The 54,986-nt window shown below is 70.0% G+C and carries 55 protein-coding genes, 3 tRNA genes and 1 pseudogene (2 of these 59 running past the window's edge); 27 read left to right on the top strand and 32 right to left on the bottom strand.

Going from position 1 to position 54,986, the window contains the following annotated elements; all coding sequences use genetic code 11:
• Together AC2W7E_RS05660 and AC2W7E_RS05655 are read right to left on the bottom strand one after the other, a co-directional pair.
• Window positions 1-418: the 5' portion of a response regulator gene (locus tag AC2W7E_RS05660; protein ID WP_025105188.1), read on the bottom strand. 227 nt of this gene lie to the left of the window's left edge; 418 of the gene's 645 nt are visible here — the first part of the coding sequence; it begins with the start codon at window positions 416-418; its stop codon lies beyond the left edge, outside the window.
• Window positions 415-1,611, bottom strand: coding sequence for a sensor histidine kinase (locus tag AC2W7E_RS05655; RefSeq protein ID WP_025105187.1), 1,197 nt, complete (start codon window positions 1,609-1,611; stop codon window positions 415-417). Before AC2W7E_RS05655 ends, AC2W7E_RS05660 begins: the two co-directional genes overlap by 4 nt.
• A gap of 115 nt (window positions 1,612-1,726) precedes the next feature.
• Between AC2W7E_RS05655 and AC2W7E_RS05650 the strand changes: the two genes are divergently transcribed.
• Window positions 1,727-2,575, top strand: a complete 849-nt coding sequence (locus AC2W7E_RS05650; RefSeq protein ID WP_029989914.1) for a GAP family protein — start codon at window positions 1,727-1,729, stop codon at window positions 2,573-2,575.
• A gap of 35 nt (window positions 2,576-2,610) precedes the next feature.
• Complete coding sequence (gene nucS / locus AC2W7E_RS05645; RefSeq protein WP_315107094.1) at window positions 2,611-3,306, top strand: endonuclease NucS; 696 nt, start codon at window positions 2,611-2,613, stop codon at window positions 3,304-3,306.
• Window positions 3,307-3,308: 2 nt separating this feature from the next.
• On the opposite strand, the gene AC2W7E_RS05640 is transcribed toward nucS, so the two are convergent.
• Window positions 3,309-3,524, bottom strand: coding sequence for a hypothetical protein (locus AC2W7E_RS05640; RefSeq protein WP_315107096.1), 216 nt, complete (start codon window positions 3,522-3,524; stop codon window positions 3,309-3,311).
• A gap of 144 nt (window positions 3,525-3,668) precedes the next feature.
• Here AC2W7E_RS05640 and AC2W7E_RS05635 point away from each other — a divergent pair, with 144 nt between their 5' ends.
• Entirely contained in the window at window positions 3,669-4,334 is a 666-nt protein-coding gene (locus AC2W7E_RS05635; RefSeq protein WP_249521399.1) for an HAD hydrolase-like protein, read from the top strand.
• Window positions 4,335-4,426: 92 nt separating this feature from the next.
• Here AC2W7E_RS05635 and AC2W7E_RS05630 read toward each other — a convergent pair whose 3' ends face one another.
• Complete coding sequence (locus AC2W7E_RS05630) at window positions 4,427-4,633, bottom strand: cold-shock protein (protein ID WP_017203899.1); 207 nt, start codon at window positions 4,631-4,633, stop codon at window positions 4,427-4,429.
• A gap of 480 nt (window positions 4,634-5,113) precedes the next feature.
• On the opposite strand from AC2W7E_RS05630, the gene AC2W7E_RS05625 reads away from it, so the two are divergent.
• A complete protein-coding gene (locus AC2W7E_RS05625; RefSeq protein ID WP_374461119.1) occupies window positions 5,114-5,935 on the top strand; it encodes a shikimate 5-dehydrogenase in 822 nt (273 codons plus the stop codon).
• Between the two features lie 15 nt (window positions 5,936-5,950).
• On the opposite strand, the gene AC2W7E_RS05620 is transcribed toward AC2W7E_RS05625, so the two are convergent.
• Window positions 5,951-6,388: an SRPBCC family protein gene (locus AC2W7E_RS05620; protein ID WP_126893808.1), complete on the bottom strand. Its 438-nt coding sequence runs from the start codon at window positions 6,386-6,388 to the stop codon at window positions 5,951-5,953.
• 148 nt (window positions 6,389-6,536) lie between these two features.
• On the opposite strand from AC2W7E_RS05620, the gene AC2W7E_RS05615 reads away from it, so the two are divergent.
• The 4 genes from AC2W7E_RS05615 to AC2W7E_RS05600 all read left to right on the top strand — a co-directional run bounded on the left by AC2W7E_RS05615 (window position 6,537) and on the right by AC2W7E_RS05600 (window position 10,442).
• Window positions 6,537-7,865 carry a cytochrome P450 gene (locus AC2W7E_RS05615; RefSeq protein ID WP_126893807.1) on the top strand — a complete coding sequence of 443 codons (1,329 nt, stop codon included), beginning with the start codon at window positions 6,537-6,539 and terminating at the stop codon, window positions 7,863-7,865.
• A 103-nt stretch (window positions 7,866-7,968) separates the two neighbouring features.
• Window positions 7,969-9,153: a zinc-dependent alcohol dehydrogenase gene (locus tag AC2W7E_RS05610; protein WP_303709708.1), complete on the top strand. Its 1,185-nt coding sequence runs from the start codon at window positions 7,969-7,971 to the stop codon at window positions 9,151-9,153.
• 69 nt (window positions 9,154-9,222) lie between these two features.
• Window positions 9,223-9,468 (top strand): hypothetical protein, encoded by a 246-nt coding sequence (locus AC2W7E_RS05605; RefSeq protein WP_303709568.1) that lies wholly within the window; start codon window positions 9,223-9,225, stop codon window positions 9,466-9,468.
• Window positions 9,465-10,442, top strand: coding sequence for an SRPBCC family protein (locus AC2W7E_RS05600; RefSeq protein ID WP_485988708.1), 978 nt, complete (start codon window positions 9,465-9,467; stop codon window positions 10,440-10,442). Before AC2W7E_RS05605 ends, AC2W7E_RS05600 begins: the two co-directional genes overlap by 4 nt.
• Before the next feature lie 8 nt (window positions 10,443-10,450).
• Here AC2W7E_RS05600 and AC2W7E_RS05595 read toward each other — a convergent pair whose 3' ends face one another.
• Both AC2W7E_RS05595 and AC2W7E_RS05590 read right to left on the bottom strand, forming a co-directional pair.
• Window positions 10,451-10,762, bottom strand: coding sequence for a hypothetical protein (locus AC2W7E_RS05595; RefSeq protein ID WP_485988707.1), 312 nt, complete (start codon window positions 10,760-10,762; stop codon window positions 10,451-10,453).
• A gap of 138 nt (window positions 10,763-10,900) precedes the next feature.
• Window positions 10,901-11,035 carry a hypothetical protein gene (locus tag AC2W7E_RS05590; protein WP_255218720.1) on the bottom strand — a complete coding sequence of 45 codons (135 nt, stop codon included), beginning with the start codon at window positions 11,033-11,035 and terminating at the stop codon, window positions 10,901-10,903.
• Between the two features lie 359 nt (window positions 11,036-11,394).
• Between AC2W7E_RS05590 and AC2W7E_RS05585 the strand changes: the two genes are divergently transcribed.
• From AC2W7E_RS05585 to AC2W7E_RS05565, 5 genes are all read left to right on the top strand, one after another.
• Complete coding sequence (locus AC2W7E_RS05585) at window positions 11,395-11,661, top strand: hypothetical protein (protein WP_303709565.1); 267 nt, start codon at window positions 11,395-11,397, stop codon at window positions 11,659-11,661.
• Window positions 11,658-11,972 carry a hypothetical protein gene (locus tag AC2W7E_RS05580; protein WP_062766051.1) on the top strand — a complete coding sequence of 105 codons (315 nt, stop codon included), beginning with the start codon at window positions 11,658-11,660 and terminating at the stop codon, window positions 11,970-11,972. Before AC2W7E_RS05585 ends, AC2W7E_RS05580 begins: the two co-directional genes overlap by 4 nt.
• Before the next feature lie 27 nt (window positions 11,973-11,999).
• A complete protein-coding gene (locus tag AC2W7E_RS05575; RefSeq protein ID WP_062637668.1) occupies window positions 12,000-12,473 on the top strand; it encodes a MarR family winged helix-turn-helix transcriptional regulator in 474 nt (157 codons plus the stop codon).
• Entirely contained in the window at window positions 12,470-13,273 is an 804-nt protein-coding gene (locus tag AC2W7E_RS05570) for an SDR family oxidoreductase (protein WP_126893803.1), read from the top strand. Before AC2W7E_RS05575 ends, AC2W7E_RS05570 begins: the two co-directional genes overlap by 4 nt.
• Window positions 13,274-13,395: 122 nt before the next feature.
• On the top strand, window positions 13,396-14,535 hold the full coding sequence (locus AC2W7E_RS05565; RefSeq protein WP_485988706.1) for a calcium:cation antiporter: 1,140 nt from the start codon (window positions 13,396-13,398) through the stop codon (window positions 14,533-14,535).
• 6 nt (window positions 14,536-14,541) lie between these two features.
• Here AC2W7E_RS05565 and uriT read toward each other — a convergent pair whose 3' ends face one another.
• On the bottom strand, window positions 14,542-15,951 hold the full coding sequence (gene uriT, locus AC2W7E_RS05560) for a uridine transporter UriT (RefSeq protein ID WP_249521403.1): 1,410 nt from the start codon (window positions 15,949-15,951) through the stop codon (window positions 14,542-14,544).
• A gap of 131 nt (window positions 15,952-16,082) precedes the next feature.
• Here uriT and AC2W7E_RS05555 point away from each other — a divergent pair, with 131 nt between their 5' ends.
• Window positions 16,083-17,084, top strand: a complete 1,002-nt coding sequence (locus AC2W7E_RS05555; protein WP_161973058.1) for a LacI family DNA-binding transcriptional regulator — start codon at window positions 16,083-16,085, stop codon at window positions 17,082-17,084.
• A gap of 3 nt (window positions 17,085-17,087) precedes the next feature.
• On the opposite strand, the gene AC2W7E_RS05550 is transcribed toward AC2W7E_RS05555, so the two are convergent.
• Entirely contained in the window at window positions 17,088-18,020 is a 933-nt protein-coding gene (locus AC2W7E_RS05550; RefSeq protein ID WP_303709560.1) for a nucleoside hydrolase, read from the bottom strand.
• A gap of 49 nt (window positions 18,021-18,069) precedes the next feature.
• On the opposite strand from AC2W7E_RS05550, the gene AC2W7E_RS05545 reads away from it, so the two are divergent.
• Window positions 18,070-18,930: a ribokinase gene (locus AC2W7E_RS05545; protein WP_062766038.1), complete on the top strand. Its 861-nt coding sequence runs from the start codon at window positions 18,070-18,072 to the stop codon at window positions 18,928-18,930.
• 22 nt (window positions 18,931-18,952) lie between these two features.
• Here AC2W7E_RS05545 and AC2W7E_RS05540 read toward each other — a convergent pair whose 3' ends face one another.
• The 4 genes from AC2W7E_RS05540 to AC2W7E_RS05525 all read right to left on the bottom strand — a co-directional run bounded on the left by AC2W7E_RS05540 (window position 18,953) and on the right by AC2W7E_RS05525 (window position 26,956).
• Window positions 18,953-19,420, bottom strand: coding sequence for a hypothetical protein (locus tag AC2W7E_RS05540; RefSeq protein WP_025105166.1), 468 nt, complete (start codon window positions 19,418-19,420; stop codon window positions 18,953-18,955).
• 64 nt (window positions 19,421-19,484) lie between these two features.
• Complete coding sequence (locus AC2W7E_RS05535; protein ID WP_485988705.1) at window positions 19,485-26,102, bottom strand: DUF7507 domain-containing protein; 6,618 nt, start codon at window positions 26,100-26,102, stop codon at window positions 19,485-19,487.
• A gap of 225 nt (window positions 26,103-26,327) precedes the next feature.
• Entirely contained in the window at window positions 26,328-26,789 is a 462-nt protein-coding gene (locus tag AC2W7E_RS05530; protein ID WP_485988704.1) for a hypothetical protein, read from the bottom strand.
• 84 nt (window positions 26,790-26,873) lie between these two features.
• A tRNA-Leu gene (locus AC2W7E_RS05525) sits at window positions 26,874-26,956 on the bottom strand.
• A gap of 144 nt (window positions 26,957-27,100) precedes the next feature.
• Between AC2W7E_RS05525 and AC2W7E_RS05520 the strand changes: the two genes are divergently transcribed.
• The 7 genes from AC2W7E_RS05520 to pknB are packed head-to-tail and all read left to right on the top strand — an operon-like array spanning window position 27,101 to window position 35,978.
• Complete coding sequence (locus AC2W7E_RS05520; RefSeq protein ID WP_025102897.1) at window positions 27,101-27,826, top strand: FHA domain-containing protein; 726 nt, start codon at window positions 27,101-27,103, stop codon at window positions 27,824-27,826.
• Window positions 27,823-28,344 carry an FHA domain-containing protein FhaB/FipA gene (locus AC2W7E_RS05515; protein ID WP_025102896.1) on the top strand — a complete coding sequence of 174 codons (522 nt, stop codon included), beginning with the start codon at window positions 27,823-27,825 and terminating at the stop codon, window positions 28,342-28,344. Before AC2W7E_RS05520 ends, AC2W7E_RS05515 begins: the two co-directional genes overlap by 4 nt.
• A 7-nt stretch (window positions 28,345-28,351) precedes the next feature.
• The gene (locus AC2W7E_RS05510) at window positions 28,352-29,656 is read left to right on the top strand and encodes a PP2C family protein-serine/threonine phosphatase (protein WP_025102895.1); all 1,305 of its coding nucleotides are present in this window, start codon (window positions 28,352-28,354) and stop codon (window positions 29,654-29,656) included.
• Entirely contained in the window at window positions 29,653-31,038 is a 1,386-nt protein-coding gene (locus AC2W7E_RS05505) for an FtsW/RodA/SpoVE family cell cycle protein (protein ID WP_025102894.1), read from the top strand. Before AC2W7E_RS05510 ends, AC2W7E_RS05505 begins: the two co-directional genes overlap by 4 nt.
• Before the next feature lies 1 nt (window position 31,039).
• On the top strand, window positions 31,040-32,494 hold the full coding sequence (locus AC2W7E_RS05500; protein WP_085605334.1) for a penicillin-binding transpeptidase domain-containing protein: 1,455 nt from the start codon (window positions 31,040-31,042) through the stop codon (window positions 32,492-32,494).
• Entirely contained in the window at window positions 32,491-34,242 is a 1,752-nt protein-coding gene (locus tag AC2W7E_RS05495) for a serine/threonine-protein kinase (RefSeq protein ID WP_485988703.1), read from the top strand. Before AC2W7E_RS05500 ends, AC2W7E_RS05495 begins: the two co-directional genes overlap by 4 nt.
• Before the next feature lie 44 nt (window positions 34,243-34,286).
• Window positions 34,287-35,978, top strand: a complete 1,692-nt coding sequence (pknB, locus tag AC2W7E_RS05490; protein ID WP_485988702.1) for a Stk1 family PASTA domain-containing Ser/Thr kinase — start codon at window positions 34,287-34,289, stop codon at window positions 35,976-35,978.
• A gap of 15 nt (window positions 35,979-35,993) precedes the next feature.
• On the opposite strand, the pseudogene AC2W7E_RS05485 reads toward pknB, so the two are convergent.
• From AC2W7E_RS05485 to AC2W7E_RS05475, 3 genes and pseudogenes are all read right to left on the bottom strand, one after another.
• Window positions 35,994-36,625 (bottom strand): annotated as a pseudogene (locus AC2W7E_RS05485) (anthranilate synthase component II).
• The gene (locus AC2W7E_RS05480) at window positions 36,622-36,777 is read right to left on the bottom strand and encodes a hypothetical protein (RefSeq protein ID WP_249521410.1); all 156 of its coding nucleotides are present in this window, start codon (window positions 36,775-36,777) and stop codon (window positions 36,622-36,624) included. The pseudogene AC2W7E_RS05485 and the gene AC2W7E_RS05480 overlap by 4 nt, the downstream one beginning before the upstream one ends.
• Window positions 36,778-36,800: 23 nt before the next feature.
• Entirely contained in the window at window positions 36,801-37,595 is a 795-nt protein-coding gene (locus tag AC2W7E_RS05475; RefSeq protein WP_062638016.1) for a class E sortase, read from the bottom strand.
• A 104-nt stretch (window positions 37,596-37,699) separates the two neighbouring features.
• Here AC2W7E_RS05475 and AC2W7E_RS05470 point away from each other — a divergent pair, with 104 nt between their 5' ends.
• Complete coding sequence (locus tag AC2W7E_RS05470; protein WP_025102888.1) at window positions 37,700-37,939, top strand: cell division protein CrgA; 240 nt, start codon at window positions 37,700-37,702, stop codon at window positions 37,937-37,939.
• A gap of 150 nt (window positions 37,940-38,089) precedes the next feature.
• Here AC2W7E_RS05470 and AC2W7E_RS05465 read toward each other — a convergent pair whose 3' ends face one another.
• Window positions 38,090-38,983 (bottom strand): rhomboid family intramembrane serine protease, encoded by an 894-nt coding sequence (locus tag AC2W7E_RS05465; RefSeq protein ID WP_025102887.1) that lies wholly within the window; start codon window positions 38,981-38,983, stop codon window positions 38,090-38,092.
• Window positions 38,984-39,004: 21 nt separating this feature from the next.
• Window positions 39,005-39,562: a peptidylprolyl isomerase gene (locus AC2W7E_RS05460; protein ID WP_025102886.1), complete on the bottom strand. Its 558-nt coding sequence runs from the start codon at window positions 39,560-39,562 to the stop codon at window positions 39,005-39,007.
• A 146-nt stretch (window positions 39,563-39,708) separates the two neighbouring features.
• Between AC2W7E_RS05460 and AC2W7E_RS05455 the strand changes: the two genes are divergently transcribed.
• Window positions 39,709-40,206 (top strand): hypothetical protein, encoded by a 498-nt coding sequence (locus AC2W7E_RS05455; protein ID WP_025102885.1) that lies wholly within the window; start codon window positions 39,709-39,711, stop codon window positions 40,204-40,206.
• Window positions 40,203-40,685: an aminoacyl-tRNA deacylase gene (locus AC2W7E_RS05450; RefSeq protein WP_238695631.1), complete on the top strand. Its 483-nt coding sequence runs from the start codon at window positions 40,203-40,205 to the stop codon at window positions 40,683-40,685. The genes AC2W7E_RS05455 and AC2W7E_RS05450 overlap by 4 nt, the downstream gene beginning before the upstream one ends.
• 14 nt (window positions 40,686-40,699) lie before the next feature.
• Here AC2W7E_RS05450 and AC2W7E_RS05445 read toward each other — a convergent pair whose 3' ends face one another.
• Window positions 40,700-41,122 carry an NUDIX hydrolase gene (locus AC2W7E_RS05445; RefSeq protein ID WP_025102883.1) on the bottom strand — a complete coding sequence of 141 codons (423 nt, stop codon included), beginning with the start codon at window positions 41,120-41,122 and terminating at the stop codon, window positions 40,700-40,702.
• Window positions 41,123-41,256: 134 nt separating this feature from the next.
• Here AC2W7E_RS05445 and AC2W7E_RS05440 point away from each other — a divergent pair, with 134 nt between their 5' ends.
• A complete protein-coding gene (locus AC2W7E_RS05440; RefSeq protein WP_025102882.1) occupies window positions 41,257-41,703 on the top strand; it encodes a hypothetical protein in 447 nt (148 codons plus the stop codon).
• A gap of 50 nt (window positions 41,704-41,753) precedes the next feature.
• Window positions 41,754-42,875 carry a M24 family metallopeptidase gene (locus tag AC2W7E_RS05435; RefSeq protein WP_485988701.1) on the top strand — a complete coding sequence of 374 codons (1,122 nt, stop codon included), beginning with the start codon at window positions 41,754-41,756 and terminating at the stop codon, window positions 42,873-42,875.
• A 9-nt stretch (window positions 42,876-42,884) separates the two neighbouring features.
• On the opposite strand, the gene AC2W7E_RS05430 is transcribed toward AC2W7E_RS05435, so the two are convergent.
• From AC2W7E_RS05430 to dnaA, 13 genes are all read right to left on the bottom strand, one after another.
• Window positions 42,885-42,960: transfer RNA gene (locus AC2W7E_RS05430), tRNA-Ala, on the bottom strand.
• A gap of 26 nt (window positions 42,961-42,986) precedes the next feature.
• A tRNA-Ile gene (locus tag AC2W7E_RS05425) sits at window positions 42,987-43,060 on the bottom strand.
• Between the two features lie 85 nt (window positions 43,061-43,145).
• Window positions 43,146-44,054, bottom strand: a complete 909-nt coding sequence (locus AC2W7E_RS05420) for a DUF4097 family beta strand repeat-containing protein (protein ID WP_366215801.1) — start codon at window positions 44,052-44,054, stop codon at window positions 43,146-43,148.
• Complete coding sequence (locus AC2W7E_RS05415) at window positions 44,051-44,740, bottom strand: LuxR C-terminal-related transcriptional regulator (RefSeq protein ID WP_485988700.1); 690 nt, start codon at window positions 44,738-44,740, stop codon at window positions 44,051-44,053. The genes AC2W7E_RS05420 and AC2W7E_RS05415 overlap by 4 nt, the downstream gene beginning before the upstream one ends.
• The gene (locus tag AC2W7E_RS05410; RefSeq protein WP_485988699.1) at window positions 44,728-45,420 is read right to left on the bottom strand and encodes a sensor histidine kinase; all 693 of its coding nucleotides are present in this window, start codon (window positions 45,418-45,420) and stop codon (window positions 44,728-44,730) included. The genes AC2W7E_RS05415 and AC2W7E_RS05410 overlap by 13 nt, the downstream gene beginning before the upstream one ends.
• A gap of 116 nt (window positions 45,421-45,536) precedes the next feature.
• Window positions 45,537-46,058: a sensor domain-containing protein gene (locus AC2W7E_RS05405; protein ID WP_485988698.1), complete on the bottom strand. Its 522-nt coding sequence runs from the start codon at window positions 46,056-46,058 to the stop codon at window positions 45,537-45,539.
• Window positions 46,059-46,219: 161 nt separating this feature from the next.
• On the bottom strand, window positions 46,220-46,624 hold the full coding sequence (locus AC2W7E_RS05400) for a DUF3566 domain-containing protein (RefSeq protein ID WP_025102877.1): 405 nt from the start codon (window positions 46,622-46,624) through the stop codon (window positions 46,220-46,222).
• The gene (gene gyrA / locus AC2W7E_RS05395) at window positions 46,621-49,176 is read right to left on the bottom strand and encodes a DNA gyrase subunit A (RefSeq protein ID WP_485988697.1); all 2,556 of its coding nucleotides are present in this window, start codon (window positions 49,174-49,176) and stop codon (window positions 46,621-46,623) included. Before gyrA ends, AC2W7E_RS05400 begins: the two co-directional genes overlap by 4 nt.
• 72 nt (window positions 49,177-49,248) lie before the next feature.
• A complete protein-coding gene (gyrB, locus tag AC2W7E_RS05390) occupies window positions 49,249-51,330 on the bottom strand; it encodes a DNA topoisomerase (ATP-hydrolyzing) subunit B (RefSeq protein ID WP_025102875.1) in 2,082 nt (693 codons plus the stop codon).
• A gap of 118 nt (window positions 51,331-51,448) precedes the next feature.
• Window positions 51,449-51,958, bottom strand: a complete 510-nt coding sequence (locus tag AC2W7E_RS05385) for a DciA family protein (protein WP_025102874.1) — start codon at window positions 51,956-51,958, stop codon at window positions 51,449-51,451.
• Window positions 51,951-53,165, bottom strand: a complete 1,215-nt coding sequence (recF, locus tag AC2W7E_RS05380) for a DNA replication/repair protein RecF (protein ID WP_485988696.1) — start codon at window positions 53,163-53,165, stop codon at window positions 51,951-51,953. Before recF ends, AC2W7E_RS05385 begins: the two co-directional genes overlap by 8 nt.
• Before the next feature lie 52 nt (window positions 53,166-53,217).
• A complete protein-coding gene (dnaN, locus tag AC2W7E_RS05375) occupies window positions 53,218-54,360 on the bottom strand; it encodes a DNA polymerase III subunit beta (protein ID WP_025102872.1) in 1,143 nt (380 codons plus the stop codon).
• 482 nt (window positions 54,361-54,842) lie between these two features.
• Window positions 54,843-54,986 carry the 3' portion of a chromosomal replication initiator protein DnaA gene (gene dnaA, locus AC2W7E_RS05370; RefSeq protein ID WP_485988695.1) on the bottom strand. Its footprint extends 1,248 nt past the window's final position, so 144 of the gene's 1,392 nt are visible here — the last part of the coding sequence; its start codon lies off the right edge, out of view; the stop codon is at window positions 54,843-54,845.

Below are 54,986 nucleotides of genomic sequence, written 5' to 3'. Positions count from 1 at the left end.
ACGCCGCCACCGCGGCGAGCGCGCGGCGTGTGACCCGCGGATCCAGCGCTCCCTCTCCGGCGGCGACAGCACGCACCGCCTGGACGAGAGTCGGCGCGTCGACCGTCTTCAGGAGGAATCCGACCGCTCCCGCCCGGATCGCCGCGAGCACGAGCTCGTCCTCGTCGAAGCTCGTCAGGACGAGCACATCCCCCAGTCCGCGCTCGACGATCTCGCGGGTGGCCGAGACCCCGTCGCGTCCCGGCATGCGCAGATCCATGAGGACGACATCCGGCCGGAGCGCTGCGGCGTTGCGCACGGCCACCTCGCCGTCGGCGGCCTCCCCGACGACCGTGATGTCGTGCGTCTCCAGCATGATGCGCAGGCCGGCCCGGATCGCGCCGTGGTCGTCGGCGAGCAGCACGGTCGGTGCGGTCATGCCCGGCCCCCCACCGGCAGTCGCGCCTCGACCAGCCAGCCGTCGGGTTCCGCACCGGCCCGGAACGTCCCGCCCAGCGCGGTGATGCGCTCGCGAAGCATCTGCAGCCCCCACCCCTCGCCGCCTTGCCCGGCGGTGACGGTCGGCGCGCCGCCTCGCGACCGCACCGTCACGTGCGCCTGACCGTCGACAGGGCCGATGGCCACGTCGACCACGGCGCCGTTCGCATGGCGGACGCAGTTCCCCAACGCCTCACGCACCACCCGCACGACCGCCTGCTCTCCGCCGCCGCCGAGCGCACCCGGATCCTCGACGGCGAGGCGCACGTCCAAGCCCGAGCGTCGGGCCTCCGCGGCGAGGCCCTCGAGGTCGGCCCATCCCGGGGTCGGCGCGAGCGCCCCGTCGCCGCGGCGCAGCACCCCGATCATGGTGCGCAGGGCTCCGTGCGCGTCCAGCCCGGCATCGCGCACGGCCTGCAGCGCGGCGCGATCGTCCGACCGTGCCGCGGGCGCGGCGAGCGCCGCCTCCGCCCGGATGGCCATGGCCATCACGTGCCCCGCCACCACATCGTGGAGTTCGCGCGCCATCGCCTCGCGCTCGCGCTGCACGGCCTGTGCCCGATCGCGGGCGGCGGTCGCTGCGGCGTCCTCCGCCCGCTGACGGTGCAGGTCGGCCAACTCGTGCGCCTGCGACACCGCCACCGCCCACCAGTAGTCCGTACCGAAGATCGCGCCGAACTGCACCGCGAACAGGACCGCGACCGCGGGCGTCGCCGCCGAGAGGAGCAGGGCGGCGAGGAAGAGGACGACGGTCGCCGCGCCCAGGAGCACGAGCAGCACGCGGCGCCCGCGTGGGCCGGCGAGGAAGGCCGCCGTCCACAGCACATCCAGCAGCACCACGAGTGTCCCGACGCCGCCGACGGTGAGGAGGTCGGCGACGAAGAGCCCGGCGACGAGCGCGAGCACCGTCCACGGATGACGCCGCTTGCCGAGCGCGAGAGCGCAGGCCGGGATCGCGAGAACCAGGGCCCACCACGGCGAGACGTCCTCCGGTAGAAGGGAGAAGGGTCCCCAGATGCCGTGGAACCCGAGCGCCGCCATGACCGTCGCGAGAGCGGCCATGCCCAGCGGGTCCACCCACCACCGGTGCCGCCGGTACCAGGCGGCGGGCCCTCCGTCGGCCGGATCGTGCATGTCCTCATGCAACCACGGCGCGATCGGCGTCGCATCCGACCAAAGGATGAGGGCATCCGGACGACCCCGACTTTCGCCCGATCCGCGCTCGGCGTGCCGCCGGGATCGTGGAAGCATGGAACTCTTCGGCGGGCTGCCGCTGCCCCTCTCCCTCGCCGTGCTCGCGCTCATCGACGGTCTGAGCGTCGGGACGCTGCTCATCCCGGTCTTCCTCCTCCTGCACCCCGGACGCGTACGCGCCGGACGGATCCTCCTCTATCTCGCGACGATCGCCGTGTTCTATCTCGTGGTCGGTCTCCTCTTCCTCTGGGGGCTGGTGAACCTCGTCGACGTCGCCTCCGACTTCCTGAGCTCTCCCGCGGGCATGATCACCCGTCTCGTCGTCGGTGCCGCGCTGCTCGTCACCGCCTTCGTGATGCCGACGAAGCCTGCGGAGGCGGCGCCGGTCGGAGCGCCCGCGGCCACCACCGCGGCGACCGGCCCCGGCGGACCGGCCGGCGAACCGCTGTCCGGGCCGAACGCCCCGGCATCCCCTCCCGTTCCGTCCGCCGCCGCGACGGCCGCTGCGCGTCCCGGTCGGATCGTTCGGTGGCGGGAACGCCTGCTCGACCCGCAGACTCGGGGGTTCGCGGTCATGGCCGTCGCCATCGCCGCGGGGCTCGTGGAGGTCGCGACGATGCTCCCGTACATCGTGGCGATGACGATGCTCGCGGACGCCGGCGTCGACACGCCGCTCCGGGTGCTCTCCCTCGCCGGGTACTGCGCGCTGATGATCGCCCCGGCGCTCGTGCTCCTCGTGCTCCGACTCGTGGCGGCCCCGCTCGTGCAGCGTCCGCTGGAGCGCTTCGCCGCCTGGATGGAGCGGACGGGCGCGGAGAACACGGCGTGGATCATCGGCATCATCGGCTTCCTCATCGCCCGCTCGGCCGCGACGGAGCTCGGACTCTTCGACGCGTTCCTCTGACCGCGTGACCGGCGACGACGAAGTAGGCTCGTCGGGTGCGTCTCGTCATCGCCCGCTGCTCGGTCGACTACACCGGCCGACTCAACGCCCATCTTCCGCTCGCCACCCGCCTGCTCGTGCACAAGGGTGACGGGAGTCTGCTCGTGCACTCCGACGGCGGCAGCTACAAGCCGCTGAACTGGATGAGCCCGCCGTGTGTGCTCGCGACCGAGGAACCGGGCGAGGAGGAGGCCGGCGCCGGCGTCGTCGAGGTGTGGCGCGTGACCCACAAGAAGACCGGCGATGCCCTCCGCGTGCAGATCTACGAGGTCATCCACGACTCCAGCCACGAGCTCGGGATCGACCCCGGTCTGCAGAAGGACGGCGTCGAGGCCGACCTGCAGCGCCTGCTCGCGGAACAGGTGGACCGCGTCGCCGAGGGCGCCACCCTGGTCCGGCGCGAGTACCCCACGGCCATCGGCCCGGTCGACCTGCTGGTGCGCGACGCCGACGGCGTGGCGATCGCGGTCGAGGTCAAGCGCCGCGGCGACATCGACGGCGTCGAGCAGCTCACCCGCTACCTCGACCTCCTGGGACGCGACCCCCACCTCGCCCCGGTGCAGGGCGTGTTCGCCGCCCAGGAGATCAAGCCGCAGGCCCGCGTCCTCGCCGAGGATCGCGGCATCCGGTGCCTCGTGCTCGACTACGACGACATGAAGGGCATCGAGTCGGGCATCCCCCGCCTCTTCTGACCTCAGCGCGTCGAGACCAGTCGCGGCCGCGGGCCCTCCAGCCGCGCGATCGCGATCTTGACCTCGGTGAGCTCGTGCTCGATCCGGTCGAATTTCGCCTCCACCGCGGCGAACCGCGTGTCCATCCGACCGATCATCCACCCGAATCCGCTGATGATCGCGACGAGAGTCGTCGCGGCCGTCGCCAGCATCGTGATGACTTCCACCGACACGTACATGCCCCCATTCTCACCCGTGATCCCGCCGCTGTCACGACTCTAGATCGGCGTGAAGGGTGTTCACGCGTTCGGTGGATGAACCCGTTTCGTGCACACCTGTGCAGGACGGGCGGGCACCCGTTCGCGGGACCCTAGGCTGGAGGCATGCCCTCTTCGCCTTACTCGTGTGTGCTCTGGGACGTCGACGGGACCATCGTCGACGCCTCGGTCGGGATCCTGCGTCGCCTGAACATCGCCCTGACGCACTTCGGCCACCCGGCGCCGACGCGCGAGGAGCTCGTGCACTGGATCGGCCCTCCCATGTTCCAGTCCTTCCAGGACCAGGCGGGGATGACGCCGGAGCAGTCGGCCGAGGCGGTGGCGTTCTACCGCACCCTCGGCAAGGCCGACGGGTACACGACCGACGTGCAGACGTATCCGGGGGTCGCCGAGCTGATCCATGACCTGCACGCGGCGGGAGTCCCCCAGGCGACGGCGAGCTCGAAGCCCGAGAACCAGGTCGACGCGCTGGTCGATCACTTCGGACTGCGGCCGTCGTTCCTCACGACCGTGGGCGCCACGCCGGACGAGGCCACGCTCGCGTCAAAGACCGACATCGTGGCCGAGGCGCTGCGACGGCTGCGCGCGCTCGGTGCCGACACCTCCCGCCCGGTCCTCGTCGGCGACCGGCACCACGACGTCGAGGGCGGTCTCGCCAACGGCGTGCCCGTGATCTTCGTCGGCTGGGGCTTCAGCGACCCGCACGAGGGCGACGACGCGGCGTTCCGCGTCTCGACCGTAGACGAGCTGCGCGCACTCCTGCTGCCCTGACCGGCTCCAGGGCCGTCAGGGAAGACGAAACTCCCCGCCGGGTCAGCGCCTGCGCGTGGATCCGACGGGGAGTTCCCGGTGTTGCTTCCGCCTCAGACGGGGCGGATGTTCTCTGCCTGCAGGCCCTTGGGACCCTGCGCCACATCGAACTCGACCCGCTGGTTCTCTTCGAGAGAGCGGTAGCCGGATGACTGGATGGCGGAGTAGTGCGCGAAGACGTCAGCGCCTCCGTCGTCGGGGGAGATGAAGCCGAAGCCCTTCTCCGAGTTGAACCACTTGACCGTGCCCTGGGTGCTCATGTACTGCCTGTTCTGCTGATGTAGAAGCCGACGCAGGGGTGCACCGACATCGCTAACGCTAGTGGAGGGGACCCCCGGCGGAATAGCCGTTGCGAGAAGGTAATCCAAATGTTGCATGAGCGGACGCGCCCGGAAAATGGTGTGGCCCTCACCGCGGGGGGAGCGATGAGGGCCGAAGACGACCGGAGGGTGCGTCAGAAACAGCCTAACCCCTCCGCGCGCTTCTTGTCCCCCTTTTGGGGGACAAATTTGAAAATCTTCGTGGCGGACGGCCGGGTAGCGGCCCTCTCGAGGAGTTCATTGGGGACTGAACTACTCGAGAGGGCCCAATCGCATGCACGGATCGCCCGGCCCGTGGGGAGGGCCTCCGCCTCCTGGGGAGAGGCGTAGACGATCGATCCCCTTGCATGCACTTTCACCATAGGGGAGGACGCGATCTCCCGCCATGGACCTTGACAGACGCAGGGGTAGCCTGATTCGGTGACCATGCTGAACAAGGACATGACGCTCTGCATCTCGCTGTCCGCACGGCCGAGCAACAACGGCACGCGCTTCCACAACCACCTGTACGAGGCCCTCGGTCTGAACTGGATCTACAAGGCGTTCGCGCCGACCGATCTGGCGCAGGCCATTGCAGGGGTGCGCGGCCTTGGCATCCGCGGGTGCGCGATCTCGATGCCCTATAAAGAGGACGTCATCGCGCTCGTCGACCGCATGGACCCCTCGGCACAGGCCATCGACTCCGTCAACACGATCGTGAACGACGACGGCGTCCTCACGGCCCACAACACCGACTATGCGGCGATCGCGCAGCTGATCGCGGAGAACGACCTCGACCCGGCATCGTCGGTCCTCCTCCGGGGTTCGGGCGGCATGGCGAAGGCGACGGCCGCCGCGTTCCGCGACGCCGGCTTCACGGACGTGACCATCGTCGCCCGGAACGAGACGGCGGGCCGCGCCCTCGCCGAGCTGTACGGGTTCGCCTGGCGCGCCGAGGTCGGAGACGCGAGGGCCGACGTGATCGTGAACGTCACCCCGCTCGGCATGGCCGGAGGTGCGGAGGCCGACGCCCTCGCCTTCCCGGAGCCGACCATCGACGCCGCCGCGGTCGTGTTCGACGTCGTCGCGCTGCCCGCCGAGACGCCGCTCATCGCCGCCGGTCGGGCCGCGGGCAAGACGGTGATCACGGGCGCCGAGGTCGCGACGCGGCAGGCGCTGGAGCAGTTCGTCCTCTACACCGGCATCCGCCCCTCGGCGGAGCAGGTGCGCGCCGCCGAGGAGTTCATGCGCGCCGGAGCCTGATGCGCAGAGCCCGCGTCAGGAGGCGCGGCCCTCGGCCAGGTAGCCGAGACGGTGCAGCGTCTCCGCATTCCGCCAGCGGAGCATCGGCGTGGTCAGGAACCGGGGCAGGATCGTCGCCGGGCCCTTGACCGGCTCCTCATCGATGCGCACCTGGCATCCGCTCGGGGTCGTCCGCGCGCGGATCGTCACCTGCGCCTCGCCCACCGGCCAGCCGCGCGCCCGCATGACCGCACGGTGCGGCGGGTGCCACTCCACCAGTTCGGTGGTGTCGTCCAGGAGCGCGGGCCACGTGCCGACCGAATGGTGCAGCTGGGCGCCCGCCGCCGGCCAGGAGTCGTCCACGTCGCGCATGCGGGAGGCGCCGACCACCCACGCGGGGTAGAGCCAGCCGTTCGCCAGCACGCGGAACACGTCATGGGTGGTGCACGTCAGGTCGCGGGTGTTGGTGGCCATGGTTCCTCCGTTCCGACCTCATCCTGCGCGCTCCGGAAGACGGTCGGACAGGTGCTTGACATCCGCAGAGCCGACCGTCCGGCTAGCACAAACGTCTCGAGGATGCTTCCCCCTGGGCCCCGTCGAGATCCCGTGTCAGGGTCGGATCATGCTTCAGCGACTGACTTCCCGACTGTCCGACGGTGTCGACGCGGTCCTGCACGAGGACTCGCCGTCGCTGCTCACCCGCGGCTACGACTTCGGCGAGCGCGTCTGGCGTCGAGCCCGCCCCGGCGCCCGGTCGGCCCCGATGCGCCTCCTCGGGCACCCGGCGGCCTTCGTCCGCGGTGCCGAGGGGGTGGAGCTGTTCTACGACGAGAGCCGCATCGCCCGCGCCGGGGCCATGCCCGGGATCGTCCGCGAGCCCCTGTTCGGGCACGGGTCCGTGCACGCGCTCGACGGCACCGCCCACCGCCACCGCAAGGCCACCTTCGTCGAAGCCGCGTACGAGGATGCGCAGGTCCAACGGCTCACACCGTTCCTCGAACGGGAGTGGGCGGCCGAGCGTGAGGACTGGCGTGCCGGCGGCACCCGCAGCGCTTACGACGCGGCCGTCGGCGCCTTCGGGCGCGCCATGATGCGCTGGGCCGGACTGCCGGGGACGGCGGCGGCGAAGACCCGCTGGGCCACGCGCCTTGCGCAGATCGTGGACGGGTTCGGCGCCCCCTACTCCCCCGCCTACGTCGAGGCCTTCGCGAACCGGATCTTCTCGGACCGGCACGCGCGTCGCCTCATCGAAGCCGTCCGCGCCGGCGATCTGACGGCACCGGAGGGCACCGCGCTCGCCCTGTGGGCCGCGCATCGCGACGAGAACGGCGAGCTGCTGCCCGCCCAGGTGGCCGGCGTCGAGCTGCAGAACAGCATCCGTCCGATGATCGCCGCCGCGCGGTTCGTGGCCTTCGCCGCGAAGCAGCTGCACGACCACCCCGAGTGGCGTACCCGGATCGCCGCCGAGACCGCCGAGCGGGGATCGCTCGTGGGTGGAACGCTCGCGACGATGTTCGCGCAGGAGGTGCGGCGGACCGGACTGTTCGTGCCGATGCTGCCTGGTCGCACCGTCGCCGAGGTCGAGATCGACGGCGTCACGGTCCCGGAGGGCGGCCGGGTCGTCCTCGACATCCTCGGCACGAACACCGACGAGCGGTCGTGGTCCCACCCGGAGCGCTTCGCCCCCGAGCGGTTCACCGACGTGGACGACTACGAGGAGATCACGACCTTCGTCCCCCAGGGCGGGGGCGACGTCGCCACCGGTCACCGCTGCCCCGGGGAGAAGCTCGTCATCGCCGGTCTCTCCGCGGCCGTCGCCGTGCTGAGCGACCCGGAGCTGACGGTGCTCGACGAGGGGCTCGGGGTGAATCGCCGCCGCCTGCCCACCAAGCCCACGTCCGGAGCGCGGGTGCGCGCCGCCGCTTCCGGGCGCGGCTGCCCGTTCCACTGAGTCCCGGGGTCGCACGTCGTCCAGGGCCTGTCAACCGGGTGGCCATGCTGCGGCGCGCCCGAGAGCGTGGAGGGACGACGGACATCGAGACGTGGAGGACATGATGAAGGCACTCACCTGGCAGGGCAAGCGGAACGTGACGGTGGAGGAGGTCGCCGACCCGGTGATCCAGCAGCCGGCGGACGCCATCATCCGGATCACCTCGTCGGCCATCTGCGGCTCCGATCTGCACCTCTACGAGCTCCTGGGGCCGTTCCTCGACCGTGGAGACATCCTCGGACACGAGCCGATGGGCGTCGTGGTGGAGGTCGGTGCGAACGTCACGAAGCTGAAGCCGGGCGATCGCGTGGTGATCCCCTTCACCATCGCCTGCGGGGTGTGCTTCTTCTGTCTCCGCGGGCTGCAATCGCAGTGCGAGACGACCCAGGTGCGCAAGTACGGCAGCGGCGCGGCGCTCTTCGGCTACACCAAGCTCTACGGCCAGGTCCCCGGGGGGCAGGCGGAGTACCTCCGCGTGCCGCTGGCTGACTACAACCACATCCCGGTCGCGCCGGACCTGCCCGATGAGCGCTACCTCTTCCTCAGCGACATCCTGCCGACGGCGTGGCAGGGCGTGGAGTACGCGCAGCTCCCCGAAGGCGGCACCCTCGCGGTGATGGGCCTCGGACCCGTCGGACAGTTCGTCAGCCGGATCGCCCGCCACCGCGGCCACCGCGTCATCGCGGTCGAACCGGTGGCGGAGCGGCGCGCGATGGCCGAGCGGCACGGCATCGAGACGCTCGACCTCACCGACACGACCGTCGAGGAGATCCGCGATGCCACGGAAGGCCGTGGCGCCGACGCCGTGGTGGATGCGGTGGGGCTGGAAGCGCACGGCAACAGCGGAGTGGAGTTCCTGCAGAAAGCGGTGGGACTACTGCCCGATCCCGCAGCGCGGCAAATGCTCGACAAGGCCGGGGTGGATCGGCTCGCGGCGGTGTACGCCTCGATCGACGCCGTCCGCCGAGGCGGCACAGTCTCGCTGAGCGGTGTGTATGCGGGCGACGCCGACATCCTGCCGATGAAGACCCTGTTCGACAAGCAGATCAGCCTGCGGATGGGGCAGTGCAACGTGAAGAGCTGGATCGACGACCTCCTTCCCCTCGTCGAGGACCCATCCGACCCGCTCGGCGTGATGGATCTGACGACGCATCACGCGGCGCTGGAGGATGCCCCGGAGCTGTACCGGACGTTCCAGGAGAAGAAGGACGGCTGCATCAAGGTCGTGCTGCACCCCTCCGCCGCCTGACGGGCCCGTCGAGGGACCCCGGAGCAACCTAGGTTGACAGAGCATCGGCAAGCAACGTAGGTTGACAGCATGGAGTCCCTCGACATCGCCCGCACCGCGGCGGACACGACCGATCCGCGTGCCGGGCTGCGCGCCGTAGCCTCGCTGCGGAGCCTCGCCGACGCGCTCGAGCTGCGTCAGGTGGAGGCCGCGCTCCGCGCCGGAATGAGCTGGCAGACCATCGCGGATGCCCTCGGCGTCACGCGGCAGGCCGTGCACAAGAAGCACAGCCGCCGCATCGATCCGACCATCCCGGTGCCGCGGAGGAACGCATGAGCCGGTTCTCGCAGGCGGCTGCCACCATGCACACGCTGTCGCTCGCGGCGATGGAGGAGGCGTCGCGCCTCGGAGTGCACGACGCGGACATCGATCATCTGCTGCTCGCTCTCACGCTCGATGCGGACACCGGCGGGCAGGTGCTCCGGAGGGCCGGGATCCGCCTCGATACCGCCCGGGCGGCCGTCGAGGCGCAGCACGCGGGGCAGCTCCTCGCCATGGGGATCGATGCCCCGGCGGTGGGTCCGGGTCGCATCGTCTTCCACGAGACCGACGGCTACGACTGGACCGAGCGTGCCCTCGCGGTGCTCCGAGCCGCATCCCAAGGAGGTCGCCGCGGGGACTCCGCCGCCGTACTTCGCGCCCTGCTCGCGGAACCCAGCGGCCTGATCGCCGCCATCCTCGGCCGGCTGGCCGTGACGGAAGACGACCTCACGGCCCAGCTCGACGAGGTCGAAGGCACCGCGCGCTCCCCTCAGCCGGGCCGAAAGCCGGCCGCCGGGGGGATCACCGGGTCCCGCTCGATGTTCGTGCCGGCCGCCGACGCCGAGGTCCGGGCGGTGCTCCCCGATCCTGAACGGCTCCCGGAGTGGGAGCAGAGCGTCGCCGGCGTCCTCCCCGCCGGGAGTGACGGCCCCTGGGAGGCGTTCGCCCCGACCACATCGCCGGACGGACGACCCCTGCGCCGCAAGCCCGAATTCCATCGCCTCTGCGTGATCCGGGACGAAAAGGACGGGGCGCTCACCTGGCGCTTCGAGTACCCCGACGCGCCCCATGCGAATCCGCGCGTCCTCACGATGGCACTCGAACCGGCCGCGGGAGGGACCCAGCTCCGCGCGACGATGACGTGGGAGACCGGGCCCCGCGGTCCGGTGCGACGGGCACTGCGCGCACCTCTGCGTCCGCTCTGGCGCGGCCTCGTCTTCATCCAGCTCGCGCAGGTGGAGAGCGGGATCACCCGCCTCTTCCGCTGAGCGCCGGCTCAGTCGCCCTCGTGGCGCGGACCGACGCCCGGCTCCTTGCTGTGGGTCGACTCGTAGGCGGGCTCCGGCGGGTTCTTCGACGACGGGTCGACGCGGGCCGCGTTTCCGGCCCCGGCGTCCGCACCGGCGCCACCGGCGGGCACGTCCTGCAGGGCGTCGGGGTCGTCGCCGCCCCGTTCGGCGAGATGCGCCGCGACGCCCTCGCGGGACGGCTGCTCGTCGGAATCGACGTCGTCCTCCTCCGCGAGCCGCAGGGCCTCCTCCGACAGCAACGGCTCGTCCGGGTACATGAAGGCTTCTGGGTTCGACATGACGCGCTCCTCTCGTAGCGGAGACTCCAGAGTGCGTCGGATCCGCGCGGAGGACAAGGCCCGTTGACAGGTCGCCGTCGCCCCGGTAGCCCCGGTGGGCGCGGCGGAGCACCCGCCACCCCCACCGGGCCGGAGTCCTCAGCTCTTCGCGCCCTTGCGAGGCTTGAGGAACTCGTCCGGGGCGTTCTTCGCGCGCTTCGCCGCCCGCTTCTCCTTGAGTGAGAGCTGCGGCGCCTTCTTCCCTGCGCGACCCGGTGTGGACTTTCCTGACATGGCGCTTCCCCTTTGTGACTGGCTGGCGTAACCCCCGACCATACCCGGAAGCACAGGGAAGTCAAATTTCCCGCTGAACGGGAGAAAAACGCACGCGGCAATCGCTCAGGACCCCATCCGGCGTGCGGACGATTCGCCACTTCTTTTGAATGACTCAAAATAACGTGGTACCGTCGAAGGACAGCAACCGGCCAGGCCGACCGCTCCGCACGCCCCTCACCGGGCCGCCGGCGGAGCGCGCGCCACCGCATCACGCGCACCGACCCCGGGGAGACCACCCCGCCGTCCGACGTGCGCCTCGCGAGGGACCCCCGTCCCTCGGCGCGAGCCTGCCCATCCGCCCCGAGAGAGGAACACGCATGCCAGAGACACGACCCACTGATCAGCGCAGGACGGAGTTCACCTCGATGCCGCACGCCCTCGGCCGCGGTGGCCGCGAGGACATCGTCTGGGAGGCGCTCGAGCGGGTGGACGGCAAGCCGGCGCCCGCGATCGGCGTCATGCAGGCGGCGATGGGCACGGAGGCGCAGATCCGCCTCACCGCGGACGTGATCCGCGCCTACCTCGATGCGCACGGCCTTCGGGACACCCGGGAGTGGGCGGCACGCCAGGGCGGTGCCGCATGAGGCGCCGGCTCCGCACGGAGACCCAGGAACACGCCGACACCGTCCTCCGCCTGCAGCCGGCCGAGCTCCATGACACGGCGCCGTTCGCGCCCGGTGACGACCGCTTCGTCGCCGAGCTCGCCTCCCCCGGCCTCGGGGCGTGCTCGTTCGTGCTCGGCCCGCAGGGCACGCCTGCGCCCGCGTGGATCGTGCTCGACTACGCCGACGGGCAGCAGCGCCGGTGGCGACGCGCGCGGCGCGCGGGCGGTCGCCACTTCTTCGCGCTCGTGGAGGACACGGCGAGCGCGGGGTACATCACAACTGTTGCCTGAGGCAACTTTGAGGCGTACCCTGGACACATGACCACCGGCGAAGACGTCGCCGGCATCCACCTGGCCCTCGTCCGGGTGGTGTCGGAATGGAGTGAGAGCGACCTGCAACGTCAGGTCGCCGAAGCCGTCGACGTCGCCCTCGATCCGTCCGCCATCCGCGCGCTCTACCTGCTCGGGATGAACGGCGGTGCGATGGGCTTCGGCGACCTGGCCGCGCACGCGACGCTGTCGCGGCCGACCACGTCGAAGCTCGTCGCCCGCATGGCGACGCAGGGCGTCGTCGACCCCGTGCGCTCGGGACGCACGGTCGAGGTGCGCCTGACGGACGCGGGCCGGACGGCCTATGCGCGCCTGGTCGAGGCCGGCCATCGGATGGTCGACGATGCGCTCGCAGGCTGGTCACCGGACGAGATCGACGGATTCCGCCGCCAGCTCGGCCGCTTCGTCACCGCACTGTCCGGCACGCCGCCGGTCGTGTCCATCAAGGAGGAAACCTCATGACCCGCACCTATGTCGTCACCGGATCCGCATCCGGCATCGGCGCCGCCACCACCGAGCTGCTCCGCGCCCAAGGCCACACCGTGATCGGCGTCGACCTCGCCGGCGCCGAGGTAGACGGGGATCTGTCCACCCACGAGGGCCGGCTGGCCGCGGCGAGCGCCGTGGTGGAGGCGGCCGACGACGGGATCGACGCCGTCATCGCCTGCGCCGGCATCTCGGCTCCGATCTCGAAGACGGTGTCCATCAACTTCTTCGGCGTGACGGAGTTCCTGACCGCGCTGCAGCCCACGCTGAGCCTGGCCGATGCGCCGCGCGCCGCCGTGGTGTCGTCGATGGCCTCGCTGCAGCCGGTGTCGCCCGAGCTCGTCGACGCCGCCCTCGCCGGCGACGAGGCGCGCGCGATCGAGATCGGCGACCGTCTGGCGGCGACCCCCGAGGCCGGGTTCCTCAACTACTCGTCCAGCAAGCGCGCCCTGTCGCGCTGGGTCCGTCGCGAGAGCGTCACCCCGGCGTGGGCGGGAGCGGGCATCCCGCTGAACGCGGTCGCCCCCGGCACCGTCACCACGGCGATGACGGCCGGCCTGCTCGACTCGCCCGAGGGCCTGGCCATGGTGGACGCCGCCGTGCCGATGCCGCTGAACTACCACCAGCCGGCGTCCTCCATCGCCGAGCTGCTCGTCTGGCTGACCAGCCCGGCCAACACCCACATGGCGGGACAGACGATCTACTGCGACGGCGGGGCCGACGCGGTGCTGCGCGGCGACGACATCTGGTCCTGGAACGACGCCCCGCAGGGCTGAGTCCCGCGCTGCTCAGCCGCTGTTCCGGGAGCACGGGTATCCTGAGGGTGTCTCCGGCACCCGGAGCAGCGGACGAGGGAGCAGTACCCGCACACGACGACTGACTCATGAAGGAGTCCGTCATGATCCGGTCGTTCATCACCCCTACCGATGTGCTGCGCGTGGCGCTGGGGTGGGGGGCGTTCGCCGCCCTGCTCGCCCTGCACCCGCTGCTCGCGCCGCCCGTGCCCGGACCGCTCCTGGTGGTGGCCCTCCTCGCGATCGTCGCCGTCATCCTCGTGTGCGCCTTCGGGGTCGTGAAGCAGGCCGAGGCCCTCGCCCACCGACTGGGCGACCCCTACGGCTCTCTGGTGCTGACGCTGTCGATCGTGCTCATCGAGGTGATCCTCATCTCGGCGGTCATGCTCGGACCGGGCGAGCACGCCACGATCGCGCGCGACTCGGTCATGGCCGTGTCGATGATCATCCTCAACCTCGTGATCGGTCTGGCCCTCCTCCTCGGCGGCCTCCGCCATCGGGGGATGGCGCACAACCGCACCGGCACGTCCGCGTACCTGTCGATGCTCGTGGTCCTCGTCGCCCTGGCGTTCGGGCTCCCCGGCCTCATCGGCGACAACGGTGCGTACACGATCGGCCAGGAGATCCCGATCATCGTGCTCACCCTCGCCCTCTACGCGTTCTTCCTGTTCCGGCAGATGGGTGCGCAGGCCGATGACTTCACCGAGGTGGACGAGCGGCTGCGACCGGCCGTCCACGCGGCGGGGAGGGAAGCACCCCGGACGCCCATCCGGGAGGTGCTCGCGGCCCACCGCGTCGAGGTGCTGGCCCGCCTCGTGCTCCTCGTCGTCACGGTCGTCCCGATCGTGCTGCTCTCGCACGACATGGCGGCCCTGCTCGACGACGGTCTCGGCCGGCTCGGCGCTCCGGTCGCCCTGGCGGGACTGCTGATCGCGGGCATCGTGTTCCTCCCCGAGTCGATCACCTCGATCCGCGCCGCCCTGAACGGCGAGGCGCAGCGGGTGAACAACCTCTGCCACGGCGCGCTCGTCTCGACGGTCGGCCTGACCATCCCGGCGGTCCTCCTGATCGGCATGTTCACCGGCCAGGAGGTGGTGCTCGCCGAGTCGCCGGCGAACCTCCTCATGCTCGCCGTGACGCTGCTGCTCTCGGTGACGACGTTCGCAGCGAAGCGGGTCACCGCGATGCACGGTGCGGCGCACCTGGCGACCTTCGCCGTCTACGTCCTCATCCTCTTCAGCTGAGCCGCCTCAGCGGGTCAGCTCGGCATGGACGGGCTTCGGGATGAAGAGGGAGAACGTCAACGCGCCGGCGAGCACGACGGCACCGGTGAGGAGCGCGGCGACGTAGCCACCCGCCGCGTCCCCGCTGCCGCCGAACGACGTCTGGGCCGCGTAGATCACGACGAAGCTCAGCCCGGCCCCGAGGTTGATCGCACCGGTGTTCAGCCCGGGGAGGGAGCCCGGCTTCTCCGTGGGCGACAGCACGACCCCCAGGCCGTTCAACATGATGTTGCCGATGCCGGCGTAGGTGATGCCGGCGGCGACTGAGAGGAGCAGCAGGGTGATCCGCGACGAGGTCCCGACGTTCGCGACCATCAGCAGGAGCACCACGATCGTGCCGACCAGCCCGATCCGCAGCATCGCCCGGTAGCCCACCGTCGCGGCGAGCCGTCCGGTGAGGGGTCCCATCAGCAGGCCCGCCAGCGCGTACGGCATCAGGATCCAGAACGACACCTCCTCCGCGCTCATCGCGAGTCCCATCGCGGTGTCCTGCGCCAGTGCAGGGACCACGCCGTTCATCACCGCGAAGATCCCGGAGAGGGTCAGCAACGATGTCGCGGAGAGCGCCCAGGTGGCACGCTGCTTCAACTGGGCGGGCGAGACGAGCGGGTCCCGCAGCGCACCCTCGAGCTTCCAGAACGCGAGGAAGGACACCACGGAGACGACGGCCAGCACGACCACCAGGAGCACGTCCGCCTCGGCGAGCTTCCCGAGCTCGTTCAGGGCGATGAGCATCGAACCGACGGAGACGACCAGGAGCAACGACCCCCACCAGTCCATGCGCGGGCGGTCCTCCGCCATCGTCTCCGGGGCGAGAAGGCGCACGACGAGTGCCGCGACCACGGCGACGCCGGCCATGGTCCAGAAGATCGAGGCGAAACCGTGGTTCGTGGCGAGGTAGCCGCCGAGCAGCGCGTCGCCGCCGGCGATCCCGCCGTTGACGGCTGTCACGACGCCGAGCAGGGTGCCGTACATCTTCGGGTCGCTGACGGCCGCGCGCAGCATGATCAGACACAGCGGGACGACGGGACCGGAGACACCCTGGATGAGGCGGCCGACGAAGAGCATCGGGACGTTGGTCGCGAGCGCCGCGACCACGCAGCCGACCGCCATCACCACGAGCATGCCGACGAGCACCCGGCGCCGTCCGATGAGGTCGCCCAGCCGCGGGAGGAAGAGCGTGAACAGGGCGGCGGCGGTGAAGAACACCGTCTGGGTGGCGGCGATCTCGGAGGCCGTCGCGTCGAGCTCGCGCTCCATCGTGACCAGCGCCGGGCTGAGCATGCTCGCGTTGAGCTGGAACGCGAGGCAGGCCGCGAGGAGGGCGACCATCAGGGGCGCGACGGCCGTTCGGGGCCGGAGGGCGGTGGTGTGCATGTCGTACTCACTTCTTCGTGTCGGTGCGGGGGCGCCGGAATGCGTAATCCTTTACGCGCGGCTTATCTTGGGAGTCGAGGCGCCGATGTCGGTGCCCGTCGGGAGTCGAGGTGCGGATGAGGAAGCCGTCGGTGACGCTGCACGATGTGGCAGCCGCGGCCGGGGTGTCGATCGCCACGGTGTCCCGCGCGCTGAACGGCAAGGAGCGCGTGTCCGGAGCCACCGCGGAGCATGTGGCGCGGGTGGCCGAGCAGCTCGGCTACCGGGTCAACCTCATCGGCCGCGGTCTGCGCGAGGGCACGGGCGCGACCATCGGCGTCGTCGTCCCGGTGATCAGCAACCCGTTCTACGGCGAACTCGTCCATCGGCTCGAGGACCACCTGCAGCGTCGCGGGTTCGATCTCGTCATCGCGGACTCGCACGGCGATGTCGACCGCGAGCGCGCCCGCCTGCGCATGCTCGTCGAGCGCCGTGTCGAGGGGGTCTTCGTCGTTCCGTCCGACGCGGAGCTGTCCTTCGACGCCGTCGCCGACACCGCCCAGCGGCTCCCGCTGGTCCAGGTCGACCGGCGGGTGCTGGACCTCGATGCCGACTTCGTCGGGGTGGACAACGATCATGGCATCGGGCTCGCCGTCGACCATCTGGCCTCCCGCGGCGCCTCTCGCATCGTCCTCGTGTCGGGCAACGACGTGACGTCGGTCGGCCGCGAGCGCCGCGCCGCGTTCGAGTCGATCGTCCGCGCGCGGTCGCTGCCGGTGGAGGAGAACGTGTTCGGTGAGTACCTTCTCTCCTTCGGAGAGTCCGCCGTCGCGCGGCTGCGGGCCCGCGGTCCGCTTCCCGATGCGATCGTCGCGGGGGACGACCTGGTCGCCGCGGGCGCGATCGCCGCGTTGAAACGCGCAGGCCTGCGCGTCCCGGGCGACATCCTCATCACAGGGTTCGACGGCACCATGCTGGCGGACGTGTGCGAGCCGCGGCTCACGACCGTGGTCCAGCCGTTCGACGAGCTCGCCGCGGAAGCGGTGGAAGCGCTCGTGCGGCGGATGGACGATCCGGAGACGCCATACGCCCTGCGGCGCGTGACGCCGACTCTGCGCGTGGCGGAGTCGACGTCTCCCCCGCCGGGCGCGTGATCGTCAGGCCAGCGCTGCGACGGCATCCGTCACCAGATTCCAGAAGGCCGGCACGTCCAGGGTCAGCGCGACGTCGGCGTTGGGCTCCTTGCCCAGCATGTCATGGAGGTCGACGCAGGTCGCACCGGCCGTGAACTCGCCCGCCGTCTCGATGTCGACGTGGCAGCGCTGCACGGTGGCGACGGCGCGATCGATCGCGATGGCGACGGTGATCGGGTCGTGCAGCGGCCCCTCCGGCATCCCCTCGGCCCGGTCGTACGACGCGGAGAAGAAGCGCAGCAGCTCGACACCGAACGCGGCCGTGCGGTTGCCGACCGCCGCGATCCGCTGCACGACCTCCTCGGTGATGAGGGCCTGATGGGAGATGTTGAGTCCGACCATGGTGAGCGGCAGACCGGACGCGAACACGACCGCGGCCGCCTCGGGGTCGGCCCAGGCGTTGAACTCGGGGTAGGCGCCGACGTTGCCGCGCCCGGTCGATCCGCCCATCCAGATGATCTCCTTGATCTTGCGGGCGGCCTCCGGGTGCTGCTGGAGGAGCAGGGCGATGTTCGTCAGGGGGCCCGTGGGGATCACCGTGATCGGCTCCGGGGACGCGTTCAGGGTCTCCGCGAGGAAGTCGACGGCGTGCCGCGGGTCGAGCGGGACCGTGGGCTCAGGGAGGACGGGTCCGCCGAGGGCGTTGTCGCCGTGGATCCAGGCCCCCGGCGTGAGCTCACGGCGGAGCGGCTTGTCGGCTCCCGCCGCGACCGGCACGCCGGTCACGCCCGCGACCGTCAGGGCGATCTGCGCATTCCGGGTGGTGTGCTCCAGGTAGCCGTTGCCGCCGACGGTGGTGACGCCGCGGAGGTCGATCTGCTCGTTCCCGGCCGCCAGCCAGATGGCGAAGACGTCGTCGTGGCCGGGGTCGCAGTCGAGGAGGACGGGGACGGGCATGGGGTGCTCCTTTGCAATCGGGTGTGCGTAAACGTTTACACTCTTTCTCATGAACGTCAAGCCGGACGCCGTCCTCGCCCCCGCCCTCGTCGTCGTCGGAAGCGCGAACGTCGACCTCACCGCCTTCGTCGACCGGCTCCCGACCGCCGGGGAGACGGTCGCCGGGGGCCGACTCTCCCGCGACCTCGGCGGCAAGGGCGCCAACCAGGCCGTCGCCGCCGCGAAGCTGGGAGGGCGGGTCCGCATGGTGGGCGCGGTGGGGGCGGACGCCGACGGCGCCTGGATGCGCGAGGAGCTCGCGAGGGCCGGCGTCGACACCACCGATCTCCGCCAGGTCGCCGCACCCACCGGGACCGCGCTGATCGTCGTGGACGCCGAGGCCGAGAACCAGATCGCGGTGTGTCCCGGCGCGAACGAGCTCGTCTCCCCCGAGGGCGTCGCCTTCGCGCCGGACGAGGCCGTTCTGCTGCAGCTGGAGATCGCGCTGTCCGTCGTCGAGAACGTGGTCGCCCGCGCCGAAGGGTTCGTCGCGGTCAACGCCGCCCCCGCACAGCCCCTCCCTGACGCGCTGCTCGAGCGGGTGGATCTGTTCATCGTGAACGAGACCGAGCGCGAGCTGATGCCGGAGCTGGCGGATGCCGCACTCGTCGCCGTGACCTACGGCGCCGCGGGCGCGGCCCTGTTCCGCGGCGGCGAGGAGATCGCCCGGGCGGACGGCGTGCCCACCCGCGCCGTCAACACCGTGGGCGCGGGGGACGCCTTCTGCGCCGCGCTCGTGCTCGCCCTGCAGAGCGGACTCTCCCCGCGAGCGGCCCTGCAGACGGCCTGCGCTGTCGGCGCGGCCGCTGTCGCGGACCTCTCCTCGCAGCCGCCCTTCGAGCCGCTCGCGCGCTACGTGCCCGTGTCGTAGCGGCCCCGCGACCGGGATCGGGTCAGGACGCGGCGCCCGCTCCGCGCAGCGCGCAGCGGAGGTCGCTCGGCGGCACGAAGTCCGCGGTGAGGGACCAGTCGGCCTCCTCGCCGGCGGGGACCTCCACCGTCGCTTGACCGGACCCGACGACCGTGGCCGCATCGGTGGTGAAGAACACGGTCACGACGTAGGTCGCGTCCGCGTCCGTGGGATTGCCGACCACGCCTTCCGCCGTCCCGCCGTCGTCCTCCGTGGTGCAGGTCGTGATCTGGGTCCCGGCGCGCACCTCTGGGGCGTCCGGCACGTCCTCCGGCACGCTCGTCGCTCCGACGACCCCCTCGTCCTCACCGGGGATCTGCGGCGCCCCCTCCGCGGCCGTGCGCGTCGGGGCCGGCTCCTCGGCGGCGGGGGAGCAACCGCTGAGCAGGAGACCGAGGATCAGGATCGGTGCCGCGAGGCGCGAAGTGCTGCGGTGGCGTGTGGACATCATGGGCTCCTCCTTCGACCGGGATCGCCCGTGGCGGGTGGACGCACCCGCCACGGACGACACTCGGTCAGCGCTGTTCCTGCTCTTCCTCTCGGCGTCGTAACCGCGTCAGGCCGAGACCCAGGCCGGCGAGGACCATCACTCCGCCCAGCAGCAGGCCGCCGGCGGCGAGCGTCCCACCCGTGACCGCGAGCCCGGTCGGCGGCGTCGGCACCACGCGGGTGACCGTCTGCGAGGTCGGCGGATCGATCGGCCCGCCCGGCGTGTTCCCGCTCACGGTTGCGACGTTGCGCACCTCACCGCGACGCACGTCGGCGGCATCGATGGTGTGCGGCGGCACGGTGCACGTCATCCGCTCCCCGGAGGCGAGGCTGGTCGCCGGGCAGGTCACCGGGCCCGCGGTCGGATCGGACACGACGATGTCGGAGACCGTCTGCGCCCCGATGTTGCTGACGACGATCGTCCACTCCACCCGGTCGCCGAGGTCGACGATCCCGTTGCCGTTCACGTCCACGGTCGTCGCGCGCTTCTCGATCGCAAGCTCGTTCGTCCCGTCGAAGGGCACCTCGACGGTCGACGGCGGCGACACCGGCGGCGTGCCCGATGGCGGTGTGCCGGTGGCCGTGGCCGTGTTGGTCAGCCGGCCGGAGTCGACGTCCGCCTGCGTCGTCGTGTACGTCGCCGTGCAGGTCACGGTCTGCCCGGGGATGATGCGCGCGGCCTCATCGGGGCAGGAGATGGCCGAGAGGTCGCCCTCTCCGGAGAACTCGGTCTCCTCGACCGCCACGTCGCTCAGCGTCACGTTGCCCGTGTTGGTCACGACGAAGGAGTACTCCAGCGTCTCCCCCACGGTGGTCATCACGGCCGGGGTCGCGGACTTCACGATGCTGAGGCCCGGGGTCGGCAGCGCGGGGACGCGCGCCTCGGACGGCGGCGACACCGGGGGCTGCAGGTCCCCGGGCGGCACACCGGTCGCGGTCGCGGAGTTCGTCACCTGGCCGGCGTCGATGTCCTCCTGCGTCAGCACGTACGTCGCCGTGCAGATGAGCTGGGCCCCGGGGGCCATCGACGCGGTCCCGGCCGGGCAGTCGATCGCCGACAGCGGACCCGTCCCGGAGAAGTCGCCCTCGGTGATCGCGACATCCGTCAGCGTGACGTTGCCGGTGTTGGTCACGACGAAGGAGTAGGTGATGTCCTGGCCCACGACGTAGGCCGCCGCCGTGTCGGGGCTGGCCGACTTCACCACGGCGATCGCCGGGTTCCGGTCACCGGGCACCTCCACCGTCGACGGAGGCGTCTCCGGCGGCTCGCTGGTCGGCGGCTCTCCCGTCGCGACGGCCGTGTTCGTGAGTCGCCCGGCATCCACATCCGCCTGGGTGACCACGTACGGCGCCGTGCAGGTCACGGACGCACCGGGGGCCAGCGAGGCCGCCGCGGCCGGACACGTGATCACCGGCGCGGTTCCCGTCCCCGAGAACGACACCTCGTCCACGCCGACATCCGTCATCGTGACGTTGCCCGTGTTGGTGATGAGGAACGAGTACGTGATCGTCTGCCCTGCGGCGCTGATCCGCGTGAGGTCCGCGGTCTTCGCCACCGTGAGGGCCGGCGACCCGTCCGAGGGCACCTCGACCGTCGAGGGCGGCGAGACCGGCGGCTGCCCCGACGGCGGTGTCCCCGTGCCGGTAGCGGTGTTCGTGACGCCACCCGCATCGATGTCGGCCTGCGTCACGACGTACGGCGCGGTACACGTCACCTCCGCTCCCGGAGCGAGGGACTCCGCCCCCGCGGGACAGGTCACCACCGGCGCCGTGCCGGTGCCGGTGAACGAGACCTCGTCCACCCCGACATCCGTCAGCGTGACGTTGCCCGTGTTCGTGAGGAGGAACGAGTACGTGATCGTCTGGCCCGCCGCGGTGATCTCGGTGCGGTCGGCCGTCTTCGCCACGGTCAGCGCGGGAGCCGGGTCACCGGGGACCAGGACGGTCGACGGCGGCGACACCGGGGGCTCACCCGAGGGCGGCGTGCCGGTCACGGTCGCGGTGTTCGTCACCCCGCCGCCGTCGAGGTCGGCCTGCGTGACCACGTACGGCGCGGTGCAGGTGACCTGGGCTCCCGGCGCGAGCGACGCGGCGCCCGCCGGACACGTCACGACCGGAGCCGTGCCGGTGCCGGTGAAGCCCGTCTCCTCCACCGTCACGTCGGCGATCGTCACGTTGCCCGTGTTGGTGGCCAGGAAGGAGTAGGTGATCGTCTGGCCGGCCGCGGTGATCGTCGACCGGTCGGACGACTTCACCACCGACAGGCCCGGCGACGGCTCCGACGGCACCTCGACCTCAGACGGCGGTGACACCGGCGGCTCCCCCGACGGCGGCGTGCCCGTGGCGGTCGCCGTGTTGGTCACTCCGCCCGCGTCGATGTCGGCCTGGGTGACGACGTACTCCGCGGTGCAGGTGACGTCGAGCCCCGGTGCGAGCGAGGACACCGCAGGCGGGCACTCGATCACCGGCGGAGTCCCCGTACCGGTGAAGGAGGCCTCCGTCACCTCGATGTCCGTCAGAGTGACGTTGCCGGTGTTCGCGACGACGAACGTGTAGGTGATCGTCTGGCCCGCGGCCGTGATCTCGGTCCGGTCCGCCGTCTTCGACACCGTCAGCCCCGGCGACGGCTCCGACGGCACCTCGACCTCGGACGGCGGCGACACCGGCGGCTCCCCCGACGGCGGCGTGCCCGTCACCGTGGCGGTGTTGGTCACCCCACCCGCGTCGATGTCGGCCTGGGTGACGACGTACTCGGCGGTGCACGTGACCTGCGCGCCGGGAACCATCGTGGCGGCACCCGCCGGACAGGTCACCACCGGGGCAGGACCCGTACCGGTGAAGGTGCCCTCCTCCACCGTGACGTCGCGCACCGTGACGTTCCCGGTGTTCGTCACGAGGAAGGAGTAGGTGATCGTCTGCCCCGCTGCCGTGATCTCCGTCCGGTCAGCGGTCTTCGTCACGGTCAGCGCCGGGGCCGGGTCGCCGGGGATCTCCACCGTCGTCGGCGGCGACACCGGTGGCGTCCCCGACGGCGGCGTGCCCGTCGCCGTCGCCGTGTTCGACAGCTGCCCGGCGTCGATGTCGGCCTGCGTCAGCGTGTACGTGGCGGTGCACTCGACCTGCGCCCCCGGCGCGAGCGATGCGGCCCCCGCGGGACACGTGATCGCCGACACCTCTCCCGAGCCCGTGAACGCCGTCTCGTCCACCGTCACGTCGGTGAGGGTCACGTTGCCCGTGTTCGTCACCACGAAGGTGTAGGTGATCTCCGTCCCCACCGTGTAGCCGGCGGCGGTGGAGGGATCGGCCGACTTCACGACCGTGATGCCGGGCGTCTGGATCGACGGCACCTCGACCTCCGACGGCGGCGACACCGGCGGCTCGAGGGTTCCGGGCGGGTCGCCCGTCACGGTGGCGGTGTTCGTCACGCCGCCTGCATCGATGTCGGCCTGCGTCACCTCGTAGGTCGCCGTGCACGTCACCTCAGCTCCGGGTTCGAGGGACGCGGCCGCTGCGGGGCAGGTGACGACGGGAGTCGCACCGGTACCCGAGAACGACACCTCGTCGACGGTCACGTCCGCGATGGTCACGTTGCCCGTGTTCGTCACGAGGAACGAGTAGGTGATGACGTCCCCCGCGGCGGTGATCTCCGTCCGGTCGGCCGTCTTCGCGACCGTGAGGGCGGGCGCGCCGGGCACCGTGACGATCGCCGTGGAGGGCGCCGACACCGGCGGTTCGAGGTCGCGGGGCGGCGTGCCCGTCGCGGTGGCGGTGTTGGTCACCTGACCCGCGTCGACGTCCGCCTGCGACGCCTCGTAGGACGCGGTGCAGGTCACCTGGGCGCCCGGAGCGAGTGCCGCCGCGGCGGCGGGGCAGGTGATCTCCGGCGCCGTGCCCGTGCCGGAGAACGCGGTCTCGGTCACGGTGATGTCGGTGAGGGTCACATTGCCCGTGTTCGTCACGAGGAAGGCGTAGTCGACGGTCGCCCCGGCGGCGGTGATCGACGTCGGATCGGCCGTCTTGACGAGGGTGATCGCGGGCGTCTCGTCCGCGGGGACCACGACGGTCGACGGCGGCGACACCGGCGGCTCCCCCGTGGGCGGCTCCCCCGTCACGGTCGCGGTGTTGGTCACCCCGCCCGCGTCGATGTCCGCCTGCGTCACCACGTAGGGCGCGGTACACGTCACCTGGGCGCCGGGGGCCAGGGAGGCGGCCGCCGCGGGGCAGGTGACGACCGGAGCGGTACCGGTGCCGGTGAACGACGTCTCCGTCACCCCGACGTCGTCGATGGTCACGTTCCCCGTGTTGGTGATGAGGAACGAGTAGGTGATCGTCTGTCCGGCCGCGGTGATCTCCGTGCGGTCCGCCGACTTCGCCACCGTGAGCGCCGGGGCGGCGGTGACGGGGATCTCGACCGTGGACGGCGACGACACGGGTGCCGCGCCCGTCGGCGGCGTTCCCGTCGCGGTGGCCGTGTTCGTGAGCGCCGAGGTGTTGTAGTCCGCGGCCGTCACGGTGTAGCTCGCGGTGCAGGTCACCTGCGCTCCCGGAACGAGGGATCCGGCGCCGGCGGGGCAGGTCACGTCGAGGGCTCCGGTGCCGGAGAAGGACTCCTCGTCGATGCCGACGTTCGTCAGGGTCACGTTCCCGGTGTTCGTGACGAGGAAGGAGTAGTCGATGGTCTGCCCGGCGCCGGTGATCGCGGTCGTCTCGGAGCTCTTCTCCAGCGAGATCGCCGGAGCCGGGTCCACCGGCACGCGCACGGTCGACGGCGGAGACACCGGAGGCGTCAGCGACCCGGGAGGCACACCGGTGGCGGTCGCCGTGTTGCTGACCGATCCCCCGTTCACGTCGGCCTGGGTCAGGGTGTAGCTCGCGGTACAGGTCGCCTGCGCTCCCGGGGCGAGCGGTGCCGTCGGGCATACGGCCGCCGAGAGCGTCCCGGAGCCCGTGAACGCCGTCTCGTTCACCGCGATGTTCGAGACGGTCACGTTGCCCGTGTTGGTGACGATGAACGAGTAGTCGATCACCTGTCCGACCGTGAAGTCGTCCGGTCCGGACGGGGTCGCCGACTTCACGACCGTGAGCGCCGGGGTACGGGTCGTCGTGACCGTCGCGGTGCTCGGGTTGCTCTCCACGCCGGTGTTGGCCTCGGAGGTTCCGGTGGCGAGCGCGGTATTCGTCACCGTGCCCGCGTCGATGTCCGCCTGGGTCAGCGTGTACGCCGCCGTACAGGTGGTGTTCTGCCCCACGGCGAGCGTCGTCGCCGCACAGTTCACCGCCCCGAGCGTCCCGGTACCGCTGAACGCGGACTCGCGGATGCCGAGCCCCGAGACGGCGACGTTGCCGGTGTTCGTGACCGCGAACGAATAGGTCACCGTGTCCCCCGCCGCGCTGGCGGTAGTCGGCGTGACCGTCTTCGTCAACGCCAGAGAGGGCGCCGGAGCCGTGATCGTGACGGCGTAGTCCTCCACCTCACCCGGACCGCCCGTCCCCGTCGGCGTCGCCGTGGTCAACCCCGTCCCGCTCTGGATGCGGAATCGGGCGAACGTCTGCCCGCCCACCGTCTGGGAGGCGATGCCGGACCAGTTCAGCGTCACCGACGAGCCGTCCGCCGTGCCCGCCGGGACCGTCGCGGTGGCGCCCTCGTTCGCGTCGAACACGCCGTTGCGGTTGAAGTCGATCCAGCCGACCAGGGTTGCCGGCACTCCCGGCACCTTGTTCGACGCCAGCACCGACACCGAATAGGTGTTCGTCACGCTGGCCATGATCGGCCCGAACGACGCCACCCCCGTCTCGTCGTTGATGGTCTGGTTCGGGGCCGTGCCGCCGACCACGTTGTCGCCCGTCGCGTTCGCGCTGTACTGCATCGCCGTCTCGGCATCGGCCGACCAGCCCAGATACGTCGCCGCGTTCAGCTCCTGGGAGACCGAGCCGTAGCTGGCCGGCGCATCGCCGAAGTCGTCGGGGATGGTCGTACAGGAGGGGTTGAACCCGTCGATGCCCTCGCCACCGCTCTGCGCCCGGTAGCCGCGCACGACGATGTCGCTCGTCCCGGTGGTCCCGGCGGGGCCGCATCGAGGGGTCGGCGTGTTGAGGCCGCCGTTCGTGTTGAAGTTCTGCCCGGCGGTGAGGACGGTGGCGGAGGCCGCGAGGTCGATCCGCAGCTCCCCCGCGGCGGTGAAAGTCATCGGACGGCACGTGATCTGCACGGACGAGGGCCACCGCGCGCCGTTGTCGCCGACGAAGGTGGTGCCGGTGATGCGGTGTACGAAGGTGTTCGCCGGACACGTCGCCGTCTGCACGTTCCCGCGACCCTGGTCGTAGACCGGCCCCTCGATCCACGTGGGGTTAACCGTGGAGGTGATGACCCCCGCATTGCTCACGGTGATCGACGAGCACTGGAGGCTGAAGCGCGTGAGGATCGAGTTCGCTGAGGAGCCCGGCGCGTCCGCGGTGCGGTTCTCCGTCCGCACGGCCGTGAGGACGGAGTTCGCCGGGCACTCGGTGGGGGCGGTCAGATCCTTGTCCGACCCGACGACGGGTCCTTCATACGACACGCCGAGGTACAGCTGAGCCGGGTCGCCCGGGGCTGCTGTCGCGGGCACCACGGGCGCGACGAGCGATCCCAGCACGAGGGCGAGCATGGTCGCCACCGCCCACGACGTCCGCGGTGATGACCGTGGCCGTCGTCGCGCTCTCCGATCCATCTTCTCTTCTCGACCAGACCGCGTGCGCAGAGAACCCCGCATGAACACTCCCCTGTCCAGATCCCGGCTCACCCGCTCCCCGAGCTGGGATACCGCCGAGGGTAAGGCGAGCGATCAGCGAACTCCAGGGCGACTTTCGTCCCCCCAGGATGAGGACTCAGGTCAGCGATCGGGGGTGGAAGGCGCCTCGAGTCGACGGCGCAGCGCCGTGGCGCGTTCCTCGAGTTCCGCGCGGATCTCGTGGGCGGCGAGCGAGCCACCGGAGAGGAAACCGGCCTCCAGCGCCTCCGGCCACCGACGGTTCACCTCGTCCAGCTCGAGGGTGAGGCGCTCCCTCTCCTCGGCCGAGATCGGCTCCGGCGGGACGGACTCCTCCGCCCCGTCCTCCGGCACGACGTACCACCGGAAATCCTCGCGACCGCGGGCATTGTTGAGACGCCAGAGGAGGAAGAGGGAGAGAAGGAACCCTGCTCCCCCCGTCGCGATCATCACCCAGGCGAACCCGGGCGTCTCGTCCAGAACGCCGATGCCGTACCAGAGGAGCAGCAACGCGGTCAGAGCCAGGGCGCCGGGGAAGACGATGCGGACGAGGACGAGTCCGACGGTGTGCATCCAGGGGCTCATGCGGCAGACCGTTCGATAAGCGTTCGCGGGGAAACAGAAAGAGCCGGTCAGACTCTGACCGACTCTTTCATGAATGTCTCGCTGTGCGCGAGGGGGGACTTGAACCCCCACGTCCATACGGACACTGGCACCTGAAGCCAGCGCGTCTACCATTCCGCCACTCGCGCGAGCGTCTCGCTCCGAAGAACTCAACTTTCCGAGGATATCACGCGTTTTCGCCCGCGTTGCACACCCCGGCAGGGGCGTCGGCGGCGTTCCCCCAGGTCACCTGGCTACGATGTCCCTACCGGTCGGCATGCCAGAGGAGCCCAGTGGGACTACTTGACAGCTTTGAGAAGGGTCTCGAGCGCGCAGTGAACAGCGCGTTCGCGAAGACCTTCCGCAGCGGCATCCAGCCCGTGGAGATCGCTTCGGCGCTGCGACGCGAGGCGGATACCACTGCGGCCGTGGTGAGCCGTGACCGCATCATCGCGCCCAACAACTACGTCGTGCGCCTGAGCCCCGACGACGCGGAGCGCATGCGCGGGCTCGGCGGCGCGCTGACGGACGAGCTGCACGCACTCCTCACGAAGCACGCGAAGTCGCAGGGCTACAGCTTCGCCGGCCCCCTGTCCCTCACACTCGAGGCGGACGACAAGGTCGCCACCGGCACCGTGCGCGTCACCTCGGGCACCGTCGAAGGACGCGTGAGCTGGCAGGCCGTGGTCGACGTCGACGGACGCCGGCACACCCTCACCCGTGCCCGCACCGTGATCGGCCGTGGCTCCGACGCCGACATCACCATCGCCGACGCGGGATCCAGCCGTCGTCACGCCGAGATCCTCTGGGACGGCGAGCGCGCCATGCTCCGCGACATGGGATCCACCAACGGCACGAAGGTCGACGGGCAGAAGCTCCGCGAGGCCGCCCTCCCCTCCGACACCACGATCACGATCGGTCGTACCGACCTCGTGTTCCGCATCGTCCCCGTCGCCACCCCGTCGCGGTCGTCGCGCCCCGACGACGACGCGACCCGCGTGTTCGGAGCCCTCGGATGAGTGAACTGGTCCTGCTCCTGCTCCGCATCGGCTTCCTCGTGCTGATGTGGTTCTTCGTGTTCGGGGTCGTCTACTCCCTGCGCGCCGACCTGTTCGGGGTGCGGGCTCGGAAGCTCCCCGCGGAGGCGACAGCGGGAGCACCCGCCGCCGCTCCGGCCGCGGCACCGGCGGCCCCGCCCCGTCCCTCGTCGGCGCGACCGTCGACCGGCCCCGCGACCGTGGCCACGGCGAAGCGCCTCGTGATCACGTCCGGACCGAAGGCGGGTCTCGAACTGCCCCTGGGCTCCGACGCGATGACGATCGGCCGCTCCAGCGAATCCGCCCTGGTGATCCGCGACGACTACACGTCCAGCCATCACGCCCGGCTCCTGCTCCGCGGCGACACGTGGGCGATCCAGGACCTCGACTCGACGAACGGCACGTTCGTGGCCGGCCAGCGGGTGACGGGCGGCCCGGTCTCCCTCAGCCTCGGCACCCCGGTCAAGGTCGGCGCGACGACGTTCGAGCTGAGGGCCTGACGCCGGCATGGTCTTCGAAGGCTCGAGCGCCGCGATCTCCCACACCGGGAAGGTCCGCTCCAACAACCAGGACTCCGGGTACTCCGGGGCGAACCTGTTCGTCGTCGCCGACGGCATGGGCGGACACGCGGGCGGCGACGTCGCCTCCAGCATCGCGATCCAGCGCATGGAGCCGCTGGATCAGCCGTACTCCTCCACGGAAGACGCGCAGGCCGCCCTCCAGGCCGCCGCCACGACGGCCGCGGGCGACCTCATCCGCGCCGCGAAGGATCGTCCCGAGCTCGCCGGGCTCGGCACCACGCTCAGCGCGATCATCATGGTCGACGAGTACGCCGTCATCGGCCACATCGGCGACTCGCGCATCTACCTCTACCGCGACGACGCGCTCACGCAGATCACCGCGGACCACACCTTCGTGCAGCGACTGGTCGACTCCGGCCGGATCACCCCGGAAGAGGCCAGATACCACCCGCGTCGGTCGGTGCTCATGCGGGTGCTCAGCGACATGGACGCCGACCCCGAGCTCGACATGTTCGTCATGCACGCGCAGCCCGGCGACCGCTGGCTGCTGTGCTCCGACGGCCTCTCGGGCGTGGTGGACGAGGCGCGCATCCTCAAGGCCATGCAGCTCGGGCTCGCCCCGGGGCGCACGGCCGACAACCTCCTCAAGCAGGCCCTCGACGGCGGCGCCCCGGACAACGTCACGATCGTGATCGTCGACGTCGGCGGACAGCACCCCGTCCACTCCGGCACCGCCACGATCGTCGGCGCGGCGTCGAACCCGTCCGGGGTCTACGTGCCGCCGGTCCGCGCGCCGCGGAGCAACTGGCTGCACCCGGTGCGGCAGGCCGCGAACGAGCCGAGCCACTTCGAGCCGGCGCCCGAGTACCTCGAGGAGCTGATCGAGGAGGATCGCCGTCGCGCCAAGCGCCGCCGACTGGGCTGGATCGCCGGCGCGGTCGTCGTCCTCGCGATGCTCGGCTTCGCCGCGTTCGCGGCATACAGCTGGACGCAGACGCGCTACTTCATCGGCGCCGACGAGGACAGCGTGGTGATCTTCCAGGGCGTGCAGCAGAACATCGGTCCGATCACCCTGTCGACCCCGGTCGACGACACCGAGATCCTCCTCGCCGATCTGCCGCCGTACCAGCGGGCCTCGGTCGAGCGCACCATCAGCGCCCGCTCGCTCTCGGACGCGATGGCCATCGTCGACCGGCTCCGCTCCGGCGCCGAGGCCAACATCATCGAGCAGACGCCGCTGCCCACCCCGCTCCCCTCGCCGAGCGAGACGCCGTCGGGAGGTGCCGGATGAGCACCGACGTCCAGGCCGACACCACCGTCATCAAGGCCCTGCGCCGCCTGCGCATGCCCCAGACGCAGCGCAATCGCGAGTTCTGGCTGCTCCTCTTCGCCTGCGCGATCAGCGGCGCCGCCCTCACCCTCGTCCAGCTCGGCGCTCTCGGCACGATCGACCCGATGATCCTGGCGATCGGCGGCGGACTCGCCGCCCTCGCCTTCGCGCTGCACGTCGTGCTCCGCTTCGTCGCCGCCGACGCCGACCCGTTCGTGGTCCCGATCGCGACGCTGCTCACCGGCCTCGGCGTCGCGATGATCTACCGGATCGACATCGCGTTCGGGAACACCGGGTGGAACGCCTACTCCACCAAGCAGCTCGCCTGGACGGCCATCTCGCTCGCCGGTGCGATCGCGGTGGTCATCCTGCTGCGCAACTACCGGATCCTCTTCCGGTACACCTACATCTTCGGCCTCGCCGGCATCCTCCTGCTGCTCCTGCCGTTCGTGCCCGGTCTGCGGATCCCCGACGCGAACGCCCAGGTCTGGGTGTCGCTGGGCGGCATGTTCGCCTTCCAGCCCGGCGAGCTCGCCAAGATCTGCCTGGCGATCTTCTTCGCCGGTTACCTCGTGCGCACGCGGGAGAGCCTGACCTCGGTCGGCAAGCGGGTGCTCGGCATCACCTGGCCGCGCATGCGCGAACTCGGTCCGGTCCTCGTCGTCTGGCTCGTCTCGCTCGGCATCATCGTCTTCCAGCGCGACCTCGGCACCGGAACGCTCATCTTCGGCATGTTCGTGGCGATGCTCTATGTCGCGACGGGCAAGACGAGCTGGGTACTGATCGGTCTCGGCCTCGTGGTGGCCGGCGTCGCCGCCGCCTCGCAGATCCTCAGCTACGTGCAGGGTCGTTTCATCAACTGGCTGTTCCTGTTCGACTCCTCCAAGGTCGACCCCGACGTCGCCGGCTACCAGCCCATGCAGGGACTGTTCGGTCTCGCCCGTGGCGGCCTCATCGGCACCGGCTGGGGCCAGGGCCGCCCGGAGATCACCCCGCTGGCGCACAGCGACTACATCATCACGAGCCTCGGCGAGGAGCTCGGCCTCATCGGCCTCTTCGCGATCCTCTGCCTCTACATGGTGTTCGTCAGCCGCGGTGTCCGCATCGGGCTCGCGGGTCAGGACGACTTCGGCAAGCTGCTCGCCACGGGGCTGTCATTCACGATCGCCCTCCAGGTCTTCATCATGGTGGGCGGCGTGACGCGGGTCATCCCGCTGACGGGTCTGACCACGCCGTTCCTCGCCGCCGGCGGCTCCTCCCTCGTCGCGAACTGGCTCATCGTGGCGCTCCTGCTCCGCATCTCCGACGGCGTCCGCCGTCAGCCCCGGGTGGTGATCGGCTGACATGACCAAAGAGCTCCGCAGACTCAGCATCGTCATGCTGTTCATGTTCGTCGCGCTGTTCGCCGCGACGAGCTGGATCCAGGTCGTCGAGACCGATGTCCTGTCGCAGAACCCGCACAACAAGCGGACGCGGCTGGACAGCTACGAGATCCAGCGTGGCGCGATCATCGTCGACGGCACCGCCATCGCCAACTCGGTGCCGAGCGACGACCAGTACCGGTTCCAGCGCGTGTACACCGACCCGGGCCTGTGGGAACCCGTCACCGGGTACTTCAACCCCGCCCTGGGTTCGGCCACCGGCATCGAGGAGGCGATGAACGCCGATCTCTCCGGTACCGGCTCGAACGCCTTCTTCGCCGAGATCGAGCGCATCCTCTCCGGCCAGCCTCAGCGCGGCTTCAGCGTCGAACTCTCCCTCAACACCGCCGCACAGCGCGCCGCCGTCGAGGCCCTGGACGGCCTGCAGGGAGCGGTCGTCGCGATGGACCCGAAGACCGGACGCATCCTCGCGATGGCCTCCACCCCGGGCTTCGACACGAACCGCATGGCGACGCACGACGCGAACGCGGCCAACGCCACGTACGACGAGCTGGTGGCCGATCCGGGCAAGCCGCTCTCCAACCGGGCGATCGCGGGTGACCTCAACCCCCCGGGCTCGACCTTCAAGATCGTCGTGGCGGCCGCCGCCTACGCGAGCGGAGACTGGACGCCGGAGTCGACGCTGCCCAACCCGACCTCGTACACGCTCCCCGGCTCGAACAATCGCGTCTCCAACGCCTGGGGAGGCGCCTGCGGTCCCGGGGAGACCGTCACGATCGCCGAGGCGATCCGCCTGAGCTGCAACATCCCCATGGCCGAGCTCGCGGTCGAGCTCGGCGACGACACGATCCGGGAGATGGCCGAGAAGTTCGGCTTCAACCGCAGCTTCGACACGCCCCTCACCTCGACGCCCTCCAGCTACCCCCAGGGCCTGGACGACGCGCAGACCGCGCTCACCGGGTTCGGGCAGGGACAGGTCACCGCGACGCCGCTGCAGATCGCCATGGTCTCAGCGGGCATCGCGAACGACGGCGTGGTCATGAACCCGCAGATGGTGGACGCCGTGATCGGCAACGACCTCTCGGTGATCCGGTCGTTCGAGAGCACCGAGTTCGGGCGCGCGATGGACGCCGACGTCGCCGACGACGTCACCTCCGCCATGGTCGCGAGCGTCTCAAACGGTGCGGCGCAGGGTGCAAGAATAGACGGGGTCGACGTAGCCGGTAAGACGGGAACGGCGGAGAACGGAAACAGGCCGCACACGCTGTGGTTCACGGGGTTCGCCCCCGCGGACGACCCCGCGGTCGCGGTAGCGGTCGTCGTCGAGAACGGCGGCGGACAGGGTCAATCAGGAAGCGGGGACACCATCGCCGCTCCGATTGCGAAGAAGGTCATAGAGGCGGTGCTGGGCAGATGAGGCCGACGCAGGGTGTGTCGTTCGGTGGTCGCTACGAGCTGCAGTCGCGTATTGCGATCGGCGGCATGGGCGAGGTGTGGGAGGCGACGGATCACGTCATCGGTCGCACCGTCGCCATCAAGATCCTCAAGGACGAGTACATGGGGGACCCCGGGTTCCTCGAGCGGTTCCGCGCGGAGGCGCGTCACGCCGCGCTCGTCAACCACGAGGGCATCGCCAGCGTGTTCGACTACGGCGAGGAGAACGGCAGCGCCTACCTCGTCATGGAGCTCGTGCCGGGTGAGGCCCTGTCGACGATCCTCGAGCGGGACGGCTCGCTGAGCGCGGACAAGACGCTCGACATCGTCGCGCAGACCGCCTCGGCCCTCCAGGCCGCGCACGCCGCGGGTCTCGTGCACCGCGACATCAAGCCGGGGAACCTCCTGATCACGCCCGACGGCCGCGTGAAGATCACCGACTTCGGCATCGCCCGCATCGCCGATCAGGTCCCGCTCACCGCGACCGGCCAGGTCATGGGCACGGTGCAGTACCTGTCGCCGGAGCAGGCGTCGGGTCACCCGGCCTCCCCCGCGACCGACACCTACTCGCTGGGCATCGTCGCGTACGAGTGCCTCGCCGGCAAGCGCCCCTTCACCGGCGAGTCGCAGGTCGCGATCGCCATGGCGCAGATCAACGAGCAGCCGCCGCCGCTGCCGCCGACGGTCCCGATCCCCGTGCAGAACCTGGTCATGGCGATGATCGCCAAGAAGCCGGCGGATCGCCCCTCCTCCTCGGCCACGGTCGCCCGCGCGGCCCAGGCCCTGCGTCGCGGCGACCTGAACTCCGCGGCCATCGCCGTGCCCGCCATCGCGACGGGCGGCATCGCCGGCGACGACGACGCCACGCGCATGCTCACCGCGACCGGTGACGACGGCACGACACGCATCCTCCCCACCACCGCGCAGCTTCCCACCGACGAGGCCGCCGCGGAGGAGCAGGAGAAGAAAAAGAAGAAGAAGAGTGCATGGACCTGGCCGCTGATCGCGCTGCTGGTCCTGCTGCTCATCGTCGTCGCCGGCACGCTGTGGGCACTGTTCGGCAACCAGGGCAAGGATGCCGACCCCGACCCCACCGGGTCCGCGAGCCGCACCCCCACGCAGACCCAGACGCAGACGCCCTCGCAGGAGCCCACGCCCGAGGAGACCCGGGTCGACGTGACCGCCCTCGGTCTCAACGGCATGGACTGCGGCACCGCCACCGCGACGCTCAAAGAGGCCGGGTTCTCCGACATCGCCTGCGGCGAGGGCGACCCCGCCCCGAGCGACGGCGATGTCGGCAAGGTCTACCGGGTGCAGCCGGAGGGGAACGTCGCGACGACGACGCCGATCGCCCTCACGGTCTACGCCGGCCGTACGCCGTTGCCGACGCCGACGGACGTGCCGACGATCACCGGCGACCCGATCGCCGGCAGCACCGTGACGATCTCCTGGGGCACCGGTTTCACCTGCCCCAGTGGCACCACGCTGTCCGGCTACGTCGTTTCCCTGCAGAACGGCACCTTCGCTTCGGGCGGGCCGAACTTCCAGCCGACGCAGCGCAACGCTCAGGTGACGGTCGGCGATGCCGTGGGGCAGCAGCTCATCGCGACGTATCAGGGCCTGTGCTCCGGTGGCGACCAGCGCACGTCGAACGCCTCCCCCCCGCTCTCCGTCACGATCGTGGCCCCGGAGGACGGCGAGGGTGACGGCGGCGACGGCGCCCAAGGGTAGCCTGAGTATCCAGTCCAGCCATAGTCGTTTCCAGGGGGTCATCCGTGTCCACAGAGCCACGAGTCATCGCGGGCCGGTACCGCGTCGACGAGCTCATCGGGCACGGCGGGATGGCGAAGGTGTACCGCGGGTACGATCTGACGCTCGGCCGCGAGATCGCGGTCAAGATCCTCGACCCTGAGCTCGCCCGCGACACCAGTTTCCGTACGCGGTTCCGTCTGGAGGCGCAGTCGGCGTCGCGCATGTCGCACCCGTCGATCGTGCGGGTGTACGACGCCGGCGACCCCTCCACGGTCGACAGCTCCTCGGACGAGCCGCCGTACATCGTGATGGAGCTGGTCAAGGGCACCCTGCTCAAGAAGATCATCGCCGACGGCCCCGTCCCCGTCGAGGATGCGGTGCGCTACGTCGACGGGATCCTCGAAGCGCTGGACTACTCGCACCGCGCCGGAGTCGTGCACCGCGACATCAAACCGGGCAACGTCATGGTCACCGACAAGGGCCAGGTGAAGGTGATGGACTTCGGCATCGCCCGCGCGGTGTCCGACTCCTCCTCGACCGTGGCCGAGACCACCCAGATCATCGGCACCGCCGCCTACTTCTCGCCCGAGCAGGCCAAGGGGGAGCCGGTCGATGCTCGTGCCGACCTCTACTCCACCGGCGTCGTGCTCTACGAGCTGCTGACCGGACGGCAGCCGTTCCGCGGGGAGTCGCCGGTCGCGGTCGCCTACCAGCACGTCAGCGAGACACCGGTCCCGCCCTCCGAGGTCAACGAGGAGTCGCCCGCAGCCCTCGACCCGATCGTGCTGCGCGCCCTCGCGAAGGACCCGTATCAGCGGTATCCGGACGCCGCCCACTTCCGTGCCGCTCTGGACGCCGCGGTGACCGGCGCCGCCCCCACGCGCAAGCAGATCGGCGCCCTGACGAGCGAGCTCTACGGCCCGAGTCCGCGCCAGGCGCAGGAGACGGCGCGGTCGCTGCGTCAGCTCAGCACCGACACCACGATGGCCCGCACACAGTCGGGACCGCCCGTCGCGTGGATCTGGGCCGGCGTCGCCCTGCTCGCGGTGCTCCTGGCCTCCGTGCTGTTCTGGGTCTGGACCATCAGCATGCGGCCCGCCGACGTGCCCAGCACCTCGCGCGTCGTCCCGGATCTGACGAACGTCGCCTCGGAACGTGCGCAGGACGACCTCGCGGAACTCGATCTCTCTTCCAAGATCGTCATCGAGTCGAGTCCCTCGATCGCGGAGGGCAACGTCATCCGCACGGATCCGGAGGGCGGGGTGTCGGTGGAGCAGGGCTCGACCGTCACGCTCTACGTGTCCTCGGGCGAGGAGACGGTCGTCGTACCGAAGCTGGAGGGCATGTCCCTCGATGCCGCCACGAAGGCGCTCCAGGACGCGGGACTCGAGCTCGGCACCGTGACCCAGCGCAACGACAAGGGTCTTGCCGCGAACACCGTCATGACGGCCAGTGAAGAAGAGGATGCCGAGGTGGCCCCCGGCACGGTGGTGAACCTCGAGGTCGCCAGCGGCAAGGTGACGCTGAAGAACATCGTCGGCTGGTCCATGGATTCGGCCACCGAGGAGCTCGAGAGTATCGGGCTCACCCCGGTGCCGACCGAGGCACCGGAGTGCCCGGCGTCGGATCCGGCGACCGTGCACTCGATGTCCGTCGCGCCGGGAGACGTTCCCGTCGGGTCGTCGGTCGAGCTCCGCTACTGCACCGGATCCTGACCCGGACCCGCCGGCTCAGCGCGCCAGCGGATCGAGGCGCGCGGATCGGGAGACGGCCTCCTCGTCGCCGCACAGCCCGAGCCAGTTCGCGAGCAGTCGATAGCCACCCCGGGTGAGCACGCTCTCCGGGTGGAACTGCACCCCGTGCAGCGGCAATGTCCGGTGCGCGAGGGCCATCACGGTGCCGTCGGGCGCGGTGGCGGTCACGGTGAGGTCGGCGGGCAGGTCGCCCGCCGCGAGAGCGAGCGAGTGGTAGCGCCCGACGTCGAACGGCGACGGGAGCCCCGCGAACAGCGCGGAGCCGTCGTGACGGACCGCCGAGACCATGCCGTGCATCACCGCAGGTGCCGACCGGACGGGCGCCCCGAGCGCGGCTCCGATGACCTGATGTCCCAGACACACGCCGAGCGTCGGCACGCCGCGCCGCATCGCGATCCGGGCGGCCTCGACCGAGACCCCGGCGTCGGCGGGGCCCCGGGCCCGGGAGAGAGGAGGAGGGCGTCGTGGGAGTCCAGCATGCCTTCCACCGCCGCGGCGTCCGTCGCGTCCGACTCGACGAGGGTGGTGTCCGCCCCGAGCTCCCGGAGATAGCCGACGAGGGTGTGCACGAAGCTGTCGTGGTTGTCGACCACCAGGACGCGCGTCATTCGACGTCGACCTCGCCGGGGGAGATGAGGGGGCTGACCCAGGGGAACACGTACCAGAACAGCGCGTAGAGCACCGCGGCGATCACCACGAGCAGGATGAACACGCGCAGCCACCACGGGCCGGGCAGCAGGCGCCAGAGTGCGGCGTACATGGGTCTTCTCTCTCCTGGGGGGGTCACACGGACGGCGCGGCCGGCGGCGGTGGCGGATCGGTCAGGGCCGGCGGGGGTCCCTCGGCTCGCGGTTGGAAGCTCTCGAACACCCCGTACGCGACGATGCGCTCGGCGAGCGAGTACAGCGGCGAGCATGCCGTCAACGTGATGTACTGCTCCCCCGTCTGCTGCTCCGGCATCTGCGGCACGTCGGCGAGCACGTCGGTCTGCGTCGGCTTCACGTACTCCAGGGTGCGGAACCGGTAGGTGTACCACCCGTCCGGAGTCTCCACCACGATCGCGTCGCCCACGTGCAGCTTGTCGAGCTGGTTGAACGGCTTGCCCCAGGTCGTGCGGTGGCCGGCGAGCGAGAAGTTGCCGACCTCTCCGGGCATCTTCGACTGCGTGTAGACCCCGATGCCCTTCTGATCGAGCGTGCGCGCCCGGCTGGTCCCCCCGTAGATCCCGAAGTTGTAGTCGGCCCCGAACCGGGGGATGTGCATCTGCCCGAACCACTCGCCGTCGGCCGGTGCCGCCGGGACCGGCGCCTGATAGACCGTCTCGCCGTCGTCCGTCTCGATGAGAGGCGGGGGCTCGGGGGCTTCGCCCGCGGCGAGCTGCTGCGAGATCGCGGCGCCCTCCTCGTTCTTCTGGGCGGCGATGATGATGTCGCCGATCCACATCTGCCAGGCGACGAAGAGGAGCACGATGACGCCGGCGGTCAGGAGGAGTTCGCCGAGCACACTCGCGAACGTGGCGCGCGACCGGGGTCGCTGCCGCCGTCCGCGCCGCCCCCCAGGCACGACAGATGCAGTCATGGGCGTGATCATATCCGCCCGACCTGTGCAGCAGGAGTCGGGGCACCACCGATCCGCGTCCTCACGTCTCGTCCGCGCCGAGGTCTCCCGGGTACAATGACGGCATGGCACGTGACCGCAAGACCGAAGAACCCGCCGTCGAGCGCGCCGAGGGCGACGCCGCTCCCAACGCCGTCTGGTTCAAGCCGGTGATGATCGGCTTCATGCTCCTCGGCCTCGCCTGGATCCTCGTCTTCTACATCTCGGGCATGCAGTTCCCCATCCCCGGCCTCGACAACTGGAATCTGGCCATCGGTCTGGGCATCGCCCTCATCGGATTCCTCATGACCACACGCTGGCGCTGACCGGCCGCAACGACAAGAACCCCTCGCCACTGCGGCGAGGGGTTCTTTCGTCTGTCCGAGAGGCGAGGTTATCCACAGGTTATCCCCACACTGGGGAGAATTACACCGATGTTATTCACAGGGGTTAACAACCCTGTTAACAACTCGGGATCAGGCCAAAAGGATGAGGGGCGGCACCACGGCGACCACGACGATCAACAGCACCACCAGGGCGGCGAGCGACACGATCTGCCAGGTCCGCTGGTCGCGGCGCTTCGTGCGGACGTAGATGAGGGCCACGAGCGCGCCCGTGATCGCGCCGCCGAGGTGCGCCTGCCAGGAGATGCCACCGGCGAAGAACCCGAAGGCGAAGTTGATGCCGAGGATCACGAGGATGCCCGTGACGTTGGCCCCGATGTGGCGCCCGATGATCAGGAGCGACGCCAGGAGCCCGAAGATCGCCCCGGAGGCGCCGACCGTCCACGTCTCCGGCGCGAGGACGGCCACCGCGACGGATCCGCCGAGACCGCTGATGAGGTACAGCGCGAGATAGCGGACACGACCGAGCATCGGTTCGAGGTTCTGCCCGAGCATCCACAGGGCGAGCATGTTCAGGGCGAGATGCACGAAGCCGCCATGCACGAACAGCACGGTCAGCAGTCGCCACGGCTCGAACGGCAGGAGGGAGAGGTTCGGGTAGAGGAACGGCGCGTAGAAGCCGAGAGCCTGGATGATCGGGGCGTTGAGCCCGGGGATGAGCTGCACGAGGCCGATGAACGACGTCACCGCCAGCAGGACGTACGTGACGACCGGCTTGCCGCTGCGCACGGCCCCCATGGTCGTGGCGCCGCCGCCGCGCCAGCGTCGCGCGGCCTTCTTCTGAGCGGGGGTGCGGTTCTTGCGCTCGGCATCCATGCACTCGGGGCAGATCACGCCGACCGGGGCGGGCGTCTGGCACTCGGGGCAGATGGTGCGGAGGCACCGCTGGCAGAGCACGAAGGACTGCCGATCCGGATGCCGGTAGCAGAAGTTCTCACGGTTGTTCGTGAACTCGGGCGTCGTCATCCGGATCGGCCGTCGCAGTCGTCAGGCGGCGACGATGTCGATCGACTGCAGCACCACGGGCTCGATCGGGCGGTCGCCCGCCGCCGTCGGGACCGCGGAGATCGCGTCGACGACCTTGCGCGATGCGTCGTCGGCGACCTCGCCGAAGATCGTGTGCTTGCCCTGCAGCCACGGGGTCGGGTCGGTGGTGATGAAGAACTGCGAGCCGTTGGTGCCCTCGACCTTGCCGGTGATGGCGTTGCGGCGGAGGCCCGCGTTGGCCATCGCGAGGATGTAGGGCTCGTTGAAGTTGAGCTCGTTGTTGATCTCGTCGTCGAAGTTGTACCCCGGACCGCCGACGCCCTGGCCGAGCGGGTCGCCGCCCTGGATCATGAAGTTCGGGATGATGCGGTGGAAGATGACGTCCTTGTAGAGGGGACCCTCGCCCGGCTTGCCGGTGGCGGGGTGCGTCCACTCCTGGGAGCCGTCGGCGAGACCGACGAAGTTCTTGACCGTCTTCGGGGCGTGGTCGCCGAAGAGGTTGATGACGATGTCACCGTGGTTGGTGTGCAGAGTTGCGACGTGGGAAGCGTGAACCATGCGTTCATTCTCGCAGAGCTTCCGGTGAGCGGGCCGGGCGTGTACAACGCGGGAGCCGATGATGCAAGGGGCGGGCGATTCCCTCGCCGCATCCAGCCTCTCGTGGCAAGATGGGGAACCCGTACTCCAATGGACAGGAGAGCATCGTGAGCCTCAGCCGCAAGCGGAAGAAGCAGCTTCGTCGTCTTCAGAAGGACGCGAACCAGCTGTGGGAAGACCAGCAGGTGCTCGTCGGCCACGCCGCCGACGTCGCTCGTGAGGCGGGTCGCCAGCTCGGCAACTTCAATCGCGAGCAGATCGTCCCCGTGGTCCAGGACACCTACAACCGCCGCGTCGCCCCGGTCGTCGACCGCTCGGTGAAGGCCGGTAAGCATGTGGTGGACGACAAGGTCGTCCCCATCGTCGGCGGGGTCGTGGGTACGGCGCTGACCGCCTGGGACGTCGCGAACGCGAAGCGCCACGGCGTCGAGTACAAGGCCCGCAAGGCCGTCTCGCAGAAGAAGGGTCCGGGCCTCGGATCCGTCATCGCCATCGTCCTGGGCGCCGCCGCCGCGGTCGGCGTGCTCTACGCCGCCTGGCAGGCGCTGCGGGCCGACGACGAGCTCTGGGTCGCCGACGACCCGCTGTCGGCTCCCGACGCGTGACCACTCCCGACCCGCACGCGCGCGTGAGGGATGCTGCGGCCGCCCGCGGACTCGACATCGAGATCCGCGAGCGGCCGCAGGCGCGTGACCTCGTCGAAGCCGCCGAGATCCTCGGCATCCCGCCGTCCGGGATCGTGAAGACCCTCGTGGTGAAGCGCTCGGATGACACCTATCTGTTCGCGCTGGTCCCGGGTGGGCGGTCCATCTCGTGGCCGAAGCTGCGCGCCGTCGTCGGAGTGAACAAGCTCCGTCTGCCCGAACCCGAGCTCGCTCTCGCAGCGACCGGTTACGAGCGCGGAACCATCGTCCCGATCGGCAGCACCACCGAGTGGCCGGTCTACGCCGATGAGTCCATTGTCGGCGAGCGGATCGCGATGGGTGCCGGTGCGCACGGCTACAGCCTGTTCGTCGACGCCGACGACCTCATCGCGGCGTACGGCGCGACCGTCGCCGACATCTCGGTGCCCGAAGAGCGCTGACCGTCGCCGGATCCTCAGAGCAGGCCGGCCATCCGCAGGGCGATGTCCACCAGCCGTACACGCTGCAGTCCGGCGACCGCGGAGAGCGCGAACCACTCGGCGCGATCGGTGGATCCCTCCGTCTCCCAGCGCAGCTTCCCCCCGGTGACCTCGGCCCGATAGACGATGCGCAGGGTATGCAGGGGGTCGGACGACTTCTGCACGCGCCGTCCGGCCGGGATGACACGGGAGTGGATGCCGAGGAGCTGTCCGACCCGGACCGTGTACCCGGTCTCCTCGCGGAGCTCCCGCCGGACCGCGTCCTCCGGCGCCTCGCCCGGTTCCAGGCCGCCGCCCGGGAGCGTCCACGCCACGCGCCGGCCCTCGGTCCACCGCGCCAGCAGGAGGCGCCCACCCTCATCGGTGACGACCCCGTATGCGGCGACGCGCAGGTCCATGCGTCACACCTTATCGGGGTCTCGGGCCGTCCCCCGCCGCGTGACGATCGGGGTGATCGATCACGAATCGAGAAGCCCGACATCACGGGCCGTCCCTACGCTGGGAGCATCATCCGGCCCACGAGAGGAACATCATGGCTGACACCGAGAAGAACTTCACCGCCGAGGAGCGCGAGGCCATGCAGGCCGCCGCCAAGGAGGCCCGCACCCGACGCTCGCGGGCCAAGAAGTCGCCCGAGGAGCTGCGGGCCGCCGGAGAGGCCGATCTCAAGGAGGCCGTCGCGAAGCTCACCGACGAGGACAAGCTGCTCGCCGAGAAGCTGCACGAGCTGGTCTCCGAGGTGGCGCCGGAACTCGTGCCCCGGACGTACTACGGCATGCCGGCGTGGGGGCGCGACGGGAAGGTGCTGTGCTTCTTCCAGCCGGCCAGCAAGTTCAAGGTCCGCTACGGCACCTTCGGGTTCGAGCCGATCTCCAACCTCGATGACGGCACCGTCTGGCCGACCGCGTACGCGGTGACCGCGCTCACGGAGAAGGACCTCGAGTTCCTCGCCGGACGCATCCGCCAGGCGATCAGCTGATCCCGAAGTGGGTCTGACGCAGCGGGGCCGCTCGCGTTAGCGTGGTGCCTGTGAGCACCCTTCCCTTCTCCGCCGCCGTCTACGTCCGCCGTCTGGCACGCGCGCAGGAGCGCGCCCAGGAGGCTGGTCTCGACGCGATCATCGTCGGCCCCGGCCCCGACCTGCAGTACCTCCTCGGCGTCGAGGGTGACACCATCGAGAGGCTGACCGCCCTCGTCCTGCCGCCGCAGGGCGCGGCGACGGTCATCGTCCCGCGGATGGAGCTCGCCAAGGTGCGCAGCACGGCCGTCGGAGAGCTCGGACTGACCGTCGCCGACTGGGTCGACGGCGACGATCCGTACGCCCTCGTCGCCGCGGCGACAGGTCCCGTCTCCCGCGTCGGGGTGTCGGATGCGCTTCCCGCGCTGCACGTCGTTCCGATCGGGGAACGGCTGCAGGCCCGGCTCGAGCTCGCGACACCCGTCCTCCGCGAGGGCCGGATGACCAAGGACGACGAGGAGATCGCCGAGCTGCGCCGAGCCGGCACGGCGATCGATGCCGTGCACCGCCGCGTGCCCGGATGGCTGCGCGCCGGCCGCACCGAGCGGGAGGTCGCCGCCGACATCGCCGCGGCGATCGTGGAGGAGGGGCATCGGACCGTCGAGTTCGTCATCGTCGGCTCCGGGCCCAACGGCGCCGACCCGCACCACGAGGTCTCCGACCGGGTCATCGAGGACGGCGACGTGGTGGTCGTCGACATCGGCGGCGCGGTGCCGAGCGGCTACAACTCGGACAGCACGAGGACCTACGTCGTCGGCACTCCCGATCCGGTGGCAGCCGATCGCATCGCCACCCTCGTCCGCGCCCAGCAGGCGGCCGTGGACGCGGTACGCCCCGGGGTCACGGCGGCAGAGGTCGACGCGGCCGCCCGCTCGGTTCTCACGGAGGCGGGGCTCGGCGAGGCGTTCCTGCACCGCACGGGTCACGGGATCGGCGTCTCGGTGCATGAGGAGCCCTACATCGCCCCCGGCAACGACCTCGTCCTCCGAGAGGGCATGGCCTTCAGCATCGAGCCCGGCATCTACTTCGCCGGCGAATGGGGCGCCCGCATCGAGGACATCGTGGTCGTAACGGCGGACGGCGCCGAGCGCCTGAACACGGCACCGCATGAACTCACGGCGACCGACCGGTGAAGGGGAGGATGGTGGAGCCTAGGAGATTCGAACTCCTGACATCCTGCTTGCAAAGCAGGCGCTCTACCAACTGAGCTAAGGCCCCGTGAGGGAATTCTTGAATTGAAAGGGTGGGGCTACCAGGACTTGAACCTGGGACCTCTTCATTATCAGTGAAGCGCTCTAACCGCCTGAGCTATAGCCCCGTCAACCTCCAGAACTTTACCGGAGTTTCGCCGAAAATCCGAATCGAGGGCGAGGACCCCCTCCGGGATCCTCGCCCTCGGCCGGTCACCGTCCCGGACTGACGTCCACGCTGCCGGCCGACACGGACACGTCGATCGTGCGGCGGGCGCTCGGGGACTCGTCGACCCGGGCATCGAACGAACCCGCGTTGACGTCCTGACTGATCCGGTACTCCACATCGGGGAGGGTCAGATTCAGGGACCCTGCGCTCACGTCGATCGTGGTCGTCTCCGGCGCATCGCCGGTCAGCTCCACCGTCAGATCGCCCGCAGCGATGCCGAGATCCGCCCGGTCGACGCCGTCGAGGAGGACGTCCGCGCGTCCCGCGTTCATCTGCACGTCGAAGGCCGAGGCCGCACCGGAGACGTCGAGGGATCCGGCGTTGATCTGGACTTCCAGGGAGCCGAACTCACCGGAGACGTCGAGAGCGCCGGCATCGAGAGTGAGATTCGCGTCGAGGTCGGAGCCGCTGAGCTCCTCCGGCAGCGTGAGGACCGCGCGCTCGTCGTCGCCGAACCAGTTGCCGAACCACCAGCCGAAGGCCGGTCGAGGACTCCGGACGACGAGCTCGTCCGCCTCGCGCTCGAACGTCCACGCACCGCGGCCGTTGGTCACGGAGAGCTCCGCCGCGTCGACATCGCCGAAGTCGATGCGCACCATGCTCGCGTCGGCGTCGAGATCGATCGCGGTGACGCCGTCGACGTCCACCGTCTGCACCGAATCCGGTCGGCTGGAGGAGAGGAGGGTCCCGGTCGCCGCGACGGCCGCCGTGCCTCCGGCTCCGAGCAGGGCGATCCCACCGACCACCGCGGTGACGATCATGACGGCGGTCGCTCCGGAGGAGCGCCGGGGTCCGGGCGCGCCGGGCGCCGACGCGGGGGAAGCCGCGGACGGCGGCGGGGGAGGAGTGATCGGGGTGTGGCGGCCCTGTGCTCCCGTGTTCTCGGTGGTCATCGTGTGACTCCTGTCTGGCCGTTCGGCGGCGTCGTGCCGCCCGTGTTCTCGAGGTGGGCGAGGGCGGCGAGCACGCGGCGGTTGCCCGACTCGTCCTGTTCGAAGCCCAGCTTCTGGAAGATGGAGGTGATGTGCTTCTCGACGCTCGCCGCCGAGAGGAAGAGGAGGCCGGCGATCGCCTGGTTCGACTTGCCCTCGGCGAGCAGGGCCAGCACGGTGCGCTCCCGCTCGGTGAGCCGCATCATGCGGTCGTCGCGGTTCCGCCGGGTGAGGAGCTGAGCCACCACTTCCGGGTCGAGCACCGTGGCCCCGTCGGCGATCCGCTGCACCGAATCGATGAACTCGGCGACATCCGCCACCCGGTCCTTCAGGAGGTAGCCGAGCGGACCGCCCTGCGCGGCGATGAGGTCGGACGCGTAGCGCTCCTCCACGTACTGCGACAGCACGAGGATGGCGAGCGCCGGGTGCACGGCACGCAGGTCCAGCGCCGCGCGGATGCCCTCGTCCGTGAACGTGGGCGGGAGCCGCACGTCGAGGATGCAGAGGTCCGGGGAGGTGGATGCCACAGTGGCACGGAGGTCGGTGGTGTCGGTGAGGGCGCCGACCACCTCGTGGCCGGCGTCCTCGAGCAGACGCACGAGCCCCTCGCGCAGGAGGACGGAGTCCTCGCAGATCAGCATGCGCATGGCACGTTCACCTCCAGGCTGGTCGGACCGCCCTGCGGGCTGTCGAGACGGAACGTCCCGCCCGCGGCGAGGATCCGGTTCGCGATGCCGTCGAGGCCTCCGCCCGGGATCACCTGGGCTCCGCCCATGCCGTTGTCCTCGACCCGCGCCCAGAGGGTGTTCCCCTCGCGGAGCCGGACCGTGACCCGCGCCTCGCTGGCCCGGGAGTGCTTCGCCGCATTGGTCAGCGACTCGGCGATGGAGAAGTACACCGCCGCCTCCGCATCGCGCCCGGGCCGCGGAGCCCCTGAACCGTGCCCCTGGGTCCCTGAGCCGTAACCCTGGGTCCCTGAGCCTGTCGAAGGGTCCATCCGCACGTCCAACTGCACGGGGATGGGGGAGCGGCTGGCGAGCGCCGACAGTGCGGCGTCCAGGCCGCGGTCGTCGAGCACTGACGCGTGGATGCCCCGCGCGAGCTGCCGCAGCTCGGTGATCGCCGCCTTGGTCGACGTGTGCGCCTCGGAGATGAGCTCCTTCGCGGCGTCGGGATCGGTGTCGATCTTCTGCTGCGCGAGCCCGAGGGTCATCCCGACGGACACGAGCCGCGGCTGGACGCCGTCGTGGAGGTCGCGTTCGATCCGCGTCCGTTCCAGGTCGGCCGCGCGGACCGCTCCCTCCCGCTGGGCGGTGGATGCCCGCACACGCTCGGTGAGCTCGACCTCCCGGGCCCGGGCGACGATCGCCAGCGCCAGCGTGCGAGCCAGGAGGGCGAGGCCGATGATGCCGGCGGCCGAGGCGAGCGCACCGAGGATGCCGATCAGGGCGCCCAGGACACCGGGATCTGCCCGCCGCCGAAGGGACCGATGATCGTCTCGGCCGAGGTCAGCGGCGCGAAGGCGATGATGATCGACCAGAGGAGGGCCCAGAAGAGCCGCAGCACCACGAAGCCGAGGACCGCGGTGATCGCGAAGTTCGCGACCGCGCGCCACATCCGTCCGTCGATGGCCTGCCGCCCGAGTGAGCGGAGCCAGCCGCCGAAGCCGGGACGGTCCCGCGGCTGGAGCCGGAGCGGGGCGTTCGGCACGCGGTACAGGCCGGCGACGCGGGAGATCTCGAACCAGCCGACGCCGAAGAGCGCGTACACGAGGCCCACGAGCACGACGATGCCGACGCCGAAGACGAAGAGGAGTCCGAGCCCGGTGCCGAGGAGGCCGCCGAGCATCCCGAAGATGCCGCCGCCGATCACCCCGACTCCGGCGAGGTGCAGGATCGTGAGCGGGATGCGCAGCGGCGGCTTCCCGGTCGCAGCAGCCTCGGGGGTCGCAGTCTGTGTGGTCATGCTTCCACGGTAGGGCCGCCGCACGACCGCGCCCACCGAGTCAGCCGGACACTCCGGTTCGGGTTTTCCCTACCCCGCCGAAACCCCGCTCTCTCGCCGAAACCCCGGCCTGCGTCAGTGCGCAGGCCGGGGTTTCGGCGGAAAGACGGGGTCTCGGAGCCTCAGTTCGACATGAAGCCGACGAGCAGCCCTCCGGTGACCTTCACGGCCAGGTTGTAGATGCCCGCGACGACCGCACCGAGCACTGTGAACACGATGAGGTTGAGGATCGCGACGACGGCGGCGAACGCCATGACCTGCGGCAGACCCACGAGCTCCGACAGCGGGATGGCGCCGTCCGTGAAGCTGCGCACGAACTCGTCGGCCGTGGACATGATGCCGGTGGCCTGGAGCACGAGGAAGATCAGGAAGAACGACACCATCGTGACGACGGCCAGTGCGACCGCTCCCAGGAAGGAGAGCTTCACGGCGGACCAGAAGTCGACGTAGACGAGGCGCAGACGGACCTGCTTACCGCCGGTCTTCCGTGTCGACTTCTTCGCCAGCTTGTCGGCCACTGTGCTCATGCGTCTGTATCCTCGGGTGTCTCAGTCGTCTGGGGGGCCTCGGCATCGGCATCCGGCTCGGTCTCCTCTTCAGTGAGACCACGCTCGCCGTTCCGGGCGATGGCGAGGATGCGGTCGGCCTCCGTCGTGCGGGCGAACACCACTCCCATGGTGTCGCGACCCTTGGCGGGGACCTCGGCCACGGCAGAGCGTACCACCTTGCCGCTGGACAGAACCACCAAGACCTCGTCGTCCTCCGACACGATCAGACCACCCGCGAGAGTGCCCCGATCGTCGTTCAACTTGGCGACCTTGATGCCGTATCCGCCGCGCCCCTGGACCCGGTATTCCTCGACGGCGGTGCGCTTGGCATAGCCGCCGTCGGTGACGACGAACACGTACTTCCCGGGTGCGGCGACCGAAGCGGACAGCAGGCTGTCGCCCTCGCGGAACTTCATGCCCTTCACACCGGCGGTGGCGCGACCCATCGGGCGCAGGGCCTCGTCGGTCGCCTGGAACCGCACCGACATGCCCTTGCGGCTGATGAGGAGGATGTCGTCCTCGGCGTTGACGAGGAGGGCGCTGACCAGCTCGTCCTCGTCGTTCAGCCGGATCGCGATCACGCCGCCCTGGCGGTTGGTGTCGTAGTTGTCGAGACGGGTCTTCTTGACCAGGCCGTCGCGCGTGGCGAGGACGAGGTAGTCCGCCACCGCGTAGTCGCGGATGTCGAGGACCTGCGCGATGCTCTCGTCCGGCTGCAGAGCGAGGAGGTTCGCGACGTGCGTGCCCTTCGCGTCCCGTCCGGCCTCCGGCACCTCGTACGTCTTCGCGCGGTAGACCCGGCCCTTGTCGGTGAAGAACAGCAGCCAGTGATGGGTCGTCGTGACGAAGAAGTGCTCGACGATGTCGTCGGCGCGCAGCTGGGCGCCCTTGACGCCCTTGCCGCCGCGGTGCTGGGAGCGGTAGTTGTCGCTGCGCGTGCGCTTGATGTAGCCCTCGCGCGTGACGGTGACGACCATCTCCTCTTCCGCGATGAGGTCTTCCATCGACACGTCGCCGTCGAAGCCGTGCAGGATGTGCGTGCGCCGCTCGTCCCCGAACCGGTCGACGATCGCGGTGAGCTCCTCGCGGATGATCGTCCGCTGCCGGCCCTCATCGGCGAGGATCGCCTTGTAGTCCGCGATGAGCGCCTCGAGCTCGTTCGCCTGGTCGATGATCTTCTGACGCTCCAGCGCGGCGAGGCGACGGAGCTGCATCTGCAGGATGGCATCGGCCTGGATCTCGTCGATGTCGAGGAGCTTCTGCAGACCCTCGTTCGCATCCTGCGTCGTCTGGGAACGGCGGATGAGCGCGATCACCTCGTCGAGCGTGTCGAGCGCCTTCAGATAGCCGCGCAGGATGTGCATGCGCTTCTCGGCCTCGTTCAGCCGGAACTGCGTCCGTCGCACGATGACGTCGATCTGGTGGGCGATCCAGTTCGAGATGAAGCCGTCGATCGCGAGCGTCCGGGGCACGCCGTCGACGATCGCGAGCATGTTCGCGCCGAAGTTCTCCTGCAGCTGCGTGTGCTTGTAGAGGTTGTTCAGCACCACCTTCGCCACGGCATCGCGCTTGAGCACGACGACGAGGCGCTGACCCGTGCGGTCCGAGGATTCGTCGCGGATGTCGGCGATGCCGGTGATCTTGCCGTCGCGCGCGAGGTCGCCGATCTTGACGGCCACGTTGTCGGGGTTCACCTGGTACGGCAGCTCGGTGATGACCAGGCAGGTCCGCCCCTGGATCTCCTCCACGTTGACGACCGCGCGCATGGTGATCGAGCCGCGGCCGGTGCGGTACGCCTCGTGGATGCCCTTCGTGCCGAGGATCTGCGCGCCGGTCGGGAAGTCCGGTCCGGGGATGCGCTGGATCAGCCCGTCGAGCAGCTGCTCCCGGGGGAGGTCCGGGTTGTCCAGCGCCCAGAGCGCGGCATCGGACACCTCGCGGAGGTTGTGCGGCGGGATGTTGGTCGCCATGCCGACCGCGATGCCGACCGAGCCGTTGACGAGGAGGTTCGGGAACCGGGACGGCAGAACCGTCGGCTCCTGGGTCTGGCCGTCGTAGTTGTCGGCGAAGTCGACGGTGTCCTCTTCGATGTCGCGCACCATCTCGAGCGCGAGCGGGGCCATCTTCGTCTCGGTGTACCGCGGTGCCGCCGCGCCCATGTTGCCGGGCGAGCCGAAGTTGCCCTGGCCGAGAGCGAGCGGGTACCGGAGCGACCACGGCTGCACGAGACGGACGAGCGCGTCGTAGATCGCCGAGTCGCCGTGCGGGTGGTACTGACCCATGACCTCGCCGACGACGCGGGCGCACTTGGAGAACGACTTGTCGGGCCGGAATCCGCCGTCGTACATGCCGTAGATCACTCGGCGGTGCACCGGCTTGAGACCGTCGCGCACATCGGGAAGAGCACGGCCGACGATGACCGCCATGGCGTAGTCGAGATAGCTGCGCTGCATCTCCGACTGCAGATCGACCTGGTCGATCTTGCCGTGCTCGTGGCCCTCGGTGATGTCGGGGCGTTCTTCGTCAGTCATGTGTCTTTCCTGGTTGGCTGAGCTTGTCGAGGCGTCGGATCCCCTGGCACACGCTCAGGGACCCCGCGGTGATCAGATGTCGAGGAACCGGACGTCCTTGGCGTTGCGCTGGATGAAGCTCCGACGCGATTCCACGTCCTCGCCCATCAGCACGCTGAAGATCTCGTCCGCGGCGGCGGCGTCCTCGATGGTCACCTGGCGGAGCGTCCGGGTGGTGTGGTCCATCGTGGTCTCCCAGAGCTCCTTGGCGTTCATCTCGCCGAGACCCTTGTAGCGCTGGATGCCGGCGTCCTTCGGGATGCGCTTGCCGTTCTCCAGCCCGTAGGCCAGCAGCGCGTCGCGCTCGGCGTCGCTGAACACGTACTCGTGCGCCGCGTTCGACCACTTGAGGCGGTAGAGCGGCGGCATCGCGAGGTACACGAAGCCGGCCTCGATGAGTCCGCGCATGTAGCGGAACAGCAGCGTGAGCAGCAGGGTGGTGATGTGCTGGCCGTCGACGTCGGCATCGGCCATCAGCACGATCTTGTGATAGCGCGCCTTCTCGATGTCGAACTCCTCGCCGATGCCCGTGCCGAAGGCCTGGATCATCGCCTGGACTTCCTTGTTGCCGAGCGCCTTGTCGAGACGCGCGCGCTCGACGTTGAGGATCTTGCCGCGCAGCGCGAGGATCGCCTGCGTGTGCGGGTCGCGACCCTGCACCGCCGAACCACCGGCCGAGTCGCCCTCCACGAGGAAGATCTCGCTGATCGACGGGTCCTTGCTCGTGCAGTCCTTGAGCTTGTCGGGCATCGCCGCCGACTCGAAGACGCTCTTGCGTCGAGCCGTCTCGCGCGCCTTGCGGGCGGCGAGGCGTGCCGTCGCCGCGTCGATCGCCTTGCGGATGACGTTCTTCGCCTGGGTCGGGTTGCGGTCGAACCAGTCGCCGAGCTGATCGCCGACGACCTTCTGCACGAAGGCCTTCGCCTCGGTGTTGCCGAGCTTGGTCTTGGTCTGACCCTCGAACTGGGGCTCGCCGAGCTTGATCGAGATGACGGCGGTCAGCCCCTCACGCACGTCGTCGCCGGAGAGGTTGTCGTCCTTCTCCTTGAGGAGGTTGTTCGCACGGGCGTAGCGGTTGACGAGCGTGGTGAGCGCCGCCCGGAAGCCCTCCTCGTGCGTGCCGCCCTCGTGCGTGTTGATCGTGTTCGCGTAGGTGAACACGTTCTCCGTGTAGGACGTGGTCCACTGCATCGCGACCTCGAGCGAGATCTTGCGCGCCGTGTCCTCCGACTCGAAGGCGATGATCTCCTCGTTGACGACCTCGGCGTGACGCACCTTGTTCAGGTATTCGACGTAGTCGACGAGACCGCGCTCGTAGAAGAAGACGTCGCTCGGCTGCTTCGTGACCGCCTGGCCGTCCTCCTCCGTCTCGTACGCCGACTCCGGCCGCTCGTCGGACAGCTCGATGCGCAGTCCCTTGTTGAGGAACGCCATCTGCTGGAACCGGGTGCGGAGCGTGTCGTAGTCGAACTCGACCGTCTCCTGGAAGATCTCCGCGTCCGGCCAGAACGTGATGCTCGTCCCGGTCTCCTCGGTGGCCTCGCCCTTCTCGAGCTTCTGCTGCGGGACGCCGCCCTCGGCGAAGCTGTGCCGCCAGACGAAGCCCTTCTGCTTGACCTCCACGTCGAAGCGGGTCGAGAGGGCGTTCACGACCGAGGAACCGACGCCGTGCAGACCGCCGGAGACGGCATAGGCGCCGCCGCCGAACTTGCCGCCCGCGTGCAGGATCGTGAGCACGACCTCGACCGTGGACTTCGACGGGTCGGAGGAGTGCGGGTCGACGGGGATGCCGCGGCCGTTGTCGACCACGCGCACGCCGCCGTCGGCGAGAAGGGTGACGAGGATCGTGTCGGCGTAGCCGGCCAGCGCCTCATCGACGGAGTTGTCGACGATCTCGTAGACGAGGTGGTGCAGGCCCCGGGGTCCGGTCGAGCCGATGTACATGCCGGGGCGCTTGCGCACGGCCTCGAGTCCTTCGAGGATCTGGATCGAGTCGGCGCCGTACTCACCGGGCTGCTGCTTCTTCGGTGCGGGTGCCGCCGATTCTCCGGCCTGTGAGCCCGACGAAGCGTCGTTGTTCGGTTCCGTCTCGTCAGCAGGGGATTCAGGCGTCATCAGAGGGCATTCTCCAGATCGATATCTCGAACTCCCATTCTAGCCGGGTTTCGAGTCGAAATGCCGCTCAACGGCCGCGTGTGGCCCTCTGAGCGTTTCGGACCCCTTGCATGGTGCCCTACCCGTAGGTATCGCGCGGGCCCCGCCCTGGAACGGCTCTGGGACCCCATTTCCACGAGGGGACGTCCGGTCCGATGAAGCGGAGGTTCTCCACCCCCGCCTCCGGATACCGTCGTCCGATCTCGGTGAGGATGGTCGCACGCATGAACTGCAGGTTCTTCGCCCACGCCGTGGAATCGCACTTCACGGTGAGCAGTCCCCGCTCGAGCGACACCGGCTCCGAGTGCTTCGCGGTGTCCGCTCCGGCGAGGTCGGCCCACTGCCGGACGAGGTCCTCCCGCGCGAGCGTCGTCTCCCAGCCGGATTCACGGGTGAGGGTGTCGAGGACCGCACCGAGGGTTCCCGGATCGCGTCCGGGAGTGAACGGCGCGTTGTCGTCGTCGACCGAGATCCGTCGCTTGCGCTTCCAGTTCTTGGCGCTCGGCTTGAGCCCGCGCAGCCGCAGATAGGTGGCGACGGTCTCCGGCGCCTCCGCCGGGGCTGCGCTGTCCGTGACGACGTCAGTCATCCTGCGCACCCTCCTCTTCCTGCGACCGGTCGCGCTCGTCGGTGATGGTGCCCGCTGCGATGCGCACGACGTGGGTGTGGAGCACATCGGGGATATCCTCCTCCACCGCGGCAGTCACCACCACCTGCTCGTAGCCCGCGGTGAGGGCGGCGAGGCGCTGGCGCCGATCGGCGTCCAGCTCGGCGAAGACGTCGTCGAGGATGAGCACCGGGTCGCCGGCGGGAGACTCGCTGCGCAGCAGCTCGGCGGATGCCAGCCGCAGAGCGAGCGCAACCGACCAGGACTCACCGTGCGAGGCGTAGCCCTTCACGGGAAGGTCGCGGACCCGCAGCACCAAGTCGTCCCGATGGGGTCCGGTGAGGGTGAGACCGCGGTCGAGCTCATTCGATCGTTTCGCCGCCAGCGAGGCGCGGAACATCTCGGCGATCCGGCGGGAGTCTCCGCGCACGTCATCCACGGGAGTGGAGCCGTCGGCGGCGTCCCGATCGTCGTCGTCCTCCGGATCGCTGCCGGCGACGGACAGGGCCCAGTCCAGTTGCGGTCGGTGATCGGCGCCCGCAATCGCCGCATAGGCATCGGCCACCGGCTGCTGCAGATCGGAAGCCAACCGCTGCCGCGCCGTGATGATCTCCGATCCCAGCGAGACGAGCTTGTCGTCCCAGACGTCCAGGGTGCTCAAGGCCTCACCGCGGATGCCGCGCGCCCGCGCCGACTTGAGAAGGGCGTTGCGCTGCTTGAGCACGCGATCGTAGTCGGCCAGTACCGCGGCGAGGCGCGGGGTGCGCTGGATGAGGAGTTGATCGGCGAACCGGCGCCGAGCCGACGGGTCTCCACGGACGATCTGGAGGTCTTCCGGCGCGAAGAGGACGACGTGCGCGTAGCGGGGGAGCTCGTTGGTCTTCGACGGCGAGCCGTTGATGCGCGCCTTGTTCGACCCCTGTCGATTGAGCTGTACCTCGACGAGCACACGCCGCTCACCGTGGGAGAGCCGCGCACGGATGACCGCGTAGTCCTGGCCGTCCCGCACCATCGGAGCGTCGGACGACACCCGATGCGACCCGAGCGTCGCGAGGAAGACCACGGCTTCGGCGAGGTTCGTCTTGCCCTGGCCGTTCCGCCCGACGAGGACGTTCGGCCCTCGGTGCAGGGCGAGTTCCGCGGTCGCGTAATTGCGGAAATCGACCAGGCTGAGGTGCTCCACAATCACGGAGCCAGCCTACCTTCCGGGTCGGACACTCCCTCGGGGCGAGAGCTCGCGCTCAGCGCAGGAGGAGGTTGGGCTGCAGCAGGTACTTGAACGAGTCCAGGCCCGCCTGGTCGACCGAGGTCTGGCTGGTGATGAGCACGGGGCTGAGCTTGTTGGCGTTGTCGCTGGAGGTGAAGGTCACCCGCACGAACTCGCTTTTGACCGCGCCGAGCGCCTCGATGAGGTACTGCGGGTTGAGCCCCAGGGTCACCTCGTCGCCGCCGGAGAGGATGGCGTCGACCGACTCGGAGGCGCGGGCATGCTCGCTACCGGAGGCGTCCATCGTGACGCTGTCGGTCGAGAACGTGAAGCGCAGCGGCGCGGCGCGGTCGAGCACGAGGGACACGCGGCGAACGGCCTCGATGAGGTCGGCGGTGTTGACGACGGCGTAGTGGTCGGTCTGCTCGGGGAAGAGGCGACGGACCGGGGGGAAGTTGCCCTTGATGAGCAGCGAGGTCACGGTCTTGTTGCCGGCGGTGAACGCGATGATCTCGCGGTCTCCGGCGCCCGAGAACGCGATCTGGATCGTGCCGGCGTGACCGAAGGTCTTCCCGACCTCGACCAGGGTGCGGGCGGGGACGAGCGCGGTGGCCTCGACGGCCTCGCCGTCCCACGGCACGTCGCGGAGCGAGACCCGGTAGCGGTCGGTGGCGACGAGGCTGAGCGTGTGTCCGGTGACCTCGAGCTGGACACCCGTCAGCACCGGAGTCACGTCGTCACGGGATGCGGCGAAGCCGACCTGGGCGATCGCGGTGCCGAATTCGTCGGCCGGGACGACGCCGGAGGATCCGGAGACCTCGGGAATCGACGGGTATTCCTCGACCGGCATGGCCGCGAGGGTGAAGCGCGCCGAGCCGCAGGTCACCGCGATCCCGCCGTCATCCTCCACGGCGATCTCGATGGGGGCGTTCGGGAGGCGGCTCGCGATGTCCGAGAGCAGGCGGCCGTGGACGAGGATCGTGCCCGGGGTCTCGACCGTCGCCTCGATGGTGGTCCGTGCGGAGGCCTCGTAGTCGAAGGCCGAGAGCGTGAGTCCCGAACCGTCGGCCTCGATCAGCACTCCGGCGAGGATCGGCTGTGGATTCCGCTGGGGGAGCAGCTTGACGACGAAGGACACAGCCTCGCTGAAGACATCGCGGTTGACCTGAAACCTCACGGGTGCTCCCTTGTCGTCGAACATGACGGGTCGTCGTCGGGCCCTGCCTGTGCAGGGAATCCCATGCTAGCCCCACAGTCCTGCGCTTCCCTACGCCGGAGGACTTGTCATGCCTCGGACCGGTTCTCCCCACCGTCTGGTGATCGGATCGCACCCTGAATGACTTAACTCCTTAACGGTGTTAACACCTGTGGATACTGTGGATAAGTCGGTGGAAAGCAAGCGCGAGTAGGGAACTACACACTTGTCACTTGTGGAGACCCTGAGGAATCCGCGGGTGGACGAGGGTCCGTCGCGATCAGACCGTCCCGCGGTTATCCACAGGTTTCCCCGATCGACACACATCTGCGTCGGCGCGTTCCACGGTCATCCACAAGTTATCCACATGTGCATAGACGTATTTATCCGGCGGTCAGGGACCTGTCAAACGCCGAAGGGACGCCCTCCGGTGTCGGATGGCGTCCCTCTCGTGCGCTCAGGCGTCAGCGACGACCGAGCTGCGTGGTGATCTCGGTCACCTGGTTGTAGATCGAGCGGCGCTCCTTCATGAGCTCGCTGATCTTCTTGTAGGCGTACATGACCGTCGTGTGGTCCCGGTTGCCGAAGAGCTGCCCGATCTTCGGGAG

It is taken from the genome of Microbacterium sp. CFSPD4_SD4, assembly GCF_057364585.1.
The sequence above is the reverse complement of the archived record's forward strand: the minus strand, read 5'-3'. Positions and strand labels throughout refer to the sequence as shown.

Excerpts from the sequence above, each read along its gene's own strand:
- AC2W7E_RS05655 (WP_025105187.1), bottom strand. The coding sequence starts at position 1,611 with ATGCACGATCCGGCCGACGGAGGGCCCGCCGCCTGGTACCGGCGGCAC.
- AC2W7E_RS05650 (WP_029989914.1), top strand. The coding sequence starts at position 1,727 with ATGGAACTCTTCGGCGGGCTGCCGCTGCCCCTCTCCCTCGCCGTGCTC.
- AC2W7E_RS05640 (WP_315107096.1), bottom strand. The coding sequence starts at position 3,524 with ATGTACGTGTCGGTGGAAGTCATCACGATGCTGGCGACGGCCGCGACG.
- AC2W7E_RS05635 (WP_249521399.1), top strand. The coding sequence starts at position 3,669 with ATGCCCTCTTCGCCTTACTCGTGTGTGCTCTGGGACGTCGACGGGACC.
- AC2W7E_RS05630 (WP_017203899.1), bottom strand. The coding sequence starts at position 4,633 with ATGAGCACCCAGGGCACGGTCAAGTGGTTCAACTCGGAGAAGGGCTTC.
- AC2W7E_RS05620 (WP_126893808.1), bottom strand. The coding sequence starts at position 6,388 with ATGGCCACCAACACCCGCGACCTGACGTGCACCACCCATGACGTGTTC.
- AC2W7E_RS05615 (WP_126893807.1), top strand. The coding sequence starts at position 6,537 with ATGCTTCAGCGACTGACTTCCCGACTGTCCGACGGTGTCGACGCGGTC.
- AC2W7E_RS05610 (WP_303709708.1), top strand. The coding sequence starts at position 7,969 with ATGAAGGCACTCACCTGGCAGGGCAAGCGGAACGTGACGGTGGAGGAG.
- AC2W7E_RS05605 (WP_303709568.1), top strand. The coding sequence starts at position 9,223 with ATGGAGTCCCTCGACATCGCCCGCACCGCGGCGGACACGACCGATCCG.
- AC2W7E_RS05600 (WP_485988708.1), top strand. The coding sequence starts at position 9,465 with ATGAGCCGGTTCTCGCAGGCGGCTGCCACCATGCACACGCTGTCGCTC.
- AC2W7E_RS05595 (WP_485988707.1), bottom strand. The coding sequence starts at position 10,762 with ATGTCGAACCCAGAAGCCTTCATGTACCCGGACGAGCCGTTGCTGTCG.
- AC2W7E_RS05590 (WP_255218720.1), bottom strand. The coding sequence starts at position 11,035 with ATGTCAGGAAAGTCCACACCGGGTCGCGCAGGGAAGAAGGCGCCGCAG.
- AC2W7E_RS05585 (WP_303709565.1), top strand. The coding sequence starts at position 11,395 with ATGCCAGAGACACGACCCACTGATCAGCGCAGGACGGAGTTCACCTCG.
- AC2W7E_RS05580 (WP_062766051.1), top strand. The coding sequence starts at position 11,658 with ATGAGGCGCCGGCTCCGCACGGAGACCCAGGAACACGCCGACACCGTC.
- AC2W7E_RS05575 (WP_062637668.1), top strand. The coding sequence starts at position 12,000 with ATGACCACCGGCGAAGACGTCGCCGGCATCCACCTGGCCCTCGTCCGG.
- AC2W7E_RS05570 (WP_126893803.1), top strand. The coding sequence starts at position 12,470 with ATGACCCGCACCTATGTCGTCACCGGATCCGCATCCGGCATCGGCGCC.
- AC2W7E_RS05565 (WP_485988706.1), top strand. The coding sequence starts at position 13,396 with ATGATCCGGTCGTTCATCACCCCTACCGATGTGCTGCGCGTGGCGCTG.
- uriT (WP_249521403.1), bottom strand. The coding sequence starts at position 15,951 with ATGCACACCACCGCCCTCCGGCCCCGAACGGCCGTCGCGCCCCTGATG.
- AC2W7E_RS05550 (WP_303709560.1), bottom strand. The coding sequence starts at position 18,020 with ATGCCCGTCCCCGTCCTCCTCGACTGCGACCCCGGCCACGACGACGTC.
- AC2W7E_RS05545 (WP_062766038.1), top strand. The coding sequence starts at position 18,070 with ATGAACGTCAAGCCGGACGCCGTCCTCGCCCCCGCCCTCGTCGTCGTC.
- AC2W7E_RS05540 (WP_025105166.1), bottom strand. The coding sequence starts at position 19,420 with ATGATGTCCACACGCCACCGCAGCACTTCGCGCCTCGCGGCACCGATC.
- AC2W7E_RS05535 (WP_485988705.1), bottom strand. The coding sequence starts at position 26,102 with ATGCTCGCCCTCGTGCTGGGATCGCTCGTCGCGCCCGTGGTGCCCGCG.
- AC2W7E_RS05530 (WP_485988704.1), bottom strand. The coding sequence starts at position 26,789 with ATGAGCCCCTGGATGCACACCGTCGGACTCGTCCTCGTCCGCATCGTC.
- AC2W7E_RS05515 (WP_025102896.1), top strand. The coding sequence starts at position 27,823 with ATGAGTGAACTGGTCCTGCTCCTGCTCCGCATCGGCTTCCTCGTGCTG.
- AC2W7E_RS05510 (WP_025102895.1), top strand. The coding sequence starts at position 28,352 with ATGGTCTTCGAAGGCTCGAGCGCCGCGATCTCCCACACCGGGAAGGTC.
- AC2W7E_RS05505 (WP_025102894.1), top strand. The coding sequence starts at position 29,653 with ATGAGCACCGACGTCCAGGCCGACACCACCGTCATCAAGGCCCTGCGC.
- AC2W7E_RS05500 (WP_085605334.1), top strand. The coding sequence starts at position 31,040 with ATGACCAAAGAGCTCCGCAGACTCAGCATCGTCATGCTGTTCATGTTC.
- AC2W7E_RS05495 (WP_485988703.1), top strand. The coding sequence starts at position 32,491 with ATGAGGCCGACGCAGGGTGTGTCGTTCGGTGGTCGCTACGAGCTGCAG.
- AC2W7E_RS05480 (WP_249521410.1), bottom strand. The coding sequence starts at position 36,777 with ATGTACGCCGCACTCTGGCGCCTGCTGCCCGGCCCGTGGTGGCTGCGC.
- AC2W7E_RS05475 (WP_062638016.1), bottom strand. The coding sequence starts at position 37,595 with ATGACTGCATCTGTCGTGCCTGGGGGGCGGCGCGGACGGCGGCAGCGA.
- AC2W7E_RS05470 (WP_025102888.1), top strand. The coding sequence starts at position 37,700 with ATGGCACGTGACCGCAAGACCGAAGAACCCGCCGTCGAGCGCGCCGAG.
- AC2W7E_RS05465 (WP_025102887.1), bottom strand. The coding sequence starts at position 38,983 with ATGACGACGCCCGAGTTCACGAACAACCGTGAGAACTTCTGCTACCGG.
- AC2W7E_RS05460 (WP_025102886.1), bottom strand. The coding sequence starts at position 39,562 with ATGGTTCACGCTTCCCACGTCGCAACTCTGCACACCAACCACGGTGAC.
- AC2W7E_RS05445 (WP_025102883.1), bottom strand. The coding sequence starts at position 41,122 with ATGGACCTGCGCGTCGCCGCATACGGGGTCGTCACCGATGAGGGTGGG.
- AC2W7E_RS05440 (WP_025102882.1), top strand. The coding sequence starts at position 41,257 with ATGGCTGACACCGAGAAGAACTTCACCGCCGAGGAGCGCGAGGCCATG.
- AC2W7E_RS05420 (WP_366215801.1), bottom strand. The coding sequence starts at position 44,054 with ATGACCACCGAGAACACGGGAGCACAGGGCCGCCACACCCCGATCACT.
- AC2W7E_RS05415 (WP_485988700.1), bottom strand. The coding sequence starts at position 44,740 with ATGCGCATGCTGATCTGCGAGGACTCCGTCCTCCTGCGCGAGGGGCTC.
- AC2W7E_RS05405 (WP_485988698.1), bottom strand. The coding sequence starts at position 46,058 with ATGACCACACAGACTGCGACCCCCGAGGCTGCTGCGACCGGGAAGCCG.
- AC2W7E_RS05400 (WP_025102877.1), bottom strand. The coding sequence starts at position 46,624 with ATGAGCACAGTGGCCGACAAGCTGGCGAAGAAGTCGACACGGAAGACC.
- gyrA (WP_485988697.1), bottom strand. The coding sequence starts at position 49,176 with ATGACTGACGAAGAACGCCCCGACATCACCGAGGGCCACGAGCACGGC.
- gyrB (WP_025102875.1), bottom strand. The coding sequence starts at position 51,330 with ATGACGCCTGAATCCCCTGCTGACGAGACGGAACCGAACAACGACGCT.
- AC2W7E_RS05385 (WP_025102874.1), bottom strand. The coding sequence starts at position 51,958 with ATGACTGACGTCGTCACGGACAGCGCAGCCCCGGCGGAGGCGCCGGAG.